This is a genomic window from Dolichospermum planctonicum, assembly GCF_005402965.1.
In the GTDB taxonomy this organism is placed as follows: domain Bacteria; phylum Cyanobacteriota; class Cyanobacteriia; order Cyanobacteriales; family Nostocaceae; genus Dolichospermum; species Dolichospermum planctonicum.
Window position 1 is genome coordinate 1 of the sequence record NZ_BJCF01000039.1, and the last position, 45488, is coordinate 45488.

The following is a 45488-nucleotide window of genomic DNA, read 5'->3' on the forward strand; positions in this document are numbered from 1 at the left end:
ATATTTCCAGTTCTGAAGCTGGTGGTAATACTTCTGAATCCATTACTAGTCAGTTGAGTGCGGGTACTTATTATGCGCGGGTATATCAGTTCAGTAGTGACACTACTTACAGTTTGTCCTTAAATGCTACTGCTATTGATAATGCGGGAAATACCCTAGCTACAGCCCGTGCTGTTGGTGCATTAACAGCAACTCAAAGTTTTAGTGACTGGGTAGGAAGTGCTGATACTGACGATTACTATAGTTTCAATGTGGGAACACAAAGTAACTTTAGTTTGAGTTTAACAGGCTTGAGTGCCGATGCGAATGTTCAATTACTCAATAGTTCTGGTGAGTATATTTCCAGTTCTGAAGCTGGTGGTAATACTTCTGAATCCATTACTAGTCAGTTGAGTGCGGGTACTTATTATGCGCGGGTATATCAGTTCAGTAGTGACACTACTTACAGTTTGTCCTTAAATGCCACTGCTGTTGCACCTTCACCTGTTGATAATGCGGGAAATACCACAGCTACAGCCCGTGCTGTTGGGACATTAACAGGCGCTCAAAGTTTTAGTGACTGGGTAGGAAGTGCTGATACTAACGATTACTATAGTTTCAATGTGGGAACACAAAGTAACTTTAGTTTGAGTTTAACAGGCTTGAGCGCCGATGCGGATGTTCAATTACTCAATAGTTCTGGTGGTGTAATTTCCATTTCTGAAGCTGTTAGTAATACTTCTGAATCCATTAATAGTCAGTTGAGTGCAGGAAGTTATTATGTGCGGGTGTTTCAATATAGTGGTGACACTAACTACAGTTTGTCATTAAATGCTACTGATGTTGCACCAACTCCCACACCAACTCCCACACCAACTCCGACAGATTGGTATAGTCAAAATCTACTAGATGCTCAAATTATCACTTTAACCAGTTCCTTAGCGGCTGATGGTAATTTGAGTCGCAATGATATGATTTCCATTTTCCGCGATGCCAAAGATGGTAGTGTAATTGATGCCAGTGAGTTAACTGACTTACGGACTTTAGTTAGTAACTCTACCCTCTTCACTATGGCTGATTCCGTGAAGGTCTTATCTAATAAGATTGCCAATAGTGACGCAGCTAACACTCGTTCCGGTTTTGGTAACTTGTTTGCCGGTAGTAGTGATACCCAAATGGAAAATCTGATTGGTAAGTGGTTCTTAGGTACTGATCGCCCAGATACAGGTTATACCTATCAGTCTGTTAGTGGTTCTCTGTTCCAAAATGGACTTAGTGCTGATGATATTTACCAAGGAGCGGTGGGAGACTGCTATTATGTAGCAACTTTAGCTTCTATTGCCCAGGAAAAACCTGAGTACATCCAAAATATGTTTACGGACAATGGTGATAATACCTTTACTGTGCGTTTTTATAACAATGGTGTAGCTGATTATGTCACAGTAGATCGTTACTTGCCAACTTATGGAAACTATGCCGCTTATGCTGGTTGGGGTGGAGGCTCGGTTTCTTCTAGTAGCAATGAACTTTGGGTAGCTTTAGCAGAAAAAGCCTATGCCCAGTTAGCTGAATCTGGTTGGAGTCGTACTTACAGTGGTAATCAAAATAATTCCTACGCAGCCATAGAAGGTGGTTGGATGGATACAGTAATTCGTCAGGTAATGGGATTAAGTGCTACTTCCCAATCCGTCAGCAGTATGACTCAAACTCAACTGATTAATTTGGTTAATTCTAATCAGGTTTTAACAGCGGGTTTCGTCTATGGTGCTGGTTATGGTGTGGTTAATGGTCATGCTTATACCATTACTGCCTATAATGCCACTAATGGAACTTTCCACTTACGGAATCCTTGGGGTTCTACCCATGCTGATGTCACATTTAGTCAATTAGTCTCTTTGAGGGGTATTATTCAGTGGTCTAATACCTAGACATCATTGAAAGCAGTACAAATAATTAATAATTAATATTTGTACTGCTGTTTATTTAATTAATAATGATTTCAATAATTATACGAATTTTTGACTCCCGTTAATTTACTTTTTATATTGATTTCGTGACAGTTAATTGTTATACAAAAATATTGTCAAATATTTGAATCTTAAAAGTTTTGATGAAACTTACCCTGATAACCCAGATCAGGGTTGAATTAGTGTGAATATTTTCATTTTATTGATTGAGAGAGATTCAGATCTGACTTTTGTGGAAACAATACTGAACAGTTGAGGTGTACTGAGGATAAGTATTGTCGGTCAGCATTCCCAACCCTATACAAATCCACATTTTCATAAATGATTTAGGAGTCCATTATGTTTGATAATTCTGAAAAGTCTTTTGATTCCTCTTTATCAGGATTGGCTAATTCCTTAAATTACCTGGATAAAGATCCTTTAAATCCTAATCCCACAGATCCTGGTTTACAGCAACTTCCATCATTAAATGTACCTGCTGATTATGCGGGAAATACCCTAGCTACAGCCTGTGCTGTGGGTAGATTAACAGGCTCTCAAAGTTTTAATGATTGGGTAGGAAGTGCTGATACTAACGATTACTATAAATTCAATGTGGGAACACAAAGTAACTTTAGTTTGAGTTTAACAGGTTTAAGTGCCGATGCGAATATTGAATTACTCAATAGTTCTGGTGGTGTAATTTCCCGTTCTACTGTTGTTGGTAATACTTCTGAATCCATTACTAGTCAGTTGAGTGCTGGTACTTATTATGCGCGGGTATATCAATATAGTGGTGACACTAACTACAGTTTGTCGTTAAATGCCACTGCTGTTGATTATGCTGGAAATACCCTAACTACAGCCCGTGCTGTTGGTACATTAACAGGAACTCAAAGTTTTAATGATTGGGTAGGAAGAGCTGATACTAACGATTACTATAGTTTCAATGTGGAAAGACAAAGTAACTTTAGTTTGAGTTTAACAGGCTTAAGTGCCGATGCAGATGTTCAGTTACTCAATAGTTCTGGTACTGTAATTTCCAGTTCTACTGCTGGTGGTACTACTTCGGAATCCATTACTCGTCAGTTGAGTGCCGGTACTTATTATGTGCGGGTATATCAATATAGTGGTAATACTACTTACAGTTTGTCGTTAACTGCTACTGCTGTTGATAATGCGGGAAATACCACAGCTACAGCCCGTGCTGTTGGTGCATTAACAGCAACTCAAAGTTTTAGTGATTGGGTAGGAAGATCTGATACTAACGATTACTATAAATTCAATGTGGAAAGACAAAGTAAGTTTAGTTTGAGTTTAACAGGCTTGAGTGCCGATGCGGATGTTCAGTTACTCAATAGTTCTGGTGGTGTAATTTCCCGTTCTACTGCTGGTGGTACTACTTCGGAATCCATTACTCGTCAGTTGAGTGCGGGTACTTATTATGTGCGGATATATCAATATAGTCGTAATACTACTTACAGTTTGTCGTTAACAGATTGGTATAGTCAAAATCTCCGAGATGCTCAAATTATCGCTTTAACCAGTTCCTTAGCGGCTGATGGTAATTTGAGTCGCAATGACATGATTGCTATTTTCCGTGATGCTAAAGATGGTGGTGTAATTAATGCCAATGAGTTAACTGACTTACGGACTCTTGTTAGTAACTCTACCTTTTTCACTATGGCTGATTCCGTGAAGGTCCTATCTAATAAAATTGCTAATAGTGACGTTGCTAACACTCGTTCCGGTATTGGTAACTTGTTTGCCGGTAGTAGTGCTACCCAAATGGAAAATCTGATTGGTAAGTGGTTCTTAGGAAATGATAGACCTGATTTAACCAGTTCCAGTTATACCTATAGTTATGTTAGTGGTTCTCTGTTCCAAAATGGACTTAGTGCTGATGACATTTACCAAGGAGCGGTGGGAGACTGCTATTATCTAGTAACTTTAGCTTCTATAGCCCGGGAAAAACCTGAGTACATCCAAAATATGTTTACGAACAATGGTGATAATACCTTCACTGTGCGTTTTTATAACAATGGCGTAGCTGATTATGTCACAGTAGATCGTTACTTGCCAACTTCTGGTGGTTATGCCGCTTATGCTGGTTGGGGTGGAGGCTCGGTTTCTTCTAATAGCAATGAACTTTGGGTAGCTTTAGCTGAAAAAGCCTATGCCCAATTAGCTGAATCTGGTTGGAGTCGTACTTACAGTGATACTCAAAATAATTCCTACGCAGCCATAGAAACTGGTTGGATGGATACAGTAATTCCTCAGGTAACGGGATTAGGAACTTCATCATTTGAAGCCGTTAATATGACTCAAACTCAACTGATTAATTTGGTTAATTCTCATCAGGTTTTAACGGCAGCTTTTGTCTATGGTGGTGATTATGGTGTGGTTAATGGTCATGCTTACACCATTACATCTTATAATGCCACTAATGGAACTTTCCACTTACAAAATCCTTGGGGTTTTAGCCATGCTGATGTCACATGGAGTCAATTAGTCTCTTTGAGGAGTATTATTCAGTGGTCTAATACCTAGACATAATTGGCAGCAGTACAAATATTAATTTTCAAAAAATATAAATTGATTTTTTCGTAGTTATGCTGTATATAATAAAACAAAACCACGAAAAGTTGATTTACGTTAATTTACTTTGCTTTCATGTCAGCTATAGCACCTCTAGTCATGGCGGCGATCGCTTTATCAGTGGCTTTCGGCAAGTGATAATACTTACCACCAGCGGTTTTTGACAATTCTTTGGCAAAGCCAGTGGATACAAATTTACTTTCCGTATCAATGACTAACAATTGCATTCCCGAAGCCCTAATTCTGGCTGCAATGTCTAATAATTCGGCTTTGATATCTGGTTTTTCTCCTGGTTCCATGGGTTCACCTAAAGAACGAGCCAAAGGAATATTACCGCGTCCATCAGTAATTGCCACGATAACAACCTGCCCGATATCGCCACCCATTTGGGCATTTATCCCCACCCGCACGGCTTGAGTTAAACCATGTGCTAGGGGTGAACCGCCACCACAGGGTAATCTTTCTAACCTATTTTTAGCTAAAGCAATGGAACGGGTAGGGGGTAATAATACTTCTGCCTGTTCTCCTCTAAAGGGGATTAAAGATACTTGGTCACGATTTTGATAGGCTTCTGTTAAAAGCTGCATGACTGCACCCTTAGCAGATTGCATCCGATTTAAAGCCATTGAACCAGAAGCATCTACAACAAATACGACTAAAGCGCCGGCTTTTCTTACCAACCGCTTAGAACGAATATCTCCCTGTTCAACAATGACTTTTTTATCTGGCTGTCTAGCTCGGCGTGCTTTTTGATATGGGGCTGCGGCTCGCAATGTGGCATCTACGGCGATGCGTCGGGCTTTACCTTTGGGAATCATTGGCTTGATATACCGTCCCCGGTCGTCTGAGAAGATAATACTGCGACTTCCCGATTTACCTTGACGTTGTGCCATTTGAGTAAAATAAAGCACCTCTGGGTCAAGAATTACCCCTTCTGGGTCAAAAATAAACTCTTCGGGAATGTCTGGGGGTTCTTGCTGTTCTTGGTCTTCTTCTTTTTCCTCTTCCTGTTCTGACTCTTGTTCTTCTTCTTGTTCCGACTCGTCTTGGTTTTCTGGTGGTGGGGGTGGAGGTGGAGGTGGTTGCTGTTCGTCTGGTGGTGTTTGGATGATAGTGGTTCTGGGAACTATGACCAATTCCACAGCGCGACGTAAATCATCCGCTGTTACGGTATTACGTCCTTCTAAAGCTGCTGCGGCTTTGGCTACACGCACCGCAAATAGTTCCGCGCGATGTCCTTCCACACCCCCGCGAATGGCTTCATTGACGAGGTAGGTAATTTGTTCTGGGGTAATGGTGACTTCCTTTAACCATTCCCGTGCCAGGATGATTTGGGTTTTCAGGGAGTCTATGTCTTCGCTGTATTGTTGCAGAAATTCTGTGGGAGACTTGGAATAGGCGATCGCTTGTGCAACTGCCTGTACTCTTTGATCTATACCCAGAACTCCGTCTGCTGATAAGGCGATCGCTATTCTATCAAGTAAATGTTCTCTTAATGCCCCTTCTTCGGGATTATAGGTGGCAATAAACAACGGTTTACAAGGATGTTGAAAACTAATTCCTTCCCGTTCAATTTGGTTACGTCCGTCCGATAATACCGATAAAAGTTGGTTACTAATTTGGTCATCTAATAAATTGATTTCATCTACATACAGCACACCTCGATTAGCTGTAGCGAGTAACCCCGGTTGAAATACTGTATCACCCTGCTTAACCGACTGTTCCACATCCACAGAACCCAAAAGCCGGTCCTCAGTCACACCCAGGGGAATTTGCACAAAAGGTGCGGGAATAATTTCCGTTTCTATCTCCTGTCTTTGTTCAGCTAAGAGTTTATCATCCCATTCTTCTGGATGGTTGGGGTCACAGTTGCTAACAGAAGCTTTCACAACTTCAATAGGTGGTAATAAAGCGTGGATTGCACGCGCCATTACAGATTTAGCAGTACCGCGACGACCTGCAATTACCACACCCCCCAAAACGGGGTCTACTGCTGTCAACAGCAAAGCTATTTTAATTGCTTCTTGGCCAACTACAGCGGCCAAGGGAAAAGCAGTCATTGTCGGGGTAAGAGTAGGCGATCGCATTGTTTCCTTAATAGTTACTATGATTCTAGCATAGCAATTCTTGGCACATTTTAGAATATATGTAATGGCAATTCCTCAAGGAGCAAGATATATGACTAGGATTCAGGTTAAAAGTTTTACTCTGGAAGAATATCACCAACTCACCGAAATCGGCTTTTTCAAAGAAGATGATAGCTGCGCTCGCCGTAGGCATCACATTCAATTAATTAACGGAGAATTGATAGAAATGGTATCAAAAGGTAGAGCGTATGAAACTTGTTTACGTAATTTATTGCGGGAACTTCCTAGAAGTTGCAGATGCTGCAATAGATTATGACCAAAAGGTAAAAATACCTCTGTATGCAAAAGCCGGAATTGTTGATTATTGGATATTTAATTTATTAGATAATTGCTGAGAATGTTACAGTAAACCATATCAAAATAAACAATGTCAATTTGGTTATGCAAATAGGCGAATTGTCTTACCAAATCAAGTGATATCTTTACCCTGTTTCCCTGATTTATCGCTAGACTTAAGTAAAGTATTTCCTCCGCAGATGGAAAAAAGTTTCTCACATTTCTAGAATTAAATCAACGTGCTGAACAAGAACGTCAAAATTATCAAGACTTATTAGCAAAATTAGAAGCTAAAGGTATTGATATTAATAGTCTCTAAAATTCATATCCCTGACTTATTAAAAAAGTTGGGGATATCAACTTTAGGATTATACAATTTAAGTGCGTAACAGCTGATGATCAGGGATAAATAAACATACTTACGTATAAATAATAAAATTAATAAAATTACGAACCAATAAACTACAAAGTAGCAAAGAACACGAAGTAAAGGAGGCTGCACAGATATGGGGCTTCCAAGCTTCTGTGTTATTGCTTCACAAATTGTTACAAATGAATTAACCACTGCAATTCAAGGATGAGGTATGAATAAAATTCTGTGGTTATTGGCAATATGGCAACTTTTGCGTTATGATATTTTTGATTTTGAATTGATGATCATGAAAAAAATAGCAGCCATTATCACAAGCACTTTTATTTCGCTATTGTGACAAACATTTGGTGAAAAAAATTTTATGGGTTTATGGGATATGCAAATGGTAAAATTAACAGGTTATAAAATAGTTGAAAAAATTTATTCTAGTAGTGAAACTTTGGTCTTTCGATGCATAAGAGAAAAAGACCAAATATCAGTAGTTATCAAATTTTTACGTCAGGAGTACCCAAAATTCGAGAAATTGGTGCAGTTTCGTAATGAATATACTATTATCAAAAATCTGAATATTGCCGGCATTATTAAAACCTATGGACTGGAAAATTATGAAAACGGCTATGCTTTGGTAATGGAGGATTTTGGGGGTGTTTCTCTCCAGGAAAAAATCAAAGAATGGGGGGCAGGAGGTATGGGAAACAGCGCAGTAGGATTAAAAGAATTTTTCACTATTGCTCTACAAATAGTTTCTATTTTACAAGAATTGCATCATCAAAGGGTGATTCACAAAGATATAAAAACCGCTAATATTCTGATTAAACCTAGCACCTTAGAAGTTAAGCTAATTGACTTTAGTATTGCTTGCTTACTTAAGAGAGAAACTCAAACTCTCGCTAGTCCTAATGTTCTGGAAGGAACTCTATCATACTTATCTCCAGAACAAACTGGACGTATTAACCGCTTGGTTGACTACCGGACAGATTTCTATTCTTTAGGTGTGACATTTTTTGAGCTTTTGACTGGAGAATTACCTTTTGCTAGTAATGAACCCATAGAATTGATACATTACCATATTGCTAAACAACCTCCATTATTACATGATATCCATAGTCATATTCCCCCGATTTTATCGGCAATTATTCATAAATTGATGGCGAAAAATGCTGAATATCGCTATCAGTCTGCCCATGGGATTAAGTATGATTTAGAAATGTGTATAAAAGCTGGAGAAGAAACTGGAAATATTCAGACTTTTGAATTAGGAAAAAGAGATATTAGCGATCGCCTAACTATTCCTGAAAAACTGTATGGTAGAGAAGTAGAAGTAAAAACTCTGCTCACAGCTTTTGAGCGTATTTGTGCTAATAATAAGGAAATGCTCCTGGTGGTTGGTTATTCGGGAATTGGCAAAACCGCTGTAGTTAATGAAGTTCATAAACCCATAGTTTGTGCTAGGGGTTATTTTATTAAAGGTAAATTTGACCAATTTCAACGCAATATTCCTTTTTTTGCATTTATACAAGCTTTCCGAAATTTAATAGATCAACTATTAACTGAAAGTGATACTCAATTGCAAAAATGGAAAACTAAAATTCTGTCTGCGTTAGGAGAAAATGCTCAAGTTATTATTGCCGTTATCCCAGAATTAGAACAAATTATTGGTAAACAGCCTCCTGTTCCAGAATTGTCCACCATGGCCACAGAAAATCGTTTTAACTTGCTATTTGAGAAATTTATTCATGTTTTTACCACTCAAAAACATCCTTTAGTCATATTTCTTGATGATTTACAATGGGTAGATTTGGCTTCTCTTAAATTGATGCAATTACTAATGACTACAAATGAAATTAGTTATTTATTGTTAATTGGTGCTTACCGGGATAATGAAGTGTCTGCTACACATCCTTTAATATTAACTATTGAGAATATCCGCAAAACTGTATCTATAATTAATACTATTACCCTAAATTCTCTCAATCAATCTGATCTCAATCAACTCATTGCTGATACTCTCAATTGTCCGACTACAGTAGCTCTACCTTTTACTCAATTAGTCTATCTAAAAACCCAGGGAAATCCCTTTTTCAGCCACCAATTTATCAAATCTCTCTATGAAGATGGTTTAATTCGCTTTAACTTTGATTGTCATTATTGGCAGTGTGATATCGCACAAATTCAAGCTTTAGCTATCACTAATGATGTGGTAGAATTTATCGCACTGCAATTACAAAAATTACCTGAATCAACTCAATCAGTATTAAAGCTGGCCGCTTGTATTGGCAACCAATTTAATTTAGATACATTAGCAAAAATTAATGAAAAATCTCAGATAGAAACAGCGGTAGATTTGTGGAAAGCATTGTTAGAAGAATTTATAATTCCGACAACAAAAATTTACAACTTCTTTCAATCTGATTTACTTAATAATCAACAGTTATCAGCAGTTCATAACTACGAAGAACAGAAATTTAGTTACAGATTTTTACATGATCGTGTACAGCAAGCTGCTTATGCTTTGATTCCTGACCAGGAAAAACAATCTACCCATTTAAAAGTTGGGCAATTGCTCTTAAAAAATACCTCGGAAAAAGACATAGAAGAAAATATATTTGAAATTGTGAATCAGTTGAATATTGGCATGGATTTAATTACGATTCAGTCAGAAAAATATGCAGTAGCTCAACTAAATTTAATTGCCGGTTCTAAAGCCAAATTAGCTACAGCTTATGATGCTGCTTTTAGGTATTTAAAAAAAGGTTTATCATTACTTGCAGCAGATAGTTGGCAGCATGAATATAACCTAACATTAAACCTTTATATAGAAGCGGTGGAGGCAGCATATTTAAATATTCATCCTGAGCAAGCAATAACTTATATAGAAATAGTTAGGAAAAATGCAATTAGTGTACTAGATGAAGTTAAGGTATACAAAAAGCAAATGCTCATGCATGACATGGAATTAACCTTTGATACGGGTCTAAAATTATTAGAGAAACTAGAAGTTACTGTAGAAGAAGTACCCCTAATAAATGTTAATGTTGAGGATTTAATCCATTTACCAAAAATGACAGATCCTTATAAACTTGCAGCAATGGGGATACTAATGGGCATTGGTTTTATAGCTTATTTCTCACATCAAGCATTGGAGATGGAATTGCCGATTATACTTACTATAATAAATCTGGCTATTAAATATGGCAATTGTGTAGAATCTGTTTATATTTATGTTTGTTATGGTTTGATAGTCTGCGATAGGTTTTCAGATATTAATACTGGATATAGTTATGGAAAATTAGCTCTTAATTTATCAGAGCAGTTTGATAATCAAGTGATCAGGTTCAGAATTTTAATGTTATGGTATTCTCATATTATTTATTGGAAACAGCATTTTCGAGGATCTATAGTTCCTTTACAAGAGATTGCTGAATATGGCTGGAAAATAGGTGAAACAGACTTTTTAGGTTTTGCTTATACGTTTAATATGTTCATGATGTTATTTGCTGGGGAAAATTTAATAACTGTATCTGAATATCTAGAAAATTGTGCTGCTTTAATCTCTCATAGAAAACTCGATTGGCATACTCAAAATATCAAAACTTGGCAACAAATAATATTTAATTTGCAAGCAATAAATCAGGATAAATGCCAATTTAATGGTGATTTTTTTACTGAGGACTTGTTTCTATTTTTAGTTAATAATAAAAATTATCACTCTCTCTTTGGATTTTATCTAACTAAAACCATGCAATTTTATTTGTTTAAAGAATACAAAAAAGCTCTTGATAATGCTATTTTTGCTAAACAATATATAATATCTGTGCCAGGACAAATTACTGTCAGCCAACATAATTTTTACTATTCTTTGTCTCTTTTGGCTGCATATAATTATCAGTCTGAACATGAACAACTGGAGTCCATGAAACAAGTTTTAGCAAATCAGCAAAAGATGCAGTATTGGGCTGTTAATGCACCAATGAATTATCAACATAAATATGACCTGATAGAGGCTGAAAAAGCTAGAGTTTTAGGGCAAATGCTTTTAGCAATGGAATATTATGACCGATCTATTCAAGGTGCAAATAATTATGAATATCTTCATGAAGAAGCTTTAGCTTATGAATTAGCGGCAGAGTTTTATTTATCTTTAGGTAGAAATGAAATTGCTTCATTATATATGACAAAAGCATATTATGGCTATTTACGCTGGGGAGGAAAAGCTAAGGTAGACCATTTAGAAAAATCCTATCCCCAATTACTTGCTAAGACTCTACAAGCAGGAAAAAAACCTGTATCAATGATGATTTCTAAAAATAATAGTATTTCGGAGGCTATTGATTTGAAAACAGTTATAAAATTCTCTCAAGTAATTGCTAGTGAAATCCACATAGATAAATTGCTATCAACATTAATGCAAGTGATGATGGAAAATAGCGGTGCAAGTAAATCTGTTTTAATTCTAGTTAAAAATAATCATCTATTTGTGGAAGCCATAAAAATAGATAATGCAAATGTTATCCAAGAATCAACCCCGGTGAATTTAAGTAAAGATATTCCTATCAATGTGATTAATTATGTTTATAATACGGCGAAAATATTCGTAACCGATGATATTAAAACTAATCTGTTAATAGCTGCTGATTCTTATATTGTCTCCCAGCAACCTAAAAGTTTGTTATGTCTTCCTATTATTCACAAAGGTAAATTTATGGGTATTTTATATTTAGAAAATCAGCTAACTGTAGGGGCATTTACATATAATAAAATTGAAGTTTTGAATTTGTTAATGACCCAAACTGCTATTTCCCTAGAAAATGCTCAGTTATATACTAATTTATCAGAACAAGCAGACAGCCTCAAACAAGCTAATCAACAATTAGAAGAATATGCTATGACTCTCAAAATCACTAATCGTTTGCAAAAGTTAGCTGATTTATCTCTGACTATTAATTCAACACTATCAACTCATAATATACTGCAATTGGTTACACAGCAAGCTGCGGAAATTATCGGAGCGCACCAATCAATCATTAGTATTAAAATAGATGAAAGTTGCACAAAAGCAGTTCATACAGTTCATCTTGCAGATAAATATGAACAGTGGCGGGAAAATTATGAAAAGTTTGATGAATCTGATTTTTATAGGTTAGGTTGTCAAATCCAAAATTCAATACGAATGACTCAGACTGAACTAGAAGCACATCCAGCCGCAATTAATAACATTAATAACAATTTACCCCTGCGCGGTTGGCTGGTAGCACCACTGATTGATATTAAAGGTAAACACATTGGTTTTATGCACCTTTCTGATAAATATGAAGGTGATTTTACAGAAGATGATGAAGCTATTTTAGTGCAGTTAGCGCAAATGCTATTATTAGCAATGAATAATGCCCATCTTTACGAGGAATCTCAACGAGTTAATCGCATTAAAGATGAGTTTTTAGCCATACTTTCTCATGAATTAAGATCGCCTCTGACTTCTATAATTGGTTGGTCACAAATGCTGCAATCTGGGAAATTAAGTCCCGAAAAAACAGCACTGGCTTTAGAAACTATTGAACGCAACGCCAAATCACAAACCCAATTAATTGAAGATGTAGTAGATATTTCTCGAATGGTTCGAGGTAATGTCAGCCTCAATATTCACCCAGTCAACTTAGTATCACCAATTGAAACCGCAATTAATACTATGTATTTAGCTGCCAAAGCTAAGTCAATTAAAATATTGCTGACAATTGCATCTCATAATGTGATGGTATTAGGTGATCCAATTCGTTTACAACAAATTGTCTGGAATTTGCTCACTAATGCGATTAAGTTTACATCCCCCGGAGGACAAGTTGAAATCAGACTAAACACAGTAGGCTCAGAAGCACAAATTCAAGTAATTGATACAGGATCTGGTATTAGTCCTGATTTTATGCCCTATATTTTCGACTATTTTCGTCAAGCTGATGCTTCCAATACCCGAAATTATGGCGGACTGGGACTAGGTTTAGCAATTGTCCGTCACTTGGTAGAATTGCACGGGGGAAATATTTGGGCTAAAAGTTTAGGTAAGGGACAGGGAGCAACTTTTACAGTTAGAATACCATTACTCCAGTCACAGCCAGAGCTAAACCCCTTGAGCAAGTCGCTCAACAATTCCCCACATTCAACTATTGATGGTGTAAAAGTCTTAGTTGTTGATGATAATATTGATGTCCGTGAGTTTTTGGTTTTTGCCTTGGAAGAGTATGGAGCAGTAGTCATGACTGCGGATTCTGTTAGGGAAGCATTAAAATGTCTCCAACAGTTTCCAGCAGATATCTTAATCACTGATATTGGGATGCCCGAGGAAAATGGCTATAGTTTACTAAACCAAATCAGGTCTTTAGAATCCACCCAGAAAAGACAAATTCCAGCGATCGCACTCACAGGTTATACTGCAAATGAAGTCATCAATCAAGTATTAAACGCTGGTTTTCAAAAGTATCTTCCTAAACCCATAGATGTATTTGAATTAATTACAGCTATTTCCGAACTGATCTAACTGACAAGAATGTCACGATTTATGGTAAAAAAAGATAGGTCAGCTATTCTCAATAAGACCTATCTAATGATAATGATACTTTTACAACTGCAAGTCAATGAGGTACCTGTCTGAGCCACAAAGCTTTGCACAAACAAGGGTTTTACTGCTAACTGCTGAAAGCTGCTGTATCAATTAAAATCTAAGCAGCAAAATTTGCAGCGACAAAATCCCAGTTCACCAAATTATCTAGGAAATTCTTGATGAATGCAGGACGAGCATTTTTGAAATCAATGTAATATGCGTGTTCCCAAACGTCAATGGTCAAAAGCGCTTTTTTACCATGAGCGAGGGGGTTTTCGGCGTTTGGTGTTTTCATGATTTTTAGTGTACCATGATCATCAATTAACCAAGCCCAACCACTACCAAATTGAGTAGCAGCAGCGGTAGAAAATTCTTCTTTGAATTTGTCAAAGCTACCAAAATCCTGTGCAATTTTAGCAGCTAATGCGCCTGTAGGAGCGCCACCACCTGCGGGTTTTAAGCAATTCCAGAAAAAAGAGTGATTCCAAACTTGAGCCGCGTTGTTGAAGATTCCAGCCTTAGCAGAGTCACCAAAAGCGATTTGAATTACTTCTTCCAAAGACTTGTGAGCTAATTCTGTACCATCAACTAGCTTGTTCAAATTATCTACATAAGCTTTATGATGTTTACCATAATGGTACTCAAAGGTTTCAGCTTTCATGCCGTAAGACTCTAAAGCATCAGAAGCAAAAGGTAAGGGGGGTTGTGTAAATGTCATGTTGTGAAATCCTCTCTTTACTGTTGTCTTGTTAAAAGCTATGAAAGAAGCTTCGGAAATTACAGGTTTTGTATGGTCTTGTTTTATATCCTCAAGGTCGGCACATAAAACTTAACATTGTTATTCTACTACTAAAGTGAAAATTTCCACGAATTAGCGAGGATTTACTTTTATCTACTCAATTATTGTACCAAAGTGTTATAGAAACTGCTGTAAATGAGCCTCAAACCCTTGTAGACTGGTAAAAATCGCTCCTTTTTAGTTGCTATTGCCGGTTTCATCTACATTTCGGTTCAATGTCTCATAAATACTAGATAGTAATTTTTCTAACACCATTGCTCTAAATTCTTCATTATTCATCACCTCCATAAATATTTTTTCATTCCCGTCCATGCGTTCAATAAAGAGGTTTTCTAGATGCTTTTCTAGCACAGGAGCAAAGTTTTCTTTAGTGTTGACTTGAGCAGCTTTTTTGATAGAATCATTAGCGATCGCTGTTTCGGTAATTTTTTCAAAAAACAGTTGATCTGCTAAGGTAAAATCTGTACCAAATCTTTCATTTAAGGAGTTAATTAGTTGGGATAGATGATCTAAAACAACCCCCTTATTACCAGCTTTTACAGGGCTGTTAGGAACATCTTGTTTTAGTTCCACCCATTGGAATAAGGTGGCTGTTGTCATCTTTTAATTCTCCTTTGATCTATCAGGTTTTAAAGTTATAAATCTTCATACTTCTGTTCCTTCATCCTGTTGCCAGATAGTGATAACCTAAGTAAGCGGCCATTTGGACCACGGCATTGACTTTTAACAGTAAACTGAGATCCATAACCAGTTGGGGTAACATCTGAAATTTCAGAACCTTTCACAGCTTTTATTAGATCGTTTTTGAGAACTTCCCAGTTATCTAAGTTATATCCGGCTCAAGCCAAATATCCTGATTTATCACTTTTAGGCTGATACACCAGTAAGTATTTGGTGATCTTAGCATCCTGAATTACTAAATTCGATGGCATTGTCATCACACTTATGTATAATAAATTTATATTTACTACAAAGATAGTAAACTAAGTATGAATATTCTGGGCAACTTAAATGAAGCTCAAATTAGCATTAAATAAGCAAAAAGGGCATCCATTTAGGATACCCCTTAATCTTATTAATCAACCACGGAAACCCTATGCTCCTACAGACTCCTTCGCAGCATACAAAACCTCAGCGGAGATATCCTTAAACCCACGTTCACGGGCAAACTTTTCCGTATTTCGCTTCACTTTCCCGCGCACAAAACCAGGAATCTTATTCAATTCTGCTTGTCCATCTTTTGTCCAATTCAAACCAGATTCTGCGGAAATTCCTTTGGTAATTACTTCCTTTGTATCGTGTCCACCAAATATCTCTAAAAGGTGATCTTCCATTCCCAAAGTGAAGGAATTGTAGATTAAATCTGTGATTTGATTTGTACCTTCATAACCCATAAATGGTTTGTAACCAATGGGGAAATTCTGCACGTGAATTGGTGCTGCAATCACACCGCAAGGAATATCCAAACGTTTACCAACGTGACGTTCCATCTGTGTACCAAAGATAGCAGCAGGTTCAACACGAGCGATCGCATCCCCAATTTCACCATGATCATCTGTAATTAATACTTCATCGCAATATTCGCTCACCTGTTCTCTAAACCAGTCAGCATCATATTTGCAATAAGTACCCGCCCAAACCACATGAATCCCCATTTCCCGCGAGAGAATCTTTGTTAAAGCCGCTGCATGAGTATTATCACCGAAAACCACCGCTTTCTTCCCAGTCAAGTTCTGACAGTCAATAGAACGGGAAAACCAAGCCGCTTGGGATACATGAAGAGTTTGTTCATTGATGAAGTCTTCATAATTCACCTCAGCACCTTGGGCGTTAATTACCTGCTGAATTTTACGTATACATCTAGCAGTTTCTACAACACCCATGGGCGTAATATCTACGTAAGGTGTCCCGAATTGTTCTTCTAGATATTTAGCCGTTGTTAACCCCAGTTCCCGATAAGGAACTAAGTTAAACCAAGCTTGGGGCATATTTTTCAACTCGTGAACCGAAGCACCTTCAGGAATGACAATATTGACCTCAATTCCCAAATCAGCCATTAACCGTTTAAGTTCGGTACAGTCGTGGTTATTGTGGAAACCAAGGGTAGAAACGCCGATAATATTAACCGAGGGTTTAGCGGTTTTCTGTGTTGATAATTCCCCCCGCTTCCGGGCTTTGTCAATGTAATATTGGACAATTTGTTGTAAAGTCCGGTCTGCGGCTTGTAGTTCATTGTAGCGGTAATGGTTTACGTCCGCCAGCATTACGTCCCCTTTTGCTTCCAACTGCGCCCGTTCCACAAAGTTGTGTAAGTCCTCTTGCAAAATACTGGAAGTGCAGGTAGGAGTTAAGATAATTAAATCGGGGTGTTCTTCCGCATCTTTGCGGGTGATATTGTCTACTACCTTTTCTTGAGAACCACGGGCTAAAACGTTTCTATCAACGACGCTGGTTGTCACTGGAGTGAAATCTCTCTCCCGCGATAGCATGGAACGCATGACGTTAAAGTAGTCATCACCCAGGGGTGCGTGCATTATTGCATGAACATTTTTAAAAGAACTAGCAATCCGCAAAGTACCAATGTGGGCTGGTCCTGCATACATCCAGTAAGCTAATTTCATCCGGTCTTCTCCCTTTGCAACTTAAATAACTATAAGTGCTTGATTATTAAATCGCTTCTGATTTTCTCAAATCTATTGGCTATGAACAAATAAGGTTTGTTACGGGGTTATTTGCTGTGAGAGATGCTAAAACCTAGTTACTGACTGGGTTATGGTCCCTAACTTAAACAATATTTATGTTGTTTAAGTAAATAAATCTTAATAATTTTTAGGGATATTTGTACTAAAACTAACAAAAATCATTTATATACTTACTTTCAATCATTGATAGAATTAGTACCGCCAAAATATCAAGAAAGATTTTCCCGGTTTTCGTATGGTCCAAGAAATCTCTCTCCGTTAAAATGAATTAAATGATCTGGTTGGTCTGCTACCCAAACTTCTGTTTCCCAAGAAATCTCAGCTAGATACCGAGTCATTTCCTTGCGAGTAGGAAAAGCAGTCATAAAAACTAATCCCTTGCTACTAAATTTAAACAGTTGTTTTAGTTCATTGTGTCGTTTTAAGTTAACAGGACCATGACTGGTTACAGCTTCTATTAAGATTAGCCAGTCTTGTTTTTGATAATAAACGACAACATCTGGCATTTTACCATGAGGATCTAACTCTACTCCCATTTCTCTAAGATTTTGACTTTCATTAATAATAAATTTATCCCCAGCATCACCTAGATAAAGAACCAAACCTCCTGGTGTAAATCTGGGACAAAAATTTTCTAAAATGTCTTTGATTAAATTATTTTGTCCACCTGCTGATAGATAAATTGCTTGTCCATTGGGTAAACTAACGGGAATTGTGGGGATATTTCGAGTTCTATCCTGTAATAAATTCTTGACAGAAATAGCATAATTACGACGAGATTCTTCCCACTGGTCAGAGTTGTATGATTGTATCAACAAAAGTGCTTCTTGTTGAAGTTGATAACACCATTTAGGGCTATTAATTGGTCGCTTTGGTTGATCTGGATTTTCCACAACTAAACCCATTTGTACAAACTGGTGCATTGTTTGTCTTCTCACAGTTTCTCGTGTATTTGGTGCGTATTGTTTTCCATAATAATCACGAAACCAATCCATCATTTCAGTAATTCTGCGTTTGGGAGTTGTTGCTTGATTCCAAAAAGTTTCCGGTCGAATATCTGCTAATGCAAGTAAGCACAGTGCGGATCTTTCATTCTGCTGTTCTTTTGGTGCAGAAATTTCTTTCAGAATAGTTAGTGCTTCTTGAATACGTTTACTAGCTTGAATTGCGTTTATTGCTTCACTCATAATTGACAGAGTTTTGTGAACAAGTGTATCAAGTTTTTCCTGGTCAAATACAAATTCATCAATTTGGCTTCCCAGTTGCATCAAATCCTCTTGAGAGGGATATCTAATTTTACGCAAATCTGTTGCATTGACTTGTGTATTACCACTAAACAGCCGAAAATAGTTATCAAATAAAGTTGAATTGAGAAATGCTGTTAAACCTCTTGCTAGGTCAGGATTCATTCCCTTTCCCTTAGCATGATAATAGTTAAGATGATTTTCTATACCCAGCGCGGGTGAATTTATAGGAGAACAGACAGCAGCAACAATACGACGTTTTTCTTCCTTAGCAGAAAATCGCTTGATTAAAACATACCATCCTGGTTTAATTAACCATTTTTGTGTTTGTTGATTATTTTCAATAGCAATTGATTTTTTCGGTTTTGTGGGAGGAAATAAAATTTTTCCTGGTTTTATAGATTCTGGGTAAATTAAGGGAACGTTTTGATCATCTAAGGAATTTCTTAAAGATGATTTAAGACGAAAATCTACAACTTGACCAGTTGAAATTTCTAAACCAAGTTCATCTAATGTAGATGAAAATTTATCTATTTGCACTTTTACAGCATCTTCCAGAGAGTTGGTAAGAATATGAATAAACATCTCAGGATCATTTGTTTCAATAACTTGGTTATATGGAACAAGTCTGATTTCTGAACAATTATCTAATTCTTGTTCTGAATTAATACTTATTTCTATACATTTAGGTTTAACTTCTGTTTTAGCAGCATGAAAAATAATATTTTCTTGTAAAACATTATCTTGTGCAAAAGCTAAGGAGCGACTTGCAAATATATGAATATTTTCAAATGCCATTTTTTCTAGAAAAGCTTTGCGAAAAGGCCGGAAATAACTACCATTGCAAAAGCTTCTGGGAGTAATTGCAACTATTTCACCATTTTGAGAAAGCTGTAATATGGATAGCCAAACAAATGCACTATATAAATTTACCGTTTCAATTCCCAGCTTTGATAGTATTTTTTTCTCAGTTGATTTACTACTTATTTTCTTATAAGGTGGATTTAGAATTGCATGGGTAAAATTGTGGTAATTTTTAGTAAAAAGCGGTAAACTGGTTTTACCAACACTCTCGATAAAACTTTGATTTTGCAAAGAATAATCTGCTTTTATTCCCTTGTTTTGTAAAGCATTACAACATTCTCTAAGACATTGTTCTAAACAGGGTAAAAAGGTTTCTTCTACTTCATAGGTTGTAATTAAACAACTCTCAATTTGATCAGCATTTATTAATAATCGCTCTACAAAAGCAGCAGTTAAAGACCCAACACCCGCACCAGGATCTAGTAAACTAATATGACCAGATAAATTGTTAAATTGTCCTGCCATAAATCTCGCAATCGGTGCAGGAGTTAGAAACTGACCTAATTCACTTCTTTGTTTTAAGTTCAATCTTGAAGAAAAATGAAATCTATTTATATCTAGAGAATCTGTGAGGAAAGTTGTCATATTATCAATTTATAGAAAGTAAAATGTCCAGAAATTATGAAAAATTTGAATAATTTGTTATAATTCGTTCAGGGCTTCATTACTCATTAAGAAAATTATGGTAAAAATACCCTTCCCAGCTTCGATAATTCCTCCTTTGACAAACGGGGACAAACTCACCCGTTATGAATTTGAACGGCGATACAATGCCGTATCTAAACCGAAAAAAGCTGAATTAATCGAAGGAATAGTTTATATTATGTCTGCTGCTCTGCGTTTTAGAAGTCATGGACAACCTCATGGTCGCATCTTAACATGGCTTGGTAATTATGAAGCCATAACCCCTGGTGTGGCTTTAGGAGTTGAACCCACAGTGCGGCTAGATTTAGATAACGAACCCCAACCTGATGCAGTTTTGATTATTATACCAGAAGCAGGAGGTCAAACTCGCATCAGTGAGGATGATTATATTGAGGGTCCACCAGAATTAGTTGTAGAAATTGCTGCTAGTAGTGTGGCTATTGACCTCCATGGCAAAAAACAGGCTTATCGTCGCAATGGTGTGAGAGAATATATTGTTTGGCAAGTTTTGGACGAAAAATTAAGTTGGTTTTCCTTACAAGAAGGTGAATATTTAGAATTAGCACCTAATGAAGAGGGAGTTTTACAAAGTCGGGTATTTCCAGGTTTATGGTTAGCGGTAAATGAATTATTAACAGGTAATATGCAAGTTGTATTGAATGTTTTACAAACTGGTTTACAGTCTGTTGAACACGCAGATTTTATAGAGAAATTAGGTGATTTGAAAAGCGATTAGAAATAACGGTTATACATGGGAATTTAAGATACAATAAATTCAATCTCTTTGGGTTTAAATTATGATAACTACAATCATTGAACGCGAAGCAGAACCAATTTTAATTAGCGACTTAACCTGGAGAGAATTTAAAGCTGTTGAACAGCTAATTGACCGCCCAGGGGTAAAGTTATCCTTTTTAGATGGAGTTTTGGAGATTCGTAAAAACCCAGGTAAAAAATATCAAATTATCAAAGAACGTATTGGTGCTTTACTAGAAATTTATTTAGAATTTTTGGAGTTAGATTTTACTCCTACTGGTTCTGTTACTTTAGAAAATGAATTTGAAAAAGTTAAAAAAGAAGGCGATAAATCTTATGAATTTGGACCAAATAGCAAACGTGCTGATTTAGTAATTGAGGTGGTTGTTAGTAGTGGAGGAATTAATAAACTGGAAGCATATAAACGGTTACAAATTCCTGAAGTTTGGTTTTGGATGAATGATGAATTATTGTTTTATAGTTTAGGAAATGAGGGATATGAGGCTGTTAGTAAATCGCAACTTTTACCGAGTTTAGATGTAGATTTATTGATGCGTTGTGTTAATATAGAAAATCATGCTCAAGCACTGCGGGAATTTCGAGGAGGGATAAAAATTACATAACCTTTAAATATTCACATTTAGCTTGATCTGTATCAAAAAGATTTGTATTCTTGTATTTGAGCGATAACTTATCCTATAATGCGCCAATTTTCATTTAATGTATCTAAAGGTGGATAGTTTCTTTCTGCTAAAAATTCAGTTAAAGCAATAGAGTGAGGAAATTCTTTTCTAAAACTATCAGATAAACAATTAATTAATGGCTGAGATAATATTTGAGCATATTTACCTCTCAAACAAAGATCATACCAATTTATTAGTTCAGATTGACAAACAATACCTCTTACTCTTTGTCCCCATGAAATTTGTGTTGTAATCATTTTAATAACAGCTACATCAGCATCACGACAAACAATAACAATATGATCACTTTCTATCTGATCAACAATATTTTGTGCTAATTCAGGATTTAAAGTTAAATGCTTAATTTGAATTGCTGGTCCAAAATTCGCCCACATATCTAAACCTCTATCTGCGGCATTAGTTACTCCTACTCGATAGATATGAGCTTTAAATCCCCATGAGTTTTTCCCTTTTTCAATCCCTAATAATACTTTAGCTAAATCAGAAAATTCATTTAATATATCTTGTTTTGCAGGAGGGATAGAAATATTAATTTCTGCATCAAGAGCTACAACAATAGTTTCAAACAAACTATAGGCTACAATTTCATAGGCTTTATCAATACTTCTTCTAATTCCAGGTTGAGTAACAAATAATTCTAATAAATATTTTAAACTAAATTTATCTGTTGCTGTTTTATTTATATATTCAATCACGCTACTTATAGTGGATTGTCTTTCACCAAAACTTAGATATATGTAATGCTCTACTCCTCCTTCAGTACGTTTATTTTCTTGATCAAGAACTGAAAGTATTTCAGGAGGCATTGCTGTTTTAGTCCATATATCATCTTGATATTTAGATGAAGATGTAGATACTTTATTTAATAATCTGTCCGTAACCAAATCACGCCATTGGCGTGACTGAGTTCTATATGTTTCCTTGTCCAAGATATCAATATCTTTCTCTAAAGGTGAACGTCTCAAAACTTCTGCAATTTGAATAGGTTTATACATATCAACCCTAGCTTTTTTGATCAGCATATCAAGTTGTTTTTTAGCTTCTTGAATTGTGTACATAATTTTTTGAGATAGATGAATTATTTTCAAAAAGATTTAATTGATGAAATAGTGGATTTTTAGATACACTAGATTTGATACTTTTTGTTACCATCAGATTAATCATAACATCAATAACACTAGCCACACAGGGAATAGCAATAGCATTACCAGTCAATTTCCTCATAGTTTGATAACTTCCCACCACTTGATAATATTCAGGAAAACCCTGTAATCTCAACATTTCCCTTTCAGTTAACCTTCTTTCTCCATTAACTAATAGATAATTATAGGATGCTCCTGCTCTTAATGCACAAGAATAAGGATATACACTAATATTACCAGATTTATTTTCATGCCATATTGTTGGTTGATCATCTTGTTGATTAGGTTTAACTTTTTGTAACCGATTTTGTCTAATCTTTTCCGAAGCATAATAAAAGTCAGAAACGGAATTTTCTAATATTGTTGATAATGGTTGCATGGGAATTTTTATCAATGGCCATTTAAAATTCTCATAATGATGTTGATTTTTAAAACCTATAATTAAAATTCTTTCTCGTTTTTGTGGTAGTCCAAAATTTAAGGCATTAACAATTTTATAATCTGTGTAATATCCTAAATCTTGTAAATTATCAATAATAATTTTTAACGTTTTTCCCTGTTGATGTCCTTGTAACTGTTTGACATTTTCTAATATAAAAGCTGTGGGTTTTTTAGCTTGAATAATTCTAGCAATATCAAAAAATAATGTACCTCTGGTATCTGCAAAACCTTTAAGTTCTCCACAAATACTAAAAGGTTGACAGGGAAAACCAGCCAATAATATATCATGTTCTGGAATATCATTTTCATTAATTTTAGTAATGTCTCCCGCTGGAGTTTCTCCAAAATTTGCTGTATATATTTTTTGCGAGTCTATATCAATATCACTAGAAAAAACACATTGAGAGGAAATATTATACTGATTACAAATCATTTCAACGGCTATTCTAAATCCCCCTGTACCACAAAACAAATCTATGAATTTAATCATTTTTATCCTCATTGTTAAATATTGATATACACATGATTTTAAGCTGATATTATAATACTTATTGTTTCAGTATACAGCAAATCCTGTAGGGTGCGTTAATGAAATGTAACGCACCTTATTACTGGTTTGAATGCAGTTGCAAATTTTCAGTGCGATTATGAGAGAGCAAGCAATGGCAGGCATCTTTCGAGACAATCATCAAATCATTATCTTTTGCATCATTCCAAACTATCGGGTCTATTATTGCTTTCATCCCTACATCCCGAACATGAAGCGAGTTTCGATTGTAATATAGTCTCTGTAATTCATAAGTAGCAAGTGTATTTCTATTTTAGCGATTTTCTGAAAAAACTTGTAGTACAATATAAACTAAATTATAGCACTATGTCCACGTGACACAAAAAATGATAAGGTTATTACCTTTAAAATACCTTATCGTTTATCAGTATGTCAGTCTCTACCACTATCTCTCAACTGCTTGAAGTTCTTGTAGCTGAACCTGTGAATGTATCTGTATCTACCTTAGCCCAGTTGGCTGGTATACAAACAGATACCCGCATTTTGCAACCGGGTGAGGTCTTTTTGGCTTTGCGAGGGGAAAAGTTTGACGGACATGATTTTGTGCCAACAGCGATCGCTAAAGGGGCTATATTGGCTATAGTTGATTATGGCTATGAAAATCAAAATCCGGGTTTTCCGATTTTGCGGGTTAAAGATACTTTAAAAGCATATCAGCAAATTGCTAAATGGTGGCGGGAAACCTTTTCTATTCCTGTAATTGGCATCACTGGTTCAGTAGGTAAAACCACCACTAAAGAACTAATTTCCGCAGTTTTAGCTACAAAAGGAAAAGTTCATAAAACCTACGGGAATTTTAATAATGAAATAGGTGTTCCCAAAACTCTTTTAGAATTGACGAAAGGAGATGATTTTGCTGTTATAGAAATGGCTATGCGGGGAAGGGGACAAATTGCCGAACTCACAGAAATTACTAAACCAACAATTGGGGTAATTACTAATGTGGGAACAGCCCATATTGAATTACTTGGTTCAGAAGCAGCAATTGCTGAAGCTAAATGTGAATTATTAGCCACAATGCCAGATCATAGTATCGCCATTCTTAACTATGATAATCCCCGATTAATGGCGACAGCAGCGAAATTTTGGCAGGGTAAAGTTATCAGTTACGGTTTTTCTGGTGGTGATATTCAAGGAGAATTAATTAATAATGAAATCGTAGAAGTTGCTGGAAAGCGTTTACTTTTACCCTTACCTGGTCGTCATAATGCTAGTAATTTTTTAGCAGCTTTAGCCGTAGCTCAGGTATTAGAAATTGATTGGCAATTATTACAATCTGGTATCATGGTAAATATGCCCATAGGTAGAAGTCAACGCTTCACTTTACCTCATGATATCGTGATTTTAGATGAAACCTATAATGCCGCCCCAGAAGCCATGTTAGCTGCTTTACAGTTGTTAGCAGACACACCAGGAAAGCGGAAAATTGCGGTTTTAGGTGCTATGAAGGAACTAGGAGAAAGATCCGCAGAACTGCATCAAAAAGTCGGGGAAATGGTCAAAAATTTGCATCTTGATGGGTTGTTGGTGTTAGTTGATGGTCAAGATGCGGAAATTATTGCTAATAGTGCCGATAATATATCTTGTGAATGTTTTACTACCCATACTGATTTGGTAACAAGATTGAAAACATTTATGCAAACGGGAGATTGCTTATTATTCAAAGCCGCCCATTCTGTGGGATTAGATCGAGTTGTTAATCAATTACGGGCAGAATTTACCAATTAAAGACAATTGAATATTGGGTTTAGATATGTTGTCTATCTCATGTAATTTAGACAAAATAAACTTAATTAAGTCGGTATTTTCCGTAAATCTAATCCACAATAAAAATGACATTTTTTGTAGAGATGTTGCATGAAACATCTCTAAAATACGTTCCTGGTAAGTTTCAAAAACTGTAAATTAATAAACATCTTTTAACTGCTAATTACCATGAATAACTAGACAAAAATAGTTCAATTAAGTCTTATCCATTGAGGTCAAAGCCTTGAATTTATCAATGATTTTGGGAAGAATCAGAAGTAAGGTTAGTCTATAGCAAGTCTAATCTCATTTATCTTTTGTCAAGACAATTCATCAAATCAAGGAGTAATTATCATGGCTAATATCCAAATATCTGCACTACTTCCTATCGGTTATGATTTATTTAATGATGCTACTAGTTTTCTTAATGAACTAGCTACCGAGGAAGTACAAAACGTTGTTGGTGGACATAGGTATTATGGTTATGGCGGTTATGGCGGTTATGGCGGTTATGGCGGTTATGGCCGTTATTATGGCGGTTATAATCCCTGTTGCGGCTGGGGTTACTGCTAAAACCTAAAAAATAAGCTGTTGATTAACAGCTATTAACCATAGTCAGAATAGTGATTTATATTTTTAACTACTATTCTGACTGTTTATAAAAAAAGCCAAATATCCAGTTTTTGGTATTCCTGAAATTTTGACTTTTGTTGTAGTTACTTACCAAGAGAAAATAATTGTAGAGAATTTCTCCGCCAGATAATTAGCAAAAGATTGGTCAATAAACAAGTAACTGCTAGGGACAATAAAATATAAGTTGGTGCCATGACTACACCAATCATAAACCAAGTATAAACGTGCAGCACCATGACACTGGCAAATAAACAGGCTAATCCTGTAGATATCCATACTTGACCCAGGGGACGATTTAGGAAGGTGAGGATAATCGTTAATAAGGTTGTTAGGATATTGGCCGGGACAAGAAAGGCACAAATGCCTATACAGTTGTTGCGGGAAAACTCAGCTAAGGTGTTGAAATCTAACATTGATTTTTGGGGATAATTGTCGGTACTTATGATTAAGTTTTATTGTAAATAATAGATTAATAAGATTATAGTATATCAAAAGTGAGTAATCATAGTATTTATGTTACTTTTTTTAAAGAATTAGCCTTGACAACTAAATTTATTCATAATAGAGACGCTGTATAAAACGTCTCTATAAGATTTCCCAAGTGAAAAGGTGGGATTAACCCATCAAAATCACAGTATCAATAACATGAATCACGCCATTATCTGCAACAATATCGGCGGCTAAAACTGTAGCATTTTTCACCTCAAAACCATGATCACAATTAATTTTAATAGGAGAACCTTCCACAGAAGTTACTGTACCCAGTTTTGCCAAATCATCCTTTGTTAACTTGCCAGGAACGACATGATAGGTTAAAATCCGTGCTAACTGGGGAAGGTTTTGTAATAAAGTTGTAATTGTGCCGGGGGGCAATTTGGCAAAAGCATCATCAGTGGGTGCAAACACGGTAAATGGACCGGGACTTTTTAATGTTTCTACTAACCCAGCAGCGGACACAGCCGCTACCAAGGTTTTAAACGCATCATTACTAACTGCAATATCAACAATATCAGCCATTAATTTTACCTCACCTTATATCTAGCAAAGGTTCTAGAAAATAGTAAATCATGTTTAAGTTTAATTAGCTACAATTCTGGTAAAATCTGACCTGATGATTTTTCTATACATAATATGGTTAAACGCACTTATGCAATATTGGGAACTGGTGCATTAGGCGGATTTTATGGTGCAAAACTGCAAAAATCCGGTTTAGAAGTTCACTATTTACTCAAAAGTGATTATCAACAGGTAAGGGAAAACGGTTTAATCATTGAGTCTAAAGACGGTGACTTTACCCTCCCCCAAGTTAATGCTTATAACAATGTAGAAAAGATGCCACAGTGTGATGTGGTAATAGTATCATTAAAAACTACTCAAAATCAACTTTTACCCGATCTATTACCACCAATAGTTAAGGATAATGGGACGGTATTAGTATTACAAAATGGACTGGATATAGAGGCAGAAGTGGCGGAAATTGTCAGCAATGTTAGCATTATTGGTGGCTTATGTTTTCTCTGTTCTAATAAAGTTGCACCAGGGCATATTCATCATTTAGATTATGGACAAATTACTTTGGGGGAATATACATCTAATTATCAATTAACTGGCATTACTCAAAAAATGCGGGAAGTTACAGCAGATTTTGAAAATGCGGGCATATCCATAGAACTATTAGAAGATTTACTATTAGGACGGTGGAAAAAATTAGTCTGGAATATTCCCTACAATGGTTTATCTGTAATTCTTGATGCGAGAACTGATGAATTAATGGCAGATATTCATACTCGACAATTAGTAGAAAATTTGATGTGGGAAGTAGCAGCAGGGGCAAAAAGTACAGGCAGAATTATTCCTGAAAGTTTTATTCAAACCATGTTAGATTACACTGTAAAAATGAAACCCTACCGCACCAGTATGAAGATTGATTTTGATGAATGTCGTCCTTTAGAGATAGAAGCAATTTTTGGTAATCCATTTAGAAAAGCCGAAGCAGCGGGTGTAAATTTACAACAAATTCGCTGTTTATATCAACAATTGAAGTTTTTGGATATGAGAATGAGAAAATAAATTTTAAGTTTAACTAATTTAGGACTTAGGTACAAGTCACTGAATAATGAACCACGAAGGAAAGAGTTTCTCCAGATATTTTGCATAACTCCTATAATTACTAAGCTAAATTGATCCTCTTTTGTAGTATAGTCGGCTGTAACAGTACCTTGGCATGAGTTTTTCAGGAGTTAAAGAATGTCCATACCAGCAGACCCAGTTAAATTGATGAAGCAAGAAGTTGGCAAGGCCGCGGCCAATTTGGTAAAATCAGGTTCGATAGTCGGTTTGGGTACAGGTTCAACCACAGCCTACACAATTCAGTATTTAGGAGAACGGCTCAAATCTGGAGAACTTGAGGATATTGTCGGTATTCCCACCTCATTTCAGTCAGAAGTTTTAGCAAAAGAGTATGGCGTTCCCCTCACTACTTTAGACGCTGTGGACCATATTGATATTGCTATAGATGGTGCGGATGAAGTAGATCCCCATAAAAACTTAATTAAAGGTGGTGGTGCCGCGCATACCCGCGAAAAGGTTGTAGATTACTTGGCAACACAGTTTATTGTGGTCGTTGATAGTGGTAAACTAGTAGATAAACTGGGTTCTGTGTTTGCTGTCCCTGTAGAAGTCATTCCTATGGCGCTTACTCCTGTCACTAATGCTATTAAATCGCTCGGTGGTAAGCCAACACTGCGTATGGGTGTAAGAAAAGCAGGACCTGTGATCACTGACCAAGGTAATATGGTTTTAGATGTGACATTTGATCAGATCGAAGATCCTGTAAATCTAGAAAAAACTCTGAATAATATTCCTGGTGTTCTGGAAAATGGTATTTTCGTCAATTGTGCAGATATCGTTCTTGTCGGTGAGGTTATTGACGGTAAACCTGTTGTTAGACAGCTTTAATTTTTTGATGTAATGGTGTAAGTTAATGGTTAGAAAAAAGGAAGAAAATGGTTTTTTAGTACCCTTTTTTCTAACTGAAACTCAATAAATTATCTATTGAGTCTGGTATCAGTGAACGGGATTTTTTGTCTCACGCAGAGGCGCAAAGGTCGCAGAGGAAGAGAGAAATACCTGAACATATTTGATTATTTATATGTTATTTATATGGTTAATACAGCAGTTTCCGAAGTTAGGAGGTAAGCCCAGAAAGAATAAAAATAGATATCGTCATGAAAGCATATTTAACCTATCTCTGATATTTTATTTCATAAAAACGGGAATTGCTGTGATTGTGGGAGTGTTTCGGAATCAGAAATACCCATGATACAAAAATGGGATTTTGCTGAAAAAGTCGTTTTTTAGCTAACAAACAAACTAGCATCGACTTTTAAAAATTTCCCCAAAATATTAGCTTGTTCTTGCGTCACTCCCACCTCACCATTAATTATCTGAGAAACCAAATTACTTGAACCAAAAATAGAAATTAAATCATCTGTTTCCAAACCCTGCGCTTCCAGCAAATGCAAAATTCTTGAAGCAGGAGTAGAAATATTTAACTGATAATGCTGACTTTCAAAGTCTTCAATTAGCCTCATTAATAACTCCAATAAGGTATCTTCTTCTGAAGTTAGATGAGAACGAGAAAGTAAATCTTCCACAACTGCTAAAAACTGCTCATTTTCTTCCTCCGTTTTTATTACTCGTGGTTGATACTGGGACAGTAATTTGCTGTAAGCGTCTGAATTAAAAGTAAGGGTCATTTTTCCAGTAGTCTTTGTCATATTCTGCATGAGTTAAGACATATTTAATATAGATTACCTGTTTATCATAATTAATACTAGAAATCAAACGGTATTTATTGCCTTTAATATTGAAAACTGTGAAATTACCAACAGCTTCAGCTTTAGGATAAACAGATTGTACTTGTACTAAATTACGCCAATCAGCTTTACTAGCAGTAATATACCAGTCGTCAAGAATTTCACAACTGTTTGCGTGTTCCTGACAAAAATCTCTGAGCTTTTTCCGGCTGATAACGTGCATTAAACAAGAAAAATTAAAGACAATAAATAGATAATTTCTAGTTTATCACCAATTACCAATTACCAATTACCAATTACCAATTACCAATTACCAATTACCAATTACCCATTATTCATTCTCCTGGGTACAACTAATACTTTATCAACCCGATTTCCGTCCATATCCATAACTTCAAAGCGCATATTATCCCATTCAAAATGATCTGCTGCTGCGGGAATACGTCCTAAATGGGTGATCACAAAACCTCCTAATGTTTGATAATTTCCCCTTTCTTCAGTTTCTAATTCTTCGAGATCAAATAGTTCTAAAAACTCTTCTATTCCTAACATTCCATCTACTAACCAAGAACCATCTTCCCTTTGTACTGCTTGGGGTTCTTCTTGTCCTGGTCCTGCGGGAACATCACCGACTATTTCACTCATGATATCATTCAGGGTAACTAATCCCTGTATGACTCCATATTCATCTACGACTAAGGCCATGTGAGTCGCGGTTTGCTTAAATAGTTCTAAAACTTTTAATCCCCGTGTACTTTCGGGAACAAATACGGGTTGACGTAATCCCAGGGTTAGATCTAAGGGTTCATTACGTAAACTTCTGGCTAGTAAGTCGGTGACAGGAATTATACCGAGAACTGTATCCAATCCCCCTTGACAAACTGGATACCGAGAGTAGGCGCTTTCGGTCATTTTTTGGCGGTTTTCTTCAGCAGGATCTTCCAAGTCTAACCAGACTATATCAGGTCTGGGTGTCATAAAGGAGGTAACGGGGCGATCGCCTAATCGGAAAACCCTTTCTACCATGTCTTGTTCGGCTTCTTCAAAGGTCCCTGCTTCCGTACCTTGTTCGATTAAGATTTTAATTTCTTCTTCTGTGACTTGGGGTTCTTCTGAGGGTGTAATTCCTAAAATTCGCAATACTAGGTCTGTAGATGCACTCAAAAGATAAACTACAGGTGAGGCGATTCTTGCTAAAGCCCGCATAGGTATAGCTACAAAAGCGGCGATTTTTTCGGGGTTATTTAAAGCGAGACGTTTGGGTACGAGTTCACCGACAATTAGGGAAAAATAGGTAATTAGTAAAACCACTATCCCAAAAGCGATCGCATTACTATAATTGGCTAAAATGGGGACTAGCTTAATATAGTCTTCTAGTCTTTTGGCAATAGTAGCACCTCCGAATACACCATTAAGAATATTAATCAGTGTAATCCCCACCTGGACAATAGACAAAAAATGATTGGGAGATTCTGCTAATTTTAATGCAGCCCTAGCGTTAATATCCCCTTGGTTAACTAACTGCTGTAGTCTAACTTTCCGGGACGAGACTACGGCCATTTCCGACATGGAAAACACACCGTTGGCGAAAATTAGCACCAAAATTGTGAAAAGTTCAAAAGAGAGGGAAGACATTTTTAAAATTGCTGGTATAAAGAGTAAAATTATACGGAGTTCCAAAATTCGGGCTAATGTTAATTAAATCTGACTTATTTTAGTATCCATTATTTTAGGTGATTCTCTTAAATACTTTGACTATAAACAAAGTAGTGGTCAGATTTCTTCTATCTATTAGCAGTTAAGAGTCTAATTATCAAGTAAATATTCAGTAGGGTGTGTTACGCTGAAAGTAACACGCTTTAGTAAGATGTTACTAGAATTATACAAGTTAAATCCAGTCTGGTTGATCTAAGGTTGACTTGATAAATCATTTCTAGGCTAGATTTTTTGCCCCTTCACTGTCAAGAGAGCGATTAAAACTTTTAAAATAGTTGATATCAAGGGCTTCTAGATTTTCATATCGGTAACAACTGCCAATTTAGCGTAAAACTTATGCCATTTTCTTCTATTGTCCGTGCTTTGTCCCGATCTTTGCTGACCGCAGAACTAATCACTAAACTCAACAAACAACAGGAATTGCGGTTAAATGGGATTTCTCGTTTCCCCAAGGGACTGGTAGCTTCAGCATTAGCAAATTATGAAGATCAAAATTTGTGCGTGGTCTGTGCTACTCTGGAGGAAGCTGGGCGGGTTTTCGCCCAAATGGAAGCCATGGGCTGGAAAACTGTCCATTTTTACCCTACTTCGGAAGCTTCTCCCTACGAACCCTTTGACCCTGAAAATGAGTTAAGTTGGGGACAAATGCAGGTTTTAACTGATTTGGTTAATTGTCAGTCGTCAGCGGTGGCTGGTCAATTAGCTAAGAATAATAATAATATAGCCATTATTGCCACTGTAAGCGCATTACAACCACATTTACCACCACCGGAGGCGTTTAAGTCATTCTCTGTGACTTTGGAAAAAGGAATGGGTTTTGATTTGGATGAATTTGCTCTAAAAATCACTGTTTTGGGATATGAACGAGTTCCCCTGGTGGAAACTGAAGGACAATGGAGTAGACGAGGGGATATTGTGGATGTGTTTCCGGTGTCTTCGGAGTTACCTGTGCGCTTGGAATGGTTTGGAGATGAAATTGAACAAATTCGGGAATTTGACCCGTCTACCCAGCGTTCAGCTTTGGAGAAGGTAGAAAAAATTACCCTCACTCCCACAAGTTTCGCACCGATAATTTTAAACGGATTGAAAGATGATACATTGTTAAATTCGGACGCTTTACCCTTTTTAGAAGGGGATATGAAGGAGGACAATATAGAGGGGAGTCGGCGGTTTTTGGGGTTGGCTTTTACAAAACCCGCTTCATTACTTGACTATTTACCTAAAAATACTTTTGTGGCCATTGATGAGCCAGAGCAATGTTATGCTCATAGCGATCGCTGGGTGGAAAATGCTCAAAGTCAGTGGTCAGTGGTCAGTGGTCAGTTATCTGTTGAATTACCTAAAATTCATCGCAATTTTGATGAGTGTATAGCAGAAATTAGTAATTTTAAAAAATTATACTTATCAGAATTATCAGAAGAAAATAGTGGTTTGAATTTGGGGAGTAGACCTTTACCGGTGACTCCTCACCAATTTGCTAAATTAGCGGAGACAATTAGGAAAGAACGCGATCGCAATTTTGCAATTTGGATACTTTCGGCTCAACCTTCCCGTTCGGTTTCTCTGCTACAAGAACACGATTGTCCCGCGCAGTTTATTCCCAATCCTCGTGATTATCAAGCCATTGATAAACTACAAATTAATCATACACCAATTGCTCTAAAATATTCTGGTTTAGCTGAATTAGAAGGTTTTATTTTACCTTCTTATCGGTTAGTTATTGTCACTGATAGAGAATTTTATGGACAACATTCCTTAGCTAATTTCGGCTATGTCCGTAAACGTCGTCAAGCGACATCTAAGCAAGTTGATCCTAATAAATTACGTCCAGGGGATTTTGTTGTTCATCGTAGTCATGGAATTGGCAAATTTGTCAAATTAGAAAGTCTGACAATTAACGAGGAAACCCGTGATTATTTAGTTGTTCAATATGCAGATGGTTTATTAAGAGTTGCTGCTGATCAAGTTGGTTCTTTATCTCGATTTAGAACCAATGCAGATAAACCTCCAGAACTGCATAAAATGACTGGAAAAGCTTGGGATAATACTAAGAATAAAGTCAGAAAAGCGATTAAGAAATTAGCAGTAGATTTGTTAAAATTGTATGCAGCGCGATCGCAACAACATGGTTTTTCCTATCCCGCAGATATGCCTTGGCAAGAAGAAATGGAGGATTCTTTTCCTTATCATCCTACCACAGATCAATTAAAAGCGGTACAAGACGTAAAACGGGACATGGAAAGTGAGAGACCCATGGATAGGTTAGTATGTGGAGATGTGGGTTTTGGTAAAACTGAAGTAGCAATTAGGGCAATTTTTAAAGCTGTCACCGCAGGAAAGCAGGTGGCACTTTTAGCACCAACGACAATTTTAACTCAACAACATTATCACACAATTAAAGAACGTTTTGCACCTTATCCAATTAATGTAGGTTTACTCAATCGCTTTCGTAGTGCGGAAGAAAAACGGAATATTCAAAAACGTCTGGCAACTGGGGAATTAGATATAGTAGTTGGTACACATCAATTATTAGGAAAAAGTGTGCAATTTAAAGATTTAGGACTTTTAGTAATTGACGAAGAACAAAGATTTGGAGTTAATCAAAAAGAAAAAATCAAAAGTCTGAAAACAGAAGTTGATGTTTTAACTCTTTCCGCTACCCCTATTCCCAGAACCTTGTATATGTCATTATCAGGAATTAGGGAAATGAGTTTAATTACCACTCCACCCCCCACCAGAAGACCAATTCAAACCCACCTCGCACCCCTAAAACCGGAAATTGTCAGAAGTGCAATTCGTCAAGAATTAGATCGAGGTGGCCAGGTATTTTATGTAGTTCCGCGAGTAGACGGAATTGAAGAAACCACTGCAAATTTGCGGGAAATGGTTCCCGGAGGAAGATTTGCGATCGCTCATGGTCAAATGGACGAAAGTGAATTAGAATCAACTATGCTGACTTTCGGAAATAATGACGCGGATATTCTTGTTTGTACGACAATTATCGAATCTGGTTTAGATATTCCGCGAGTTAACACAATTTTAATTGAAGATGCTCACCGTTTTGGTTTATCTCAATTATATCAATTGCGGGGTCGGGTCGGTCGTGCGGGAATTCAAGCTCACGCATGGTTATTTTACCCCAAACAAAGAGAATTATCCGATGCCGCTAGACAAAGATTAAGAGCAATTCAAGAATTTACTCAACTCGGTTCTGGATATCAATTAGCAATGCGAGATATGGAAATTCGCGGTGTGGGTAACTTGCTAGGTGCAGAACAATCTGGTCAAATGGATGCAATTGGCTTTGATTTGTATATGGAGATGTTAGAGGAAGCAATTCGAGAAATTAGAGGTCAAGAAATACCCAAAGTTGAAGATACGCAAATTGATCTTAATCTCACTGCATTTATTCCTTCCAATTACATTACTGATCTTGATCAAAAAATGAGTGCTTATCGCGCTGTAGCCACGGTAAAATCAAAATATGAATTAAAACAAATCGCTGCTGAATGGACTGATAGATATGGTACTATACCCCTACCAGCAAATCAATTATTGCGCGTGATGGAATTAAAACAATTAGCTAAAAACCTGGGATTTAGTCGCATTAAACCAGAGAATAAACAGCATATTGTTTTAGAAACACCAATGGAAGAACCAGCTTGGAATCTATTAGCAGAAAAGTTAACTTCAAATATGAAATCTCGGTTTGTTTATTCTCCTGGAAAAGTGACAGCAAGAGGTTTAGGAGTTTTTAAAGCAGATCAACAATTGCAGACTTTAATTGATACTTTCATGAAAATGCAAGGAGCAATTTCTGAAACTCCTTGAGTTTGATTTTGTAGATTTTGGAGGTTGGGTTAAGTAACAGCGCAACCCAACAACAGTTTTTTATCAATCTCAATTAAAATCTAAATAGAGGTGACAATGGTTTTACAACTAATCAGACATCAATTTACAGTTAAACAATTTCACCAAATGGCTGAATTTGGTATTCTGTCAGAAAATGAGCGAGTAGAATTAATTCGGGGGGAAATGATTGATATGTCACCTATTGGAAGAAGACACGCTGGTTGTGTAAATAGATTAGTTAATCTGCTAATTCAGCTTTTAGGAAAACGGATCATTCTTGCACCTCAAAACCCAGTAGTTTTAAATGAAACTTCTGAACCCCAACCAGACATAGCTTTATTAAAACCACGTCCAGATTTTTATAGAAATTCACACCCCCAACCAGAAGATATATTTTTGTTAATAGAAGTGGCTGACACAACTGTAAAATATGATCGGGAGGTGAAAATTCCTTTATATGCAGAAGCAAATATTCCTGAAGTTTGGTTAGTAGATGTTAATCAGGAAATTATCGAAGTATATCGAAATTCTCTTGAGGTAATTTATCAAGATGTACAGAAGTTAACAAAAAATCAAAGTTTATCAACTTTAGCTTTTCCTGATGTGAGTATTCATCTGAGTGAACTATTTTAGTTAAATTTTATGCCCTCTTTGCGGTTAGAAACCGCTTTTACAACAGCCAAAACTGAAACTCCTTGAGTTTGATTTTGGAGGTTGGGTTAAGCGACAATGAATTTCCCAATTGGGATTAATTAGGTATCCCGCAAAAAAGAATGTAGAGACGTTCTATGAAACATCTCTACAACAATTTTAGAAACCGCACATTTAATCAATTGGATCAATACCCAGTGCGCGTAACTGTTCTGCTAACCTTTTAGCCCGTTGGCTTTCCTGTTCAGCCCGTTGACGTTCCTGTTCAGCCCGTTGCTGTTCCTGTTCAGCCCGTTGACGTTCCTGTTCAGCCCGTTGCTGTTCCTGTTCTACCTTTTCTACAGCCCAGGGTAACAAATTACCTGCTTGATCCCACCACCGTAGCCAGTAACCTATGCGACCTTCCTTTTCCCCTTCCCACAATCCCAAAAATAATCCCATATCTGTAATCCAGTAACGATTATTTGGGTCTATTGGCTGTAATTTATACTGTCCTGACTCAAGTTGATGAACTTCTAATACAGCAGTCAGGGGATCAAAAATTACATAAGTAGGAACTTGGAGAATTTGTTCATAAAAAAACCATTTTCCGGGGGGGAAAGTGCGTCTAGCTGAGTATTCTTTTCCGTCAGTATCTGAGCAAAATTCCATGACAATACTGGGAATTTCCCCTTCTAGGTGGGGTGTATAGCTGCGTCTATCTGTCACCCCAGATAAGGGTAAAACTGTCCGCACAAAAAACCAATCTGGAGCTTTGACAACAAGTTTACCATCCATGGTGGCACAGATGCCCAAATTTGCCGCTATGAGCATGGTGGGTTGAATATATCCACTTAATTCTAGACTTTCTCGTAATGCTCCAGCAATTAATGGTTGTGCAGTGTTTTCCACAGGTTCTTCTTCTAAGATAAAATCTTCGGGTAATGCTTCCCAAGAAATTGTCACTTTTGATAGTTCGGCAACGGTCGGTATTGGAGTAGCAACCATAACTCTAACTCCCTGGGTATTTTGGGGATTTTTGGTAATCTAAGATTTATATTGTCTTATTATAGCTGAATATTTACCAGGTTCAGATCCCCGACTTTTTTAGGAAGGGGGGGATCTTTGTTAGTTATACACTATACAAACTCTTCACCCATTCCCATTCCTGGGTTAAGCCATTTTTTAAGGATACTTGGGGTTGATAATTAAGGATTTTTCGGGCTTTGGATACGTCAGCAGCGGTGTGACGGGCATCTCCCATGGCTTTTTCGATATAATGGCGTTTGATGGGTTTAGCGACTATTTCCGCCATGGTATCTAAAACTTCTGATAAAATGACTCTACTGCCGCCGCCAATATTGAAAATTTGCCCTACTGCTTCTGGTACAATACTAGCAGCTAAGTTAGCAGCGATCGCATCACTGACAAAAGTAAAATCTCTGGTCTGTTTTCCGTCACCATAAACGGGAATTGCTTCGTCCTGCAACACTGCTTTAAAAAACTTATGAAATGCCATATCTGGCCGTTGTCTTGGTCCATAGACCGTAAAATAACGTAAGGATACAAACGGGACACCAAAGTTTTTATGATATAACATTCCCAACTGTTCAGCCGCTAATTTAGTAATACCATAAGGTGACACAGGTAAAGGTTTAATTTCTTCATGGGTTGGTAATGTTTCCGCGTCACCATATATGCTAGATGTAGATGCAAACACTAATCTTTTTAAATTTTCAGCATCTTTAACAGCTTCTAATAAAACTTGTGTAGCGTTAATATTCCGTTCAGTATAAGCTCGAAAACCCTTCCCCCAACTGGCTCTAACTCCAGCTTGGGCCGCTTGATGATAAACTAATTGGACATCTAAAAGCAGTTTTTGCCAATCTAAAAATTGTATATCCCCTTCTACTAAAGTAAAATTGGGGTAATGTTGAAAATTGGCGATATTTTTCCACTTCAACAGGGGATCATAATAATCATTAAATTCATCAATACCAATTACCTCTTCTCCCTGTTTTAATAATGTTTCAGCTAAGTGAGAACCAATAAAACCCGCAACTCCAGTGACAATGATCTTAGTCATTTTATATTTTGTGATTTGGCTGTAATTTTGTTTAACAGCCTAATATTAATTATTTATAACTTAGTCTAACTAAGGACATAATTTTTCCATAGATATTCAATAATTTACTGAAAAAATATAAATCTTTACAAAATCAACAAATAGGGAGATACCCAACTTCTGCAACAAGTCGGGTATCTATTTTCTCCGCAGATTCTATCTATAATCCTGTCTTTGAATATCCCGTAATCTAGCAGCATCACGCATATTATAATCACTACGAGTAAAGCGATTTAACTGCATTTCAAAAAATTCTCGATTTGCTTGTAAATGCTGGGGATTTTCATCATCTAAAGGATATAAAAGAGCAGTTCTTAAAGCTTGAATTACCGCAGATGTTACATTGTACATGGAACGTTGAAAAGTAATTCCCAATTGAATTAAAATATCCTCTTCTCCTCGACAATATTGTTGATAATAATCAACAAGATATTGAGGCAAAAAATGCAACATATCTTGCATTAATAATGTCGGAGGAATACCTGCTGTACCGACGGGAAATACATCAGCATAAAGAATACCATAATGGAAGTCTTTTTGGTCTTCTGGAACTTCCCCTGCTTGGGCATTATATGACTTTGTGCCTCTAAATGGTGCGGTGCGATAAAAAACGGCTTCCACATAGGGTAAAGCGGCTTCATATAACCAGGTAAACGCTTTTGATTTGGGGATAATTTCATAACATTCACCGTCAATATAAACATGATGGTAAATGGGGCGACCTGCAATAGCAAATATACCATTTATGAGAAAGTTCATAGCGTCAGGTACACTTTTGAAACCACCTTCATCATAAATATCTGACATTTCAAAAAATACCGGTGCCATGACTTCCCAGAAAAGTCCTAAATTAGAATAATAGGACATCATCCGACACTGTTCCAAAAACATATCAGGAAACAGTTTATAAAGTCCCAACATTAGAGGATTTTTCCGAAAATAAGCTTTAATTGCTTTATCTGCATTGGCTTGATATTCGGCTGAATCTAAATAAGCATCAAATTGGTTTACTGGTGCATACATTTTGCGGTGCCAAAGCATAGCCTGCATACAAGCTTCGGCAAATTCCATGTTGATTCTATCATGGAATAAATGATGGAATATTTTCGGCATTTTAATGGTTTCACCTTTTTCCATAAATGCCAAAAGTTCTGGGTGTGCAGTAGCTTCACCTCGCCAAATTCTTAAATCAGCATCATCACCTGCATAGTGATTATGGAGGTCTAAATATTCCTGTGGTAGGAAGTATTTAAAAGCTGGTAAAGGATCTAAAAATACCCTTTCAGCAATATATAATAAATCTCGCCAATAAAAATCCATCGGTACGGCATAAGCTTTATAAATACCGATAATTTGCATTAAATTTTCTGGGGTATCTGGTAACATTGAACCACCAGCTTCTAAGCGATGAATAATTTCTGCAAATTCGTGTTTTGAAGGAGGAATTTTGGCTTTTGGTTTTTCTGAAGTTTGTACCATAATATTTTTTGTGTTTGTTAAAACAATAGTGTATCTGTTAGTTTTCAAACCCTCCCGGAAATGAACTTCCGGGCTAATAATCAAAGTAAACTAAAGTTTACTAAAAAATTTTCGGGTTATTTAGTCATCTTGAGATGATTTTTGCTATGAGCCTGGGAATTTATTCCCAAGCTATATCATTTTAAGGCAATTACCGATTTTTCAGTGGGGGAAATTGCGGCTACCATAGCGGTAGTTGTGGTTTCACTCCAACGAACTAACCAGGTGGGTTGTACTCCCAAAAAGATAATTAACAATGCTAAAATTAGTGCAGGAATTTTTTCTGCCCAGACGACTCTAGGGTAGTAAGCTAGGTTATTTTGCAATTTACCAAAACAGGTACGGTTAAGAAGAATGACAAAATAAACTGCCGTTAAACCAGAGGCAACTACACATAAAATTGTGGGAACTGGAAAGCTGGAAAAACTGCCTTGAAAGGAAATAAATTCAGCAATGAAACCTGTTAAACCGGGAATACCAGAACTTGCCATACCACCTAAAACTAGCAAGGCACTAATTAATGGTAAACCGCGAATAGGACTCATTAAACCATTGAGTTTATCTAATTCTCTTGTACCAACTTTAGTTTCAATAATTCCCACTAAATGAAAGAGAATAGCGAGAATGATTCCATGACTAAACATTTGGGCTACTGCACCAACTAATGCTAAAGGTGTGGCTGCGGCTGCTGCTAGTAAAATATAGCCCATGTGGCCGATAGAACTATATGCTACCATGCGTTTGATGTCCTTTTGGGCAATGGCTACAACCGCCCCATAAATCGCGCTAATTGCTCCCCAAATTGCCAATGTTGGGGCGATAATATGCCAAGCTTGGGGAAACATTCCTAAACCAAATCTTAATAGGCCATAAGTTCCTAATTTGGCTAATATTCCACCTAATAAAATAGCGATAGGTGCGGAAGCTTCTACGTAAGCATCTGGTAGCCAGGTATGGAAGGGAATTAAGGGAATTTTGATCCCAAAACCTAGAACTATTCCTGCTAATAATATTAATTGCATTCCCGCAGAAATCTTTTCAGTGGCAACAGCATCAAAAGCAAAACTGTGAGAACCTGTTAACCATACCATTCCTAAAAATGTGGCTAAAATTAAAGCCCCGGAAATGGCTGTATAAATCAGAAATTTCATGCCGGCATAAGCTCGTTTTTCCCCGCCCCAAATGGAAATTAGTAAATAAAAGGGGATTAATTCCAATTCATAAAACAGGAAAAACAGAAGCAAATTTTGTGATAAGAAAGCACCGGCTACCCCACCACTAACAAACAAAATCAGGGCATAAAATAACCGAGGACGTTCTGTATCTTTACTGCTGCTGTAAATAGCAATCCAAGTGAGGAAGCTATTTAATACTAACATTAATATTGATAATCCATCTACTCCTAATTGATAACTCAACCCCAGGGTTTCATTCCAGGGTAAATATTCGGTGAATTGCGTCCCCGAATTGCTGATATCAAATTTTAACAAAATCAAAATATTCCACAGCAAAACTAACCCTGTAATGATTAAAGATGCTAAACGAATTCGACTCGCGGGAATATCTTTTCTTGGATAAAAACCGATGATTATAGCGGCTATAATTGGCAGCCAAATTAAAACACTCAACATATTTATGATCTGGGAATTGTTAATTGGTAATGCTATAAGTCGGGTGCAAATTAAAAAATTAATTTCATGAACTGCACACCCCAAAAAGGCCATGACAACCAAGCGCCTAAAACACCTACTCCTAAAAGCACTGTCAGGGCATAGGTTTGAGTTTGTCCATTGTTACTATATTTCAACCCTTCACCACCTAAAAGAGAGAATAAACCGACAAAGTTGACGATACCATCTACTACGAATCTATCTAGGATATCGGCAAATTTAGAAAGTTGGGCAACGCCGAAAATAATGGTGATTTTGTACAGTTTGGGAGTGTAAAAGTCATAAGCAAATAAATTTTGTAAACCTTGCCAGGGTAAACGAATTGGTTTAGGAATGTTGCCTAAATAGATGATGCTGCTAATACTGCAACCAAATATACTTGACCAAATTAATAGTAGGGCGACATCTTTATTTAATGTTGCCCAGTCAGGAAGCAATGACAAGCTTTGTAATACTAAAGGCAGGTGTAAAACAAAGCCTGATAAAATCATCATTGGTAAAACCATTAACCAAATAGCTTCAGGAGAACGTTCACTCATTTGTTTAGGTTTACCAGCAAAAATTAAACCAAATTCCCTAGTTAAACTGAATGTAGTTAAGGCATTGACAATAATAATTATTCCTACTAAAGTCGGATGTGTTGCCCATAAACCATCAGCTAATTTGAATAATGCCCAAAAACTACCTAAAGGGGGAAAACCTATTAAACCCAATGTACCAATAATAAATGCTAAACCGGACATGGGACGACGTGACCATAATCCACCTAATTGGGTAACATCTTGGGTGACACTATTCCAAACAATTCCCCCGGTACTCATGACCAGTAATGCAGAGGATAAAGCATGGGTGAGGACTAATAGTAGCGCAGCTTCATTTTGTTGTGTGCCTACGGCAATAAATACCAAGCCCATGTAAACACTAACACAATAGGATAAACAGCGTTTAATGTCAATTTGAGCGATCGCAATTAACGCCCCACCAATGGCTGTTACTGTACCAATAGCCACCATTACAGAAGCTGCGACGGGAGATAAACTAAATACAGGTTGTAATTTAATTAACACCCATGCCCCACTGGCGACGACCACCGAATTTCGTAAAATTGTACTAGGAACAGGTCCCTCCATTGCCTCATCTAACCACAAATGTAGGGGAAATTGGGCGCATTTACCCATCGGACCTGCAATTAAGCCCAAACATACTAAAGTAATAATTGTGGGGTCAACATTCGCCGTAGCCGCCCAAGCAGTCAACTCTGCATAATTCCAAGTCCCTGAAAGTGTCCAAAGTCCTAAGACACCCATTAATAAAAACAAGTCTCCTACCCGTTTGGTTAAAAAAGCATCTCGCGCCCCAGTCACTACCAAAGGCTGACTAAACCACAAACCTACTAATAGGTAAGTTCCCAAGGTAAGGACTTCCAGAATTACATAACTAAAAAATAAATCATTACACAATACTAAAGCACAAAGACCCGCTTCAAATAATCCTAATAAGGAAAAGAAACGTCCCCAACCCCAGTCCATTTCCATGTAACCAATAGCGTATATCTGCGCCAGCAAATTTAAGCCGGTAATAATAATTAACGCCCCCACACTAACAGCAGAAATTTCTAAATTAATGGTGAGATTTAAACCCGCTGTTGACAACCAAGGAATAAATACTTCTTTAGCTGGATGATTCCAGGTAGCAAAGAAAGCAAAGACAGCATGAAAAAATGAGCAAAAGGTCATAACTGCGTTTACGTATCCCGCTGGTCGAGGACCTGTTTTGCGAATTATTCCTGGTGACCAGGGTATGGCTAAAAGCCCACCTATCAAAGCATAAACCGGGACTAGCCAAATAGTATCTAGTAAATACTGACCCATTCAATTACCTCTACAATTTGCAGCAAAACTTAAAGAAAACACAGCAAATACCGTTGATCCCTATTAATCTAGTGATCATTGATAATCGCAATTTATTTTTATTTAATATTATTATGAACAGTTTACCCTTATCTGTAACAAAAATAAATTATTTAAGTAGATGAATTTGCAATGATTTCTGTAAGTGATTCTTATATTTCTGTACATTCGATTATTAAATAGTAACCATCATGTTTAATCTATAGATTAACTTTTCAAGCAGTATCTATAATCTAGGGGCAGTATTTACCACCCCATTTTTTATACTTTAACAAGTAACTTACATAGTGACCCAGGTAAATTACTGACTGTAATAACTACTTGTGGGCTGAGTTGACTAGTAGGGGCTGGTTTCATATCCCGATAATCAATAATTTGGACAACAATGAGGTAAGCAATAGCCAGAAGTATAGAAATTACCCCTGTAATAATCGCAACTATCTGAGAACGGTTCATAAGTGTTTCCTGTAAATTAAGTAAATCCTGCAAATTTAAGTAAATAATGATTTTAGAGATTTTTCATGGCTGAATATGGCCACTCCCCCCCGGCTATCGGCAACGTTAAAGATAGTATAGTATCAATATTAGGACTTATGCAAGATGTGGCTAAAAACCTTATTTTTGTGTAACATAACTTTTCTGAAATTAAGCTTTATGTCACTAACTGAAGAAATTCTTTCTCAACTCCCAGGGGATATTTTAGGTGGCTTGCGTCGTGCAGATGCCATTTTAACATCTCTAAGAGATAATAACTCACCCATACCAAATGTAGTTCAAGAAAATCCCGAAAATTTAGAATCATTACAATTTGATGTCATTATTTGCGGTGGAACTTTGGGAATTTTAATTGGTTGCGCTTTAGCTGTGCGGGGTGTGCGCGTAGCATTATTAGAAAGGGGAATTTTGCGAGGAAGAGAACAGGAATGGAATATTTCTCGCCAAGAGTTAAAAGTATTTCGGGAATTGGAATTACTAACGGAAGCGGAATTAAACCAGGCTATTGTTACTGAATATAATCCCGCACGAGTTAGCTTTCCAGGAGGTACGGAAGTTTGGGTGGAAGATGTTCTTAATATTGGTATAAGTCCTATTTATTTACTCGAAACCCTAAAAAAACGCTTTCTGAATGCTGGAGGAAAATTATTTGAAAATACACCATTTAGTAATGTAGTAATTCACAAAAATGGAGTTATTATCAATAACCAATTTACCGCAAAATTGTTATTAGATGTCATGGGAAATCTATCACCAATTAGCCAACAAGCACGTCAAGGAAAAAAACCAGATGCACTTTGTTTAGTTGTGGGAACTTGTGCTACAGGATTTCCTGAGAATAAAACTGGTGATTTATTATTATCTTTTACAGCATTGGAAAATCAATGTCAATATTTTTGGGAAGCATTTCCCGCTAAAGACGGGAGAACAACTTATTTGTTCACTTATTTAGATTCAGCGCCAGAAAGATTGAGCTTAGAAACTTTATTTGCTGAATATTTCCGTCTATTACCAGAATATCAAGGTGTGGAAATTAATCACCTCAATTTTCAACGGGCCTTATTTGGTTTCTTTCCCAGTTATCGTCAAAGTCCTTTACAAACTCCTTGGAATCGGATTTTATTTGTAGGAGATAGTAGCGGAAATCAATCTCCTTTAAGTTTTGGTGGATTTGGGGCTATGGTGCGTCATTTACAAAGGTTAACTTTGGGAGTTCATGAAGCCTTAAAAACTGATCAATTATCTGCCAAATCTTTAGCAATTCTCCAACCATATCAACCGAGTTTAAGTGTAACTTGGTTATTTCAAAAAGCCATGAGTGTAGGAGTAAATCAACAAATTAACCCCAATCAAATTAACCAATTACTCTCTGCTGTATTTGCACAAATGCAGGAGTTAGGAACACCTGTTTTAAAACCTTTTTTACAAGATATTGTCCAATTTGGGGCGTTAACAAAAACTTTGTTAAAAACTGGTTTATCTCATCCTTTATTAGTTGCAAAAATCATTCCCCAAGTGGGTTTATTGAGTTTGTTAGATTGGATGTTACATTATGTAAATTTAATTGTGTATACTAGGTTGTTTACTTTAAGTCCAATG

31 protein-coding genes and 2 pseudogenes are annotated in these 45488 nt (G+C 36.6%); 14 read left to right on the forward strand and 19 right to left on the reverse strand.

Annotated elements, in window-relative coordinates; genetic code table 11:
* Both FFO06_RS21635 and FFO06_RS15625 read left to right on the forward strand, forming a co-directional pair.
* On the forward strand, nucleotides 1-1907 hold a 1907-nt coding region (locus FFO06_RS21635; protein ID WP_201275474.1), incomplete at its 5' end, for a C2 family cysteine protease.
* Between the two features lie 378 nt (nucleotides 1908-2285).
* Nucleotides 2286-4475, forward strand: a complete 2190-nt coding sequence (locus tag FFO06_RS15625) for a pre-peptidase C-terminal domain-containing protein (protein ID WP_137908866.1) — start codon at nucleotides 2286-2288, stop codon at nucleotides 4473-4475.
* Nucleotides 4476-4585: 110 nt separating this feature from the next.
* Here FFO06_RS15625 and bchD read toward each other — a convergent pair whose 3' ends face one another.
* Nucleotides 4586-6610, reverse strand: a complete 2025-nt coding sequence (gene bchD / locus FFO06_RS15630; protein ID WP_137908867.1) for a magnesium chelatase ATPase subunit D — start codon at nucleotides 6608-6610, stop codon at nucleotides 4586-4588.
* Between the two features lie 91 nt (nucleotides 6611-6701).
* Here bchD and FFO06_RS15635 point away from each other — a divergent pair.
* The 3 genes and pseudogenes from FFO06_RS15635 to FFO06_RS15645 all read left to right on the forward strand — a co-directional run bounded on the left by FFO06_RS15635 (nucleotide 6702) and on the right by FFO06_RS15645 (nucleotide 13848).
* Nucleotides 6702-7173: pseudogene (locus FFO06_RS15635) on the forward strand (Uma2 family endonuclease).
* Nucleotides 7174-7530: 357 nt separating this feature from the next.
* The gene (locus tag FFO06_RS22370) at nucleotides 7531-7656 is read left to right on the forward strand and encodes a hypothetical protein (protein ID WP_255501582.1); all 126 of its coding nucleotides are present in this window, start codon (nucleotides 7531-7533) and stop codon (nucleotides 7654-7656) included.
* Nucleotides 7657-7680: 24 nt separating this feature from the next.
* Complete coding sequence (locus tag FFO06_RS15645; RefSeq protein WP_137908868.1) at nucleotides 7681-13848, forward strand: AAA family ATPase; 6168 nt, start codon at nucleotides 7681-7683, stop codon at nucleotides 13846-13848.
* A gap of 181 nt (nucleotides 13849-14029) precedes the next feature.
* On the opposite strand, the gene sodB is transcribed toward FFO06_RS15645, so the two are convergent.
* From sodB to FFO06_RS15665, 4 genes are all read right to left on the reverse strand, one after another.
* Entirely contained in the window at nucleotides 14030-14629 is a 600-nt protein-coding gene (sodB, locus tag FFO06_RS15650) for a superoxide dismutase [Fe] (protein ID WP_137908869.1), read from the reverse strand.
* A 258-nt stretch (nucleotides 14630-14887) separates the two neighbouring features.
* Nucleotides 14888-15310, reverse strand: a complete 423-nt coding sequence (locus tag FFO06_RS15655; protein ID WP_228036429.1) for a type I restriction endonuclease subunit R — start codon at nucleotides 15308-15310, stop codon at nucleotides 14888-14890.
* Between the two features lie 494 nt (nucleotides 15311-15804).
* Nucleotides 15805-17331, reverse strand: a complete 1527-nt coding sequence (gene bchB, locus FFO06_RS15660) for a ferredoxin:protochlorophyllide reductase (ATP-dependent) subunit B (protein ID WP_137908870.1) — start codon at nucleotides 17329-17331, stop codon at nucleotides 15805-15807.
* A gap of 290 nt (nucleotides 17332-17621) precedes the next feature.
* Nucleotides 17622-20105 (reverse strand): BsuBI/PstI family type II restriction endonuclease, encoded by a 2484-nt coding sequence (locus tag FFO06_RS15665; RefSeq protein WP_137908871.1) that lies wholly within the window; start codon nucleotides 20103-20105, stop codon nucleotides 17622-17624.
* 97 nt (nucleotides 20106-20202) lie between these two features.
* On the opposite strand from FFO06_RS15665, the gene FFO06_RS15670 reads away from it, so the two are divergent.
* Both FFO06_RS15670 and FFO06_RS15675 read left to right on the forward strand, forming a co-directional pair.
* Nucleotides 20203-20901: a Uma2 family endonuclease gene (locus tag FFO06_RS15670; RefSeq protein ID WP_137908872.1), complete on the forward strand. Its 699-nt coding sequence runs from the start codon at nucleotides 20203-20205 to the stop codon at nucleotides 20899-20901.
* Nucleotides 20902-20962: 61 nt separating this feature from the next.
* Nucleotides 20963-21544: a Uma2 family endonuclease gene (locus FFO06_RS15675; protein ID WP_137908873.1), complete on the forward strand. Its 582-nt coding sequence runs from the start codon at nucleotides 20963-20965 to the stop codon at nucleotides 21542-21544.
* Between the two features lie 68 nt (nucleotides 21545-21612).
* On the opposite strand, the gene FFO06_RS15680 is transcribed toward FFO06_RS15675, so the two are convergent.
* The 3 genes and pseudogenes from FFO06_RS15680 to FFO06_RS21215 form a co-directional block, all read right to left on the reverse strand.
* Nucleotides 21613-22683 (reverse strand): HaeII family restriction endonuclease, encoded by a 1071-nt coding sequence (locus FFO06_RS15680; RefSeq protein WP_137908874.1) that lies wholly within the window; start codon nucleotides 22681-22683, stop codon nucleotides 21613-21615.
* Nucleotides 22661-23698 (reverse strand): DNA (cytosine-5-)-methyltransferase, encoded by a 1038-nt coding sequence (dcm, locus tag FFO06_RS15685; protein ID WP_137908875.1) that lies wholly within the window; start codon nucleotides 23696-23698, stop codon nucleotides 22661-22663. The genes FFO06_RS15680 and dcm overlap by 23 nt, the downstream gene beginning before the upstream one ends.
* Nucleotides 23699-23816: 118 nt before the next feature.
* Nucleotides 23817-23990 (reverse strand): annotated as a pseudogene (locus tag FFO06_RS21215) (DUF5615 family PIN-like protein); the annotation flags it as partial.
* A 155-nt stretch (nucleotides 23991-24145) separates the two neighbouring features.
* On the opposite strand from FFO06_RS21215, the gene FFO06_RS15690 reads away from it, so the two are divergent.
* Both FFO06_RS15690 and FFO06_RS15695 read left to right on the forward strand, forming a co-directional pair.
* Nucleotides 24146-25504 carry a UDP-N-acetylmuramoyl-tripeptide--D-alanyl-D-alanine ligase gene (locus FFO06_RS15690; protein ID WP_137908876.1) on the forward strand — a complete coding sequence of 453 codons (1359 nt, stop codon included), beginning with the start codon at nucleotides 24146-24148 and terminating at the stop codon, nucleotides 25502-25504.
* Between the two features lie 372 nt (nucleotides 25505-25876).
* Nucleotides 25877-26095: a hypothetical protein gene (locus FFO06_RS15695; RefSeq protein WP_201275475.1), complete on the forward strand. Its 219-nt coding sequence runs from the start codon at nucleotides 25877-25879 to the stop codon at nucleotides 26093-26095.
* 143 nt (nucleotides 26096-26238) lie between these two features.
* On the opposite strand, the gene FFO06_RS15700 is transcribed toward FFO06_RS15695, so the two are convergent.
* Nucleotides 26239-26568, reverse strand: a complete 330-nt coding sequence (locus FFO06_RS15700) for a hypothetical protein (protein WP_137908877.1) — start codon at nucleotides 26566-26568, stop codon at nucleotides 26239-26241.
* 202 nt (nucleotides 26569-26770) lie between these two features.
* Nucleotides 26771-27172 carry a fasciclin domain-containing protein gene (locus FFO06_RS15705; protein ID WP_028082616.1) on the reverse strand — a complete coding sequence of 134 codons (402 nt, stop codon included), beginning with the start codon at nucleotides 27170-27172 and terminating at the stop codon, nucleotides 26771-26773.
* 114 nt (nucleotides 27173-27286) lie between these two features.
* On the opposite strand from FFO06_RS15705, the gene FFO06_RS15710 reads away from it, so the two are divergent.
* Both FFO06_RS15710 and rpiA read left to right on the forward strand, forming a co-directional pair.
* A complete protein-coding gene (locus FFO06_RS15710) occupies nucleotides 27287-28225 on the forward strand; it encodes a putative 2-dehydropantoate 2-reductase (RefSeq protein ID WP_137908878.1) in 939 nt (312 codons plus the stop codon).
* A 177-nt stretch (nucleotides 28226-28402) separates the two neighbouring features.
* A complete protein-coding gene (rpiA, locus tag FFO06_RS15715) occupies nucleotides 28403-29113 on the forward strand; it encodes a ribose-5-phosphate isomerase RpiA (protein ID WP_137908879.1) in 711 nt (236 codons plus the stop codon).
* Between the two features lie 398 nt (nucleotides 29114-29511).
* Here rpiA and FFO06_RS15720 read toward each other — a convergent pair whose 3' ends face one another.
* The 3 genes from FFO06_RS15720 to FFO06_RS15730 form a co-directional block, all read right to left on the reverse strand.
* On the reverse strand, nucleotides 29512-29913 hold the full coding sequence (locus FFO06_RS15720) for a helix-turn-helix domain-containing protein (protein WP_236097162.1): 402 nt from the start codon (nucleotides 29911-29913) through the stop codon (nucleotides 29512-29514).
* Nucleotides 29897-30196 (reverse strand): type II toxin-antitoxin system HigB family toxin, encoded by a 300-nt coding sequence (locus tag FFO06_RS15725; protein WP_137908881.1) that lies wholly within the window; start codon nucleotides 30194-30196, stop codon nucleotides 29897-29899. Before FFO06_RS15725 ends, FFO06_RS15720 begins: the two co-directional genes overlap by 17 nt.
* A gap of 101 nt (nucleotides 30197-30297) precedes the next feature.
* A complete protein-coding gene (locus tag FFO06_RS15730; protein ID WP_028084457.1) occupies nucleotides 30298-31608 on the reverse strand; it encodes a hemolysin family protein in 1311 nt (436 codons plus the stop codon).
* Between the two features lie 417 nt (nucleotides 31609-32025).
* Between FFO06_RS15730 and mfd the strand changes: the two genes are divergently transcribed.
* Both mfd and FFO06_RS15740 read left to right on the forward strand, forming a co-directional pair.
* Complete coding sequence (gene mfd / locus FFO06_RS15735; RefSeq protein ID WP_137908882.1) at nucleotides 32026-35520, forward strand: transcription-repair coupling factor; 3495 nt, start codon at nucleotides 32026-32028, stop codon at nucleotides 35518-35520.
* A 96-nt stretch (nucleotides 35521-35616) separates the two neighbouring features.
* Nucleotides 35617-36174 carry a Uma2 family endonuclease gene (locus FFO06_RS15740; RefSeq protein ID WP_137908883.1) on the forward strand — a complete coding sequence of 186 codons (558 nt, stop codon included), beginning with the start codon at nucleotides 35617-35619 and terminating at the stop codon, nucleotides 36172-36174.
* A gap of 192 nt (nucleotides 36175-36366) precedes the next feature.
* On the opposite strand, the gene FFO06_RS15745 is transcribed toward FFO06_RS15740, so the two are convergent.
* The 6 genes from FFO06_RS15745 to FFO06_RS15770 form a co-directional block, all read right to left on the reverse strand.
* Nucleotides 36367-37179, reverse strand: coding sequence for a Uma2 family endonuclease (locus tag FFO06_RS15745; RefSeq protein ID WP_137908884.1), 813 nt, complete (start codon nucleotides 37177-37179; stop codon nucleotides 36367-36369).
* A 124-nt stretch (nucleotides 37180-37303) separates the two neighbouring features.
* A complete protein-coding gene (locus FFO06_RS15750; protein WP_137908885.1) occupies nucleotides 37304-38257 on the reverse strand; it encodes an NAD-dependent epimerase/dehydratase family protein in 954 nt (317 codons plus the stop codon).
* Between the two features lie 195 nt (nucleotides 38258-38452).
* Nucleotides 38453-39775 carry a CO2 hydration protein gene (locus FFO06_RS15755; RefSeq protein WP_028090925.1) on the reverse strand — a complete coding sequence of 441 codons (1323 nt, stop codon included), beginning with the start codon at nucleotides 39773-39775 and terminating at the stop codon, nucleotides 38453-38455.
* 176 nt (nucleotides 39776-39951) lie between these two features.
* Complete coding sequence (locus tag FFO06_RS15760; protein WP_137908886.1) at nucleotides 39952-41445, reverse strand: NADH-quinone oxidoreductase subunit M; 1494 nt, start codon at nucleotides 41443-41445, stop codon at nucleotides 39952-39954.
* A 50-nt stretch (nucleotides 41446-41495) separates the two neighbouring features.
* Nucleotides 41496-43355, reverse strand: coding sequence for an NAD(P)H-quinone oxidoreductase subunit F (locus FFO06_RS15765; protein WP_137908887.1), 1860 nt, complete (start codon nucleotides 43353-43355; stop codon nucleotides 41496-41498).
* Nucleotides 43356-43655: 300 nt separating this feature from the next.
* The gene (locus FFO06_RS15770; RefSeq protein ID WP_137908888.1) at nucleotides 43656-43850 is read right to left on the reverse strand and encodes a hypothetical protein; all 195 of its coding nucleotides are present in this window, start codon (nucleotides 43848-43850) and stop codon (nucleotides 43656-43658) included.
* Nucleotides 43851-44048: 198 nt separating this feature from the next.
* On the opposite strand from FFO06_RS15770, the gene FFO06_RS15775 reads away from it, so the two are divergent.
* On the forward strand, nucleotides 44049-45488 hold a 1440-nt coding region (locus tag FFO06_RS15775), incomplete at its 3' end, for an FAD-binding oxidoreductase (protein ID WP_137908889.1).

Excerpts from the sequence above, each read along its gene's own strand:
- bchB (WP_137908870.1), bottom strand. The coding sequence starts at position 17,331 with ATGAAATTAGCTTACTGGATGTATGCAGGACCAGCCCACATTGGTACT.
- FFO06_RS15730 (WP_028084457.1), bottom strand. The coding sequence starts at position 31,608 with ATGTCTTCCCTCTCTTTTGAACTTTTCACAATTTTGGTGCTAATTTTC.
- FFO06_RS15675 (WP_137908873.1), top strand. The coding sequence starts at position 20,963 with ATGATAACTACAATCATTGAACGCGAAGCAGAACCAATTTTAATTAGC.
- FFO06_RS15720 (WP_236097162.1), bottom strand. The coding sequence starts at position 29,913 with ATGACCCTTACTTTTAATTCAGACGCTTACAGCAAATTACTGTCCCAG.
- sodB (WP_137908869.1), bottom strand. The coding sequence starts at position 14,629 with ATGACATTTACACAACCCCCCTTACCTTTTGCTTCTGATGCTTTAGAG.
- FFO06_RS15700 (WP_137908877.1), bottom strand. The coding sequence starts at position 26,568 with ATGTTAGATTTCAACACCTTAGCTGAGTTTTCCCGCAACAACTGTATA.
- FFO06_RS15695 (WP_201275475.1), top strand. The coding sequence starts at position 25,877 with ATGGCTAATATCCAAATATCTGCACTACTTCCTATCGGTTATGATTTA.
- FFO06_RS15740 (WP_137908883.1), top strand. The coding sequence starts at position 35,617 with ATGGTTTTACAACTAATCAGACATCAATTTACAGTTAAACAATTTCAC.
- FFO06_RS15710 (WP_137908878.1), top strand. The coding sequence starts at position 27,287 with ATGGTTAAACGCACTTATGCAATATTGGGAACTGGTGCATTAGGCGGA.
- FFO06_RS22370 (WP_255501582.1), top strand. The coding sequence starts at position 7,531 with ATGAATAAAATTCTGTGGTTATTGGCAATATGGCAACTTTTGCGTTAT.
- FFO06_RS15670 (WP_137908872.1), top strand. The coding sequence starts at position 20,203 with ATGGTAAAAATACCCTTCCCAGCTTCGATAATTCCTCCTTTGACAAAC.
- dcm (WP_137908875.1), bottom strand. The coding sequence starts at position 23,698 with ATGATTAAATTCATAGATTTGTTTTGTGGTACAGGGGGATTTAGAATA.
- FFO06_RS15705 (WP_028082616.1), bottom strand. The coding sequence starts at position 27,172 with ATGGCTGATATTGTTGATATTGCAGTTAGTAATGATGCGTTTAAAACC.
- FFO06_RS15750 (WP_137908885.1), bottom strand. The coding sequence starts at position 38,257 with ATGACTAAGATCATTGTCACTGGAGTTGCGGGTTTTATTGGTTCTCAC.
- rpiA (WP_137908879.1), top strand. The coding sequence starts at position 28,403 with ATGTCCATACCAGCAGACCCAGTTAAATTGATGAAGCAAGAAGTTGGC.
- FFO06_RS15680 (WP_137908874.1), bottom strand. The coding sequence starts at position 22,683 with ATGTACACAATTCAAGAAGCTAAAAAACAACTTGATATGCTGATCAAA.
- FFO06_RS15760 (WP_137908886.1), bottom strand. The coding sequence starts at position 41,445 with ATGTTGAGTGTTTTAATTTGGCTGCCAATTATAGCCGCTATAATCATC.
- FFO06_RS15725 (WP_137908881.1), bottom strand. The coding sequence starts at position 30,196 with ATGCACGTTATCAGCCGGAAAAAGCTCAGAGATTTTTGTCAGGAACAC.
- FFO06_RS15755 (WP_028090925.1), bottom strand. The coding sequence starts at position 39,775 with ATGGTACAAACTTCAGAAAAACCAAAAGCCAAAATTCCTCCTTCAAAA.
- FFO06_RS15765 (WP_137908887.1), bottom strand. The coding sequence starts at position 43,355 with ATGGGTCAGTATTTACTAGATACTATTTGGCTAGTCCCGGTTTATGCT.
- FFO06_RS15655 (WP_228036429.1), bottom strand. The coding sequence starts at position 15,310 with ATGACAACAGCCACCTTATTCCAATGGGTGGAACTAAAACAAGATGTT.
- FFO06_RS15745 (WP_137908884.1), bottom strand. The coding sequence starts at position 37,179 with ATGGTTGCTACTCCAATACCGACCGTTGCCGAACTATCAAAAGTGACA.
- FFO06_RS15625 (WP_137908866.1), top strand. The coding sequence starts at position 2,286 with ATGTTTGATAATTCTGAAAAGTCTTTTGATTCCTCTTTATCAGGATTG.
- FFO06_RS15645 (WP_137908868.1), top strand. The coding sequence starts at position 7,681 with ATGGGTTTATGGGATATGCAAATGGTAAAATTAACAGGTTATAAAATA.
- FFO06_RS15665 (WP_137908871.1), bottom strand. The coding sequence starts at position 20,105 with ATGACAACTTTCCTCACAGATTCTCTAGATATAAATAGATTTCATTTT.
- FFO06_RS15770 (WP_137908888.1), bottom strand. The coding sequence starts at position 43,850 with ATGAACCGTTCTCAGATAGTTGCGATTATTACAGGGGTAATTTCTATA.
- mfd (WP_137908882.1), top strand. The coding sequence starts at position 32,026 with ATGCCATTTTCTTCTATTGTCCGTGCTTTGTCCCGATCTTTGCTGACC.
- bchD (WP_137908867.1), bottom strand. The coding sequence starts at position 6,610 with ATGCGATCGCCTACTCTTACCCCGACAATGACTGCTTTTCCCTTGGCC.
- FFO06_RS15690 (WP_137908876.1), top strand. The coding sequence starts at position 24,146 with ATGTCAGTCTCTACCACTATCTCTCAACTGCTTGAAGTTCTTGTAGCT.